65 protein-coding genes and 1 pseudogene (1 of these 66 running past the window's edge) are annotated in these 56,312 nt (G+C 46.5%); 26 read left to right on the top strand and 40 right to left on the bottom strand.

Annotated features, from left to right (window positions below):
• The 32 genes from TW81_RS02270 to TW81_RS02130 all read right to left on the bottom strand — a co-directional run.
• A protein-coding gene (locus TW81_RS02270) for a hypothetical protein (RefSeq protein ID WP_045954107.1) crosses the window boundary here: on the bottom strand, positions 1–460 show its 5' end (the start). 1,451 nt of this gene lie to the left of the window's left edge; the window shows 460 of its 1,911 coding nt (coding positions 1–460); it begins with the start codon at positions 458–460; its stop codon lies off the left edge, out of view.
• Positions 461–469: 9 nt separating this feature from the next.
• Entirely contained in the window at positions 470–1,390 is a 921-nt protein-coding gene (locus tag TW81_RS02265) for a hypothetical protein (protein WP_045954106.1), read from the bottom strand.
• Positions 1,387–1,839 carry a hypothetical protein gene (locus tag TW81_RS02260; protein WP_045954105.1) on the bottom strand — a complete coding sequence of 151 codons (453 nt, stop codon included), beginning with the start codon at positions 1,837–1,839 and terminating at the stop codon, positions 1,387–1,389. The genes TW81_RS02265 and TW81_RS02260 overlap by 4 nt, the downstream gene beginning before the upstream one ends.
• Positions 1,839–2,081 (bottom strand): hypothetical protein, encoded by a 243-nt coding sequence (locus TW81_RS02255; RefSeq protein WP_156980896.1) that lies wholly within the window; start codon positions 2,079–2,081, stop codon positions 1,839–1,841. Before TW81_RS02255 ends, TW81_RS02260 begins: the two co-directional genes overlap by 1 nt.
• A complete protein-coding gene (locus tag TW81_RS02250; protein ID WP_045954103.1) occupies positions 2,081–2,992 on the bottom strand; it encodes a hypothetical protein in 912 nt (303 codons plus the stop codon). The genes TW81_RS02255 and TW81_RS02250 overlap by 1 nt, the downstream gene beginning before the upstream one ends.
• A gap of 9 nt (positions 2,993–3,001) precedes the next feature.
• Positions 3,002–3,298: a hypothetical protein gene (locus TW81_RS02245; protein WP_156980894.1), complete on the bottom strand. Its 297-nt coding sequence runs from the start codon at positions 3,296–3,298 to the stop codon at positions 3,002–3,004.
• A gap of 1 nt (position 3,299) precedes the next feature.
• The gene (locus tag TW81_RS02240; protein WP_045954101.1) at positions 3,300–3,830 is read right to left on the bottom strand and encodes a hypothetical protein; all 531 of its coding nucleotides are present in this window, start codon (positions 3,828–3,830) and stop codon (positions 3,300–3,302) included.
• A 63-nt stretch (positions 3,831–3,893) separates the two neighbouring features.
• Positions 3,894–4,577 carry a hypothetical protein gene (locus TW81_RS02235; protein WP_045954100.1) on the bottom strand — a complete coding sequence of 228 codons (684 nt, stop codon included), beginning with the start codon at positions 4,575–4,577 and terminating at the stop codon, positions 3,894–3,896.
• A 54-nt stretch (positions 4,578–4,631) separates the two neighbouring features.
• A complete protein-coding gene (locus tag TW81_RS02230) occupies positions 4,632–5,969 on the bottom strand; it encodes a hypothetical protein (protein WP_045954099.1) in 1,338 nt (445 codons plus the stop codon).
• A complete protein-coding gene (locus TW81_RS02225; RefSeq protein WP_045954098.1) occupies positions 5,959–7,485 on the bottom strand; it encodes a hypothetical protein in 1,527 nt (508 codons plus the stop codon). The genes TW81_RS02230 and TW81_RS02225 overlap by 11 nt, the downstream gene beginning before the upstream one ends.
• On the bottom strand, positions 7,482–8,150 hold the full coding sequence (locus TW81_RS02220) for a phage adaptor protein (RefSeq protein WP_045954097.1): 669 nt from the start codon (positions 8,148–8,150) through the stop codon (positions 7,482–7,484). Before TW81_RS02220 ends, TW81_RS02225 begins: the two co-directional genes overlap by 4 nt.
• Positions 8,151–8,153: 3 nt before the next feature.
• Complete coding sequence (locus TW81_RS02215; protein ID WP_045954096.1) at positions 8,154–8,570, bottom strand: hypothetical protein; 417 nt, start codon at positions 8,568–8,570, stop codon at positions 8,154–8,156.
• 65 nt (positions 8,571–8,635) lie between these two features.
• Entirely contained in the window at positions 8,636–9,583 is a 948-nt protein-coding gene (locus tag TW81_RS02210; protein ID WP_045954095.1) for a N4-gp56 family major capsid protein, read from the bottom strand.
• Positions 9,584–9,602: 19 nt separating this feature from the next.
• Positions 9,603–10,394: a hypothetical protein gene (locus TW81_RS02205; protein ID WP_045954094.1), complete on the bottom strand. Its 792-nt coding sequence runs from the start codon at positions 10,392–10,394 to the stop codon at positions 9,603–9,605.
• The gene (locus TW81_RS19190; protein WP_156980892.1) at positions 10,387–10,548 is read right to left on the bottom strand and encodes a hypothetical protein; all 162 of its coding nucleotides are present in this window, start codon (positions 10,546–10,548) and stop codon (positions 10,387–10,389) included. The genes TW81_RS02205 and TW81_RS19190 overlap by 8 nt, the downstream gene beginning before the upstream one ends.
• Positions 10,517–12,565 (bottom strand): cell envelope integrity TolA family protein, encoded by a 2,049-nt coding sequence (locus TW81_RS19380; protein ID WP_045954093.1) that lies wholly within the window; start codon positions 12,563–12,565, stop codon positions 10,517–10,519. Before TW81_RS19380 ends, TW81_RS19190 begins: the two co-directional genes overlap by 32 nt.
• Position 12,566: 1 nt before the next feature.
• Positions 12,567–13,286, bottom strand: coding sequence for a phage terminase large subunit family protein (locus tag TW81_RS02195; RefSeq protein WP_045954092.1), 720 nt, complete (start codon positions 13,284–13,286; stop codon positions 12,567–12,569).
• Positions 13,283–13,993 carry a terminase large subunit domain-containing protein gene (locus tag TW81_RS02190; protein WP_052706127.1) on the bottom strand — a complete coding sequence of 237 codons (711 nt, stop codon included), beginning with the start codon at positions 13,991–13,993 and terminating at the stop codon, positions 13,283–13,285. Before TW81_RS02190 ends, TW81_RS02195 begins: the two co-directional genes overlap by 4 nt.
• Positions 13,962–14,510, bottom strand: coding sequence for a terminase small subunit (locus TW81_RS02185; protein WP_045954091.1), 549 nt, complete (start codon positions 14,508–14,510; stop codon positions 13,962–13,964). Before TW81_RS02185 ends, TW81_RS02190 begins: the two co-directional genes overlap by 32 nt.
• A gap of 466 nt (positions 14,511–14,976) precedes the next feature.
• Entirely contained in the window at positions 14,977–15,165 is a 189-nt protein-coding gene (locus tag TW81_RS19180; protein WP_045954090.1) for a hypothetical protein, read from the bottom strand.
• Positions 15,166–15,429, bottom strand: coding sequence for a hypothetical protein (locus tag TW81_RS02175; RefSeq protein WP_045954089.1), 264 nt, complete (start codon positions 15,427–15,429; stop codon positions 15,166–15,168). It abuts the gene before it with no gap.
• Positions 15,430–15,471: 42 nt separating this feature from the next.
• Positions 15,472–15,963 (bottom strand): hypothetical protein, encoded by a 492-nt coding sequence (locus TW81_RS02170; RefSeq protein WP_045954088.1) that lies wholly within the window; start codon positions 15,961–15,963, stop codon positions 15,472–15,474.
• Positions 15,963–16,220, bottom strand: a complete 258-nt coding sequence (locus TW81_RS02165) for a hypothetical protein (protein WP_045954087.1) — start codon at positions 16,218–16,220, stop codon at positions 15,963–15,965. Before TW81_RS02165 ends, TW81_RS02170 begins: the two co-directional genes overlap by 1 nt.
• A 160-nt stretch (positions 16,221–16,380) precedes the next feature.
• Entirely contained in the window at positions 16,381–16,764 is a 384-nt protein-coding gene (locus TW81_RS02160; RefSeq protein ID WP_045954086.1) for a hypothetical protein, read from the bottom strand.
• A gap of 7 nt (positions 16,765–16,771) precedes the next feature.
• Positions 16,772–17,170 (bottom strand): HNH endonuclease, encoded by a 399-nt coding sequence (locus tag TW81_RS02155; RefSeq protein ID WP_052706126.1) that lies wholly within the window; start codon positions 17,168–17,170, stop codon positions 16,772–16,774.
• Positions 17,167–17,595, bottom strand: a complete 429-nt coding sequence (locus tag TW81_RS02150) for a NinB/YbcN family protein (RefSeq protein ID WP_052706124.1) — start codon at positions 17,593–17,595, stop codon at positions 17,167–17,169. Before TW81_RS02150 ends, TW81_RS02155 begins: the two co-directional genes overlap by 4 nt.
• On the bottom strand, positions 17,595–17,879 hold the full coding sequence (locus tag TW81_RS02145) for a hypothetical protein (RefSeq protein WP_045954085.1): 285 nt from the start codon (positions 17,877–17,879) through the stop codon (positions 17,595–17,597). Before TW81_RS02145 ends, TW81_RS02150 begins: the two co-directional genes overlap by 1 nt.
• A complete protein-coding gene (locus TW81_RS19175) occupies positions 17,876–18,025 on the bottom strand; it encodes a hypothetical protein (RefSeq protein WP_156980890.1) in 150 nt (49 codons plus the stop codon). Before TW81_RS19175 ends, TW81_RS02145 begins: the two co-directional genes overlap by 4 nt.
• Complete coding sequence (locus TW81_RS02140) at positions 18,022–18,489, bottom strand: hypothetical protein (RefSeq protein ID WP_045954084.1); 468 nt, start codon at positions 18,487–18,489, stop codon at positions 18,022–18,024. The genes TW81_RS19175 and TW81_RS02140 overlap by 4 nt, the downstream gene beginning before the upstream one ends.
• Complete coding sequence (locus TW81_RS18960) at positions 18,461–19,318, bottom strand: helix-turn-helix domain-containing protein (RefSeq protein ID WP_204243971.1); 858 nt, start codon at positions 19,316–19,318, stop codon at positions 18,461–18,463. The genes TW81_RS02140 and TW81_RS18960 overlap by 29 nt, the downstream gene beginning before the upstream one ends.
• Before the next feature lie 233 nt (positions 19,319–19,551).
• The gene (locus TW81_RS19170) at positions 19,552–19,737 is read right to left on the bottom strand and encodes a hypothetical protein (RefSeq protein WP_156980888.1); all 186 of its coding nucleotides are present in this window, start codon (positions 19,735–19,737) and stop codon (positions 19,552–19,554) included.
• Between the two features lie 122 nt (positions 19,738–19,859).
• Positions 19,860–20,108, bottom strand: coding sequence for a helix-turn-helix domain-containing protein (locus tag TW81_RS02130; protein ID WP_045954083.1), 249 nt, complete (start codon positions 20,106–20,108; stop codon positions 19,860–19,862).
• A gap of 122 nt (positions 20,109–20,230) precedes the next feature.
• Between TW81_RS02130 and TW81_RS18805 the strand changes: the two genes are divergently transcribed.
• The 14 genes and pseudogenes from TW81_RS18805 to TW81_RS02055 all read left to right on the top strand — a co-directional run bounded on the left by TW81_RS18805 (position 20,231) and on the right by TW81_RS02055 (position 32,118).
• Entirely contained in the window at positions 20,231–20,824 is a 594-nt protein-coding gene (locus tag TW81_RS18805; protein ID WP_052706122.1) for a helix-turn-helix domain-containing protein, read from the top strand.
• Between the two features lie 307 nt (positions 20,825–21,131).
• Positions 21,132–21,395, top strand: coding sequence for a hypothetical protein (locus TW81_RS02120; RefSeq protein WP_045954082.1), 264 nt, complete (start codon positions 21,132–21,134; stop codon positions 21,393–21,395).
• Between the two features lie 76 nt (positions 21,396–21,471).
• Positions 21,472–21,744, top strand: a pseudogene (locus TW81_RS02115) (PapB/FocB family fimbrial expression transcriptional regulator); the annotation flags it as partial.
• Positions 21,745–22,185: 441 nt separating this feature from the next.
• On the top strand, positions 22,186–22,539 hold the full coding sequence (locus TW81_RS02105) for a hypothetical protein (protein WP_045954079.1): 354 nt from the start codon (positions 22,186–22,188) through the stop codon (positions 22,537–22,539).
• A gap of 9 nt (positions 22,540–22,548) precedes the next feature.
• The gene (locus tag TW81_RS02100; RefSeq protein ID WP_045954078.1) at positions 22,549–23,301 is read left to right on the top strand and encodes a recombinase family protein; all 753 of its coding nucleotides are present in this window, start codon (positions 22,549–22,551) and stop codon (positions 23,299–23,301) included.
• Entirely contained in the window at positions 23,298–24,986 is a 1,689-nt protein-coding gene (locus TW81_RS02095; protein WP_045954077.1) for a lambda-exonuclease family protein, read from the top strand. Before TW81_RS02100 ends, TW81_RS02095 begins: the two co-directional genes overlap by 4 nt.
• Entirely contained in the window at positions 24,983–25,168 is a 186-nt protein-coding gene (locus TW81_RS02090) for a hypothetical protein (protein WP_045954076.1), read from the top strand. The genes TW81_RS02095 and TW81_RS02090 overlap by 4 nt, the downstream gene beginning before the upstream one ends.
• Entirely contained in the window at positions 25,165–25,896 is a 732-nt protein-coding gene (locus TW81_RS02085) for an ASCH domain-containing protein (protein ID WP_045954075.1), read from the top strand. The genes TW81_RS02090 and TW81_RS02085 overlap by 4 nt, the downstream gene beginning before the upstream one ends.
• 1 nt (position 25,897) lies before the next feature.
• The gene (locus TW81_RS02080) at positions 25,898–26,719 is read left to right on the top strand and encodes a DNA adenine methylase (RefSeq protein WP_045954074.1); all 822 of its coding nucleotides are present in this window, start codon (positions 25,898–25,900) and stop codon (positions 26,717–26,719) included.
• Positions 26,720–26,734: 15 nt separating this feature from the next.
• Complete coding sequence (locus TW81_RS02075; protein ID WP_045954073.1) at positions 26,735–27,253, top strand: single-stranded DNA-binding protein; 519 nt, start codon at positions 26,735–26,737, stop codon at positions 27,251–27,253.
• A 288-nt stretch (positions 27,254–27,541) separates the two neighbouring features.
• A complete protein-coding gene (locus TW81_RS18800; RefSeq protein WP_052706118.1) occupies positions 27,542–28,117 on the top strand; it encodes a Rha family transcriptional regulator in 576 nt (191 codons plus the stop codon).
• 218 nt (positions 28,118–28,335) lie between these two features.
• Positions 28,336–28,563, top strand: coding sequence for an excisionase family protein (gene xisR, locus TW81_RS02065; RefSeq protein WP_045954072.1), 228 nt, complete (start codon positions 28,336–28,338; stop codon positions 28,561–28,563).
• An 11-nt stretch (positions 28,564–28,574) separates the two neighbouring features.
• Positions 28,575–29,825, top strand: coding sequence for a tyrosine-type recombinase/integrase (locus tag TW81_RS02060; protein ID WP_045954071.1), 1,251 nt, complete (start codon positions 28,575–28,577; stop codon positions 29,823–29,825).
• A 4-nt stretch (positions 29,826–29,829) separates the two neighbouring features.
• The gene (locus TW81_RS02055) at positions 29,830–32,118 is read left to right on the top strand and encodes a YgiQ family radical SAM protein (protein ID WP_084715786.1); all 2,289 of its coding nucleotides are present in this window, start codon (positions 29,830–29,832) and stop codon (positions 32,116–32,118) included.
• A 111-nt stretch (positions 32,119–32,229) separates the two neighbouring features.
• Here TW81_RS02055 and serC read toward each other — a convergent pair whose 3' ends face one another.
• Positions 32,230–33,312, bottom strand: coding sequence for a 3-phosphoserine/phosphohydroxythreonine transaminase (serC, locus tag TW81_RS02050; RefSeq protein ID WP_045954069.1), 1,083 nt, complete (start codon positions 33,310–33,312; stop codon positions 32,230–32,232).
• A gap of 124 nt (positions 33,313–33,436) precedes the next feature.
• Entirely contained in the window at positions 33,437–34,702 is a 1,266-nt protein-coding gene (locus TW81_RS02045) for a DUF945 family protein (RefSeq protein WP_045954068.1), read from the bottom strand.
• A 173-nt stretch (positions 34,703–34,875) separates the two neighbouring features.
• On the opposite strand from TW81_RS02045, the gene TW81_RS02040 reads away from it, so the two are divergent.
• The 3 genes from TW81_RS02040 (at position 34,876) to TW81_RS02030 (ending at position 38,108) form a co-directional block, all read left to right on the top strand.
• Positions 34,876–36,825 (top strand): ATP-binding protein, encoded by a 1,950-nt coding sequence (locus tag TW81_RS02040; RefSeq protein ID WP_045954067.1) that lies wholly within the window; start codon positions 34,876–34,878, stop codon positions 36,823–36,825.
• Positions 36,826–37,323 (top strand): response regulator, encoded by a 498-nt coding sequence (locus TW81_RS02035; RefSeq protein WP_045954066.1) that lies wholly within the window; start codon positions 36,826–36,828, stop codon positions 37,321–37,323.
• A gap of 218 nt (positions 37,324–37,541) precedes the next feature.
• Complete coding sequence (locus TW81_RS02030; protein ID WP_045954065.1) at positions 37,542–38,108, top strand: hypothetical protein; 567 nt, start codon at positions 37,542–37,544, stop codon at positions 38,106–38,108.
• 114 nt (positions 38,109–38,222) lie between these two features.
• Here the strand turns inward: TW81_RS02030 and TW81_RS02025 are convergent, their stop codons facing one another.
• Positions 38,223–38,810, bottom strand: a complete 588-nt coding sequence (locus TW81_RS02025) for a TfoX/Sxy family DNA transformation protein (RefSeq protein WP_045954064.1) — start codon at positions 38,808–38,810, stop codon at positions 38,223–38,225.
• Between the two features lie 355 nt (positions 38,811–39,165).
• On the opposite strand from TW81_RS02025, the gene TW81_RS02020 reads away from it, so the two are divergent.
• The 5 genes from TW81_RS02020 to TW81_RS02000 all read left to right on the top strand — a co-directional run bounded on the left by TW81_RS02020 (position 39,166) and on the right by TW81_RS02000 (position 44,586).
• Entirely contained in the window at positions 39,166–40,086 is a 921-nt protein-coding gene (locus TW81_RS02020; protein ID WP_045954063.1) for an HDOD domain-containing protein, read from the top strand.
• 18 nt (positions 40,087–40,104) lie between these two features.
• The gene (locus TW81_RS02015) at positions 40,105–41,010 is read left to right on the top strand and encodes a LysO family transporter (protein ID WP_045954062.1); all 906 of its coding nucleotides are present in this window, start codon (positions 40,105–40,107) and stop codon (positions 41,008–41,010) included.
• Between the two features lie 124 nt (positions 41,011–41,134).
• A complete protein-coding gene (locus tag TW81_RS02010; protein WP_045954061.1) occupies positions 41,135–41,647 on the top strand; it encodes a hypothetical protein in 513 nt (170 codons plus the stop codon).
• 143 nt (positions 41,648–41,790) lie between these two features.
• Complete coding sequence (gene panP, locus TW81_RS02005; RefSeq protein ID WP_045954060.1) at positions 41,791–43,443, top strand: pyridoxal-dependent aspartate 1-decarboxylase PanP; 1,653 nt, start codon at positions 41,791–41,793, stop codon at positions 43,441–43,443.
• 288 nt (positions 43,444–43,731) lie between these two features.
• A complete protein-coding gene (locus tag TW81_RS02000; protein WP_045954059.1) occupies positions 43,732–44,586 on the top strand; it encodes a MurR/RpiR family transcriptional regulator in 855 nt (284 codons plus the stop codon).
• A 43-nt stretch (positions 44,587–44,629) separates the two neighbouring features.
• Here the strand turns inward: TW81_RS02000 and TW81_RS01995 are convergent, their stop codons facing one another.
• Complete coding sequence (locus TW81_RS01995; protein WP_045954058.1) at positions 44,630–45,874, bottom strand: iron-containing alcohol dehydrogenase; 1,245 nt, start codon at positions 45,872–45,874, stop codon at positions 44,630–44,632.
• Between the two features lie 264 nt (positions 45,875–46,138).
• Between TW81_RS01995 and TW81_RS01990 the strand changes: the two genes are divergently transcribed.
• Both TW81_RS01990 and TW81_RS01985 read left to right on the top strand, forming a co-directional pair.
• The gene (locus tag TW81_RS01990) at positions 46,139–46,405 is read left to right on the top strand and encodes a GrxA family glutaredoxin (protein WP_045954057.1); all 267 of its coding nucleotides are present in this window, start codon (positions 46,139–46,141) and stop codon (positions 46,403–46,405) included.
• Between the two features lie 176 nt (positions 46,406–46,581).
• A complete protein-coding gene (locus TW81_RS01985) occupies positions 46,582–48,264 on the top strand; it encodes an aspartate:alanine antiporter (RefSeq protein ID WP_045954056.1) in 1,683 nt (560 codons plus the stop codon).
• Between the two features lie 57 nt (positions 48,265–48,321).
• Here the strand turns inward: TW81_RS01985 and TW81_RS01980 are convergent, their stop codons facing one another.
• The 4 genes from TW81_RS01980 to TW81_RS01965 form a co-directional block, all read right to left on the bottom strand.
• On the bottom strand, positions 48,322–48,999 hold the full coding sequence (locus TW81_RS01980; RefSeq protein ID WP_045954055.1) for an ABC transporter permease: 678 nt from the start codon (positions 48,997–48,999) through the stop codon (positions 48,322–48,324).
• Between the two features lie 3 nt (positions 49,000–49,002).
• Complete coding sequence (locus TW81_RS01975) at positions 49,003–49,743, bottom strand: ABC transporter permease (protein WP_045954054.1); 741 nt, start codon at positions 49,741–49,743, stop codon at positions 49,003–49,005.
• Positions 49,744–49,831: 88 nt separating this feature from the next.
• Entirely contained in the window at positions 49,832–50,602 is a 771-nt protein-coding gene (locus tag TW81_RS01970) for an ABC transporter substrate-binding protein (RefSeq protein WP_045954053.1), read from the bottom strand.
• A gap of 67 nt (positions 50,603–50,669) precedes the next feature.
• Entirely contained in the window at positions 50,670–51,440 is a 771-nt protein-coding gene (locus TW81_RS01965; protein WP_045954052.1) for an ABC transporter ATP-binding protein, read from the bottom strand.
• 666 nt (positions 51,441–52,106) lie between these two features.
• Here TW81_RS01965 and TW81_RS01960 point away from each other — a divergent pair.
• Both TW81_RS01960 and pflB read left to right on the top strand, forming a co-directional pair.
• Positions 52,107–53,654 carry a DUF3360 family protein gene (locus TW81_RS01960; RefSeq protein WP_045954051.1) on the top strand — a complete coding sequence of 516 codons (1,548 nt, stop codon included), beginning with the start codon at positions 52,107–52,109 and terminating at the stop codon, positions 53,652–53,654.
• Between the two features lie 322 nt (positions 53,655–53,976).
• Positions 53,977–56,253: a formate C-acetyltransferase gene (gene pflB, locus TW81_RS01955; protein ID WP_045954050.1), complete on the top strand. Its 2,277-nt coding sequence runs from the start codon at positions 53,977–53,979 to the stop codon at positions 56,251–56,253.
• Positions 56,254–56,312: the final 59 nt, after the last annotated feature.

Raw genomic sequence — 56,312 nt, 5'->3', positions numbered from 1 at the left:
CTCCATAAACAGCGCCTTCGAGGGCGCCAATGACAGAGGTTGCTAGTTTTGGTGCTTTCTTAGCAACTTGAGTAGCCAAGGCTTTTGCCGCGCCCGCCGCACCCGTGACCATGCCGCCAGCGCCCTCTGTGGCAACCGCACTAATAGGGGCATTTTCTTGAAATTGCTTACGGCGCGCCGTCTTGGCTTGTTGCCGTTCTTCGTAGTCCCAGTCACCGCCCGTTAGCACATTGATGCCTGCACCGATGCCTGATTGAATTTCGTCATTAAAGCCAAAGGTTAGCCCTTGTAAGGCTGCGTCTGCGTAGTCGTAAGGCGTCGCTTCAAACTCTGGCGGTCTGTCTGCTTGAGTGCTCTTGAGATGATGCGCGTATTGAGCGAGAGCGCGAAGTTGTTCTTCTGGTGCCCCTGCCTTTTCTGCATTCACAAGGGCTTGTAATGCTTCTTGATATTTTGACATTGCTCGTCCCTATTTGAATCGTTCGACCAGTGATTCTGCATACTTAAAATCAAAGCCTTCGTTTGATGGTGGAGTTTGTACAGGTCGCTGGAGTGAAGCAGGAATGGTTACTTCTTCCTTGGGCATAAAATAATCTGCGGAAATTGGAGTGAAGTTTATTAATGAGTCGTAGTCATATGGAGTCCCAATTACATTCTCTGCATTTAGCCCCCAATTCTCGACTTGAGTTAATACATTGGCTTGCTTACTTTGTTGAGCTTCAGCAGCATACCCTAGCCATTGTTGGGCCAACCCTAAGAACTGCGCTTTTTGCTCTGGAGTTAGTCGGTTTCCCGACTTGTTTCTCTCATACCAAGATTTGATCTGACTAAGAGTACCACTCGCCCCCTCGGCCATTGCAAACTCTCCCTCTCGGACGACTGATTGGTCATCAAGAGATTTCATAAAGCTAAACACCGCCGCAATGTCACCAGCACCATTATTTGCTTTTAAAGAGGACTCCAGTTGCTTGTAGTTTTTAAGCTGGCTCACAAATCCTTTGCTTGCACTAGCGTAGTCCTTGCTCATGTTTCTTTCTGTATCCATTACTTTTTCTTTAGATAGTCCGCCACCCTCTGAAACGAACTTAATTCCGGTATCTGACCACTTGCCTGTGACCAAGTTTTGCTGCCACAGAGTGCCCGTCTCTGGGTTCTGTTCAGTCTTGCCGAATGTGGGGGGCTTCGGTTGTAGTGATTGACTGCGCTCAAAGTTTTTCTCATCACGCTCTAGCGCATTTTCATGCTGCGTTTGAATCATCTCCTTTTGAAAAAAACGACGCCCTTCTTCAATGGCGGCTTGTCTATCTTGTAAGATCTTCTGTTGCCAACCTTTGCCCACACCACCTGCTGCTCCTGCGGCTAATAATCCCATTGCTTTGCCAAAACTCATTGCTGTGCTCCTGCTTGTTGCTTCATCTGGTTAAGTAGCTCACCGAACTGCGGCGGTAGCTGTTGCGCGATTTTGTTGCCTGCGTTAAACATCAGTACCCGGGCAATGATTTTTCCGTCTTCTTTGTTTGCGCCGCCCACCTCAATTAAGAAGTCAGCCAAGGAAGTCGAGGCCTCCATCAATGCTTTGATGATCACTTCTGGCGCGAGCTCTTTGCCTGCTTGCGCGGCTTGTTGGACGACGGCCATCGTTGCCATGGCAAGCACTTCGCTGAGCTTTTGTGGGGCTTGCTCTGATTTCGCGGCTTCCAGCACTTGTGGCAGCGCATCTTTGTATACTATGCCGAGAAGCAAGCTCACTAGCTGTTCTAGATCGGCTTTGCGGGTATCTGGTTGTGCCGGAGCTGGTCCGGCAGTAGGTCCGGCGCTTGGTTGTAGTAATCCTTGCATTATGCCCCCTTGCTTGGTGCAAGTAGTCCGCCATAAAGCTGGCCGCTTGTCATTGGCTGGCTTGATTGAATGCCCGCATGAAATTGCATTGGCGTGGCAGCATAACGACCTCGAAGACGCAGTTTATCGGCTTGGTTTTGGTACTGATTACCAAGTCGCGCTGTTTCTTCTGCGGCTGTGTTGTAACTGCCAATTGCGCTTTGGTAGGCGCTTCTCAATTGATCCAGAGTCATTCCACTCATTAGCTCATCCCCATTAATCGACGACGTTGCTCTAACCAATCTGATGACCAGTTGTGGTTCCCCTGTTGCTGCTCGAAGGCAACAGGATTGTCGTAGTAAAGTGTTGGGCCGCTTGGTGCCAATAGGCCTTGAGATTGATTGCGGTCGCGGTTGCCCCTATCGCTGAACGTTGGCATGTTATTGCTAGCTTGAAGAGCGTCATAGGCTTCTCGCGCATGAGGCGAGATGTTCGCGACACGCTCGGCGTTAAAGTGGTCTACTATCCCTCCAGCTACCGCACCAAATGCGGGGTTAATAAATCCCGCTAGATCTCCAAAATTTGCCATTTGTCTTGCGTCAGCAATGTCATTAGCAATACTCTGAATGTCTGGGTTGGTGTCATAACTTTGCGAACTCGACAATAACCCTCCGCCTAGTTGCGCACCTGCTTTAGCAATAGGATTGGGAATCATGTCCGCCATGGCATCAATAAACGAACCGACTTTGGTGTTCATGGCGTGATTAGCGAATGACTGTCCAAACTGGTTTTCAAAACGCTCGCCTTGAAAGTCTGGGTCGTTTTTCATGTGCTGTATGTAACGCTTGTATTCCTGCTTCGCCTCCTCTTCACTGATGCCAAGCGTGGCCGTTCTAATAGCAGACAGAGTATTATCAACAAACGTCGGTGCCTCTTCGGGCGGTGCTTCAATGGTTCGCGCTTCGGCTTGATACGCTTCACGTTGAACACGCTCTTGGCGTTCACGTTCTTGTTGCTGCTCGGCCTGAGCAGCAGCTTTACGTCTTGCTTCCTCCTCTCTGCGCTCACGATTGCGTTCGTTTCTTTCTCGTGCCTCTCTCTCATCACGACGAGACTGGTTAGCCTCTCGGCTCATACTTCCGCGATCAGTGGTCTCTCTTGGGGTGTATCCCATGATGCCCCCTTAGTACTTCTGGCCAGACGGCGCAAGTAGGCCTTGAGTGCGCAGACCTCCGCGGCGCTGCTGTAACCATTCTTCACCAATGGGCGCTGAGCGATCGTACTTATCCGCCATCATGTCGCGTTCATGCTGCTGCGCATTGCTCTGGATCAGAATGTTGTTCTGGTGCTGCCTGTCGGCGATCTCTTTTTGTGTTTCACCATCCATGTAGGCACCAAAACCCGCTGCCGCACCTTGGATCAATGACGGCATGATGTCTTCGCTCGAGATAAAATCCCACGCTTCTTTCATCCAACTCATATTACTGTCCCCAATTGCTTGCCCATGTAGGCAGTGATTTCATGTACGCTTCAAGTGCGGTGCGGTTGTCTGAGCTTGCACCACTCAGCAGGTTAGCCGCTGCGGTTTTCTGCGCTTGCGTCATGTCTGAGTTATTCATGATTTCCGCAATACCCACGAGCTCGTTGTTAAAGGCGTTCTGCATCGAATCAAACAGCGAATTCTGCATGTTCATGCCCATCTCTTTGCCCATAAAGTCGAGGTTCTGGCCGTGAGTCATGTTCTGCATATTGATTTGCTGCTGGCTTGCGGCATCCGCTTGCGCAATCGGCATTGCCGCGTCAATCGCCGCTGCCGTTCCTGCACCTGCCGCCATCGAGGAATTTTGCATTCCACGGCTATTGGCTAGCCGCTGTGATTTGTTCACCGCATTGTTGATGTACTGATTATTGGTACTGGGTGCTAACAAGCCGTTAAGCTGCCCTTGCACCGTCGCGTTGGTCGCGTCTGCGCCAGTCGGTGAGAACTGCGCACTCATTTGATTGAAGTTCATAATGTCTCTCTATTGAATGGACGGCGGCTTGCATCAGAGGCGGCACAGGCACAAAAAACCGCTTTACGCGGCTTGATAGGTAAAGGGTTCGGTTTTATCGCCAGCGTCCCAAGCGCCAAATTGGGCCCATACATCGCGCTTGCGCACTACATGTGCAGCAAGTACCTGGCGAAGTTCAGCGAGCGTCGTTTCTCGCCATGAGTTGTCAGCTAAACGAAACATTTCGGTTTCAACTTCTGAAACACCGATAGTCTCGGCATCGTTGATCACTTTGCGAATATCAACGGCATCGTTTAAGCACTGCCACTCAACGCCAAGCGCAGTTAAGTTTGCGCTGACGGCTGCATCACGAGTGACTTTTGCTTGTGCTTCAAGCTGCTCTTTGGTCGGCGGCTGTTCGACTTCTGGCGGTGGCGCATCCCAATCATGCGCTTTCACCAAACCGTTATCGATGTGCCATTGAACTCGGTACTTTTCCCAGTTTGGATGATAAGGCGTAATAATTAACTGCTGACCAATCAGTCGTACTGAGAATTTAGTTTCCGTCGTGAAGCACAAATCATGGATGGGTTCAGGCGCTAACTCCGGTGCGGGCTCTGGTTCGGGTTCAACGTAGTCATGCGCCACAATGTCGCCATTGGCCGCTTGAATATCGAGCCCTAAGCTAAACCACTGTTCGGAGCCAACCGTGACCGTTTGCGCTCCGTCCGTCACAGCGGCGTTTGTTTCATCGGTGTATTGCCACATAGAAACCTCTTTGATTAGGCATAAAAAAAGCCTCCGAAGAGGCTTGTTAAAAAGTTAAATGACCGTCCAATCGGTAACGTCAACGTGTTTGAGGGTGGCATCTGCTGTAATGTCATTGACATTAGCTGCACTGGTTGTGGTACATATGCCATGAAACGTAAAACCATTTTTAGTCGCGCCGTAAGCCTTTCCGCTCGAAGTTGTCCAGTTGGTTATGACATAATCAACAGACGGAGTAACACGCATTTCGACTGGGAAGCTATAGCCCGAAAACACTTCGTTGGCACTATCTGCCGAGATATCAGCCCTAGCTGCAACACCGTAGGTGCCTTTTCGGTAGTGATATTGACGTTGGCATTTTAGTGATTTCTCTGTTGGGTCCTCTGGATGCCAAGGCACCACCACTTCACCCATGCGCAAATCGATTTGGTCGGCGGTGATAGGAATGGCCACCCCCCAATGCCCACTTGACGGAGCTTTGCCTTGCCAAATGACCACGCCATCGGCTTGCAGAATGTAATGCGCGTTTGGCACATATGAACCGTCCTCAACCACTTGGAACATGCGATTGTCGTCGTACTTACGCCACAAATCCCAACCTTGGTCGTCCACGGCTAATACTGTCCAGTTACCGTCGAAACCTTTCTGGTTCACTGGGTTGGTCATGTCCGTGTTATGAAGAAGCCTTGGGAATGTTGCTTCATAGGCCCCGCCCGCTAGAACAAACAACCCACCAACGCGCACATAAGTATTGTTATTTGTAGTGTTGTAATACCAGCAGCCGTCAATAAGTGGATCGCCGTTATTGTCCAGTGTTGGCTCTGCGGCTTTTGCCCCAAGGTTAAGCTTATTGAAATCCGTACTGGTTTGAATTGTCGTATCTCGCGCCGCGTTCACTTCGCCGTGTTTGGTAACGACATCCGCGTGCTTGGTGGTGACTTCACCATGCTTAGTTACCACATCCGAGTGCTTGGTGACGACCTCACCATGTTTGGCAACAACATCCGCATGCTTGGTACCTACTTCGCTATGCTGGGCATTAACTGTTGCTGACTGCGTGGCGACTTGAGCGGCATTGTTGGAAACTTGAGTGGCATCCGTCGAGGCTTGGTTAGCTTTAGCTGTCGCTGTACTTGCCGCTTGCTGCGCTTCATCTCGTGCAACAAATACACCACCAACAACGGCATCAAACTGACCTTTATTAACAGCGTGACCTGCTTCAGTGGCATTACCGACATTAACCGGATCGACAAATCCGGTGCCATCATCTTTTGGCTTTGGCAGTTTATCAAAAGCAGCTTCAACTTTTGAAAACTCATCGATCACATCTTCGGCCTTTGCTGTTGTGAAAGGAATTATTGCTGCGCCTTTTTGGAAATAATCATTTGCCACGCGTTTGTCTCCGAGGTAGATAGAAAATAGTTGCGCTCGATAAAGTGAATGACTCTTCGCTATCACTAGAGCCTGCTATGGTCAGAGAAATGTTTCGACCCGTACCCTCGATAGAAACAAAGGGGTTGGCAAGGGAGCCAGCTGACCAGATAAACTCATTCCAGTTCGCTGCATTCCATAGGCCACCGCCAGACTGCGCCACTTGAGTTTGTGCCGCGCTGTCTCGTTCTGTGCCGTAGTCTAGTGATGCTGCAACAAAGAGCGATACGGGCTTAGTTGCCATAATCGACAGCTCAACGCGGCGAAAAGACTTGCGCACCGTAGGAGAGCCCAGACCAAAATAGATAGGGTTTACAAACCATTCGATTGACTGGCCATCAAAACTGGTACCGCGCTCAAGGTGATACACAACCCCATCAGCACCGCACGCATAAACCTGCTCTTTGCCCTGATCATCTTTGCAGGTGTAACCGGCCGTCATAGCGTGAGGAAACTCGAGCGGCATGATTTGAGGTGCCGCACCAACCGGAAAGAACACACTGATTTGATGAACGCTGCCGGTGAAAAACCGGATGACATTGCGCCCTCTGACCTGCATAGCGTCAGTGAAACTTCTAAGCTTTAGGATTGGGTCGGCCAATCGATTGGGAGTCGCAGCCCGCCACCCCCCATGCTCTTGAACCCTTGCAAAGCTGATCAACCCAGAGTCAGACCATGCAAACGGAGCACCCATCGATGATAAACAGTGCGGCTCTGCGCCCAAATCATCGGTGATCAGGTCGAGATTAAAGTTATCGATGTCGGTACCGGTTAACGCCCATGCCTTTCCTTCTGATGTTATGAGTAATGAGCCGGCAGCGGTTTCTTGTAAGTTGGTGATGTCTGCGCCAATTGCAATTTCGCCAGCTCCTAGCGCATTGGCTGGGTCCCACCCGCTTGGCGTGCCGACATCAGAGAACTGCAGGGAGCCGCCCACGTAGCTGACGAACAGCTGATTATTGAATGCCGCTATATGCTGCGCAAACGACTCAGTATCTGTTTTGATGACTGTCACGGCATCAGTGAACGGGTTAATCTCATAAACCGGATTCACACCATCAACGATATACAACCGCTTCTTATCCGGACTACCGTAAAAATTGTATTCGAGCACCTTAACGCGAGCGTTGGGACCAAGCGCAGGATGGGTGATCGCTTGCCAGCCCATTGCGCTCGCTTTATAGATGATCGTTGCGCTATCGTCTGCATTATTGCGCCAAGCGTAAACCGAAGCACCAGATTGAAATACGCCTGTAACAGGACCATTGCCCGGAACGGCTTCAATTAGTGCTCGGTCTCCACCCTCTGACGGTGCCAACCTACCATCGAACCGTTCATAACCCACTACTCGACGATAACCACCGTCGTCTGCTTCCATATTTTTGGCACCGCGAACGACGCCAGGTTGAGAGCGTGAGATAGGGTTAATCAGATCAAGGCCACCATTAAAGTGAACTTCGCTATGTTGCTGCATCATGCCAGTGCGCTCCCGATGTTCGGCGTAGGCAGATAGCGGCGCTCAAGTTTGCTCATTAACGGCTCCGATTCTGTTATTGCGCGATCTTTTACTTCCACTGCCATCTCATACCCCGCGTAATACAGCATGGCGCGATACACAATCAACATATGGTATGCCTCAGGAATGCTAGGCACATCGGTGTTGTTTTCTAATGCCTGCGGTGCTTTTTGATAGTCGAACGTGAGCCGATAGGAGTTATCCACGACAGGGAAAGTTTTCAATTGCTTATCAGGCGTAATGGTGAAAACCTGCGGGCGACCTTGCTCCACTCGACCTCGATACATACGGCGAAAGTCATCCCAGTCAACGAACTTTAGGAAGCCGATGTGCGTACCATCAGGGGCGGCAATCGAAACACTGTTGTTGTCCAAGCGCTCTAGGTCACTAGGCAAGGTAAACGACCAAACAGAATTAATGTCTTGATTCGCTGTAATGGTATGCTCAGTCACAGACATAAAGCCCCAAGAATCATGTTCAGATTGGATATCAATCCACGCCTGGCGAATCCAAGCAACCAAACGGGCATATTCTCCCAACTGACCATTCACCGAAGCAGGCAGAGTACTGTCCCCTGCCGCTCCGACTTCTTGGCGCAAACGCTGACACAATTGCAGGAAGTTCATAGATTAGCCTTTGACGGAATAAACGAATCGCTTTGAATCTCGTGCAACCAACTTCGGCTTTTCTTCCGTGCCTTCGTTGGCATAGTTCGTTTCAATTGCGTTATCGAGAATCTCTAACAGCGCTTTTGGAATAGACACTTCTTTGTCGCGTTCAATGTGATACATCTTGCCATTAAGGCCTACGCGAACAGGATGCTTGTCGCGCTCTGTAGACGCAATCTGAATGACCACTGTTTCATTGTTGTCCGCGCCTTGGCTTGCGACTTCGTCAGGATTAACTATCGACTCGCCCATTGGTTCGCCCAATGCGTCCGCCAGTTTTTTACGCAAGACGTCAGTGCCTGCTTTGTCTTTATACTCCACTGCTAGTTCATTTAATTTCGCTTTAATTTCATCACGCTCTAAAGATGCAATGCTCATAGTTATTTCACTCTGTCAGATAAAAGAAAGCCCCTTCCTGTAGGGGCTTGGTTTGCTATTGATGATTACTCGGCGACTTCGACGCGCACCATCCAGGCGTCATTGAGAATTCCACCTGTCCAGTAACACTTCCATCCTGCGTAACCGCGCTGACCAAGCGGATCAGACTTGTCTTTCTTACCGGGAGGCAGAATTGACACATCAATCGCTTCTTTGCCTTTCAGCGCCACATTGCCGTAAGAGTGGCGAGCGGTATAAACAATTGGCAATACATCAACGCCCGCCGCGCCTGCGGCTGACCAGCCATCAAGCTCTGGCGATAGAATGAAACGTACACCTTCACACGAGCCAATCTCATGCTCAGACACCGTGGTTTTGTAATCTTCGACCGGAATAAAGCCCGGCAAATCGCGGATCTGACCTTCGATATCCGTAGAAGCAAACGCAATGTAACAAGCCGGAATAGAGCGCGTATGGTACTGCACGGTCGATTCCACTTTCTTGGTGTGCTTCATGCCCTTCTGAGCTTTCAGCGCCTTGATCGCCAAACGGTGATCGGCAAGCGACAGCTGAGCCGTGACCGAGGCGCGACCAGCTACACCACCCGCATACACCACATTGGTGCCTGCCTTGAGCTTGCCCCACAAAAGAGCTTCAGTCGTAATGCCCGCCTGCTCGCCATTTTGCTCAGATGCATCGTTTAATACTGGGTCTTCTGCCATATCGTGAATCACATCGGTGATTTGCGTGATGTCACCGTATTGACCCATGGTAAAGTGCACATCTTCGTATTGAAGCTCAGTCGCGTTCGGTGTTACGCCCTCTGAGAGGCCACCAATAGCTGGGGCTTTAGGAATGACGCGTCGAAAAGCAATGGATTTCGCTTTGTTAGACGTCAGCTTTTTAGTATCACCATGCGCGCCGAGTACAATTACCGGTGCAGCATGTTGTAAGTGTTTCGCGTGAGCCGCGTCATTCGTACGCTGACTCAGGCCGTTATAGGTATTCGCCATAATCTTCTCTCTTGATTATTTAATAGGATTTGCGGATTTCGCTGTCGATTTCCGCTGCAATGGCGTCAAAATCATCCACCACGGTCTGCTCTGGTTGCGCGGCAGTTGGCGGCGCGACATTGGCGGTTAGGGCTTGTTGACGCTCTTGGCTAATCCGTTGGGCGGCGGTACTACTCTTGAACTCGGTTAAAATGCGGCTCGCCATTGCTGGATCGCGGCTCGATAACGCGAGTTGCTGATAGTCTTGCGGCTGCTGTGATAGCCATTGTTGAAACTCTTGCGAGTCTTTGACTTCAAGCGCATCAGAATGCTCTTTCATTAGGTCATTCTGCGCACCCTCAAACTGTTGCTGCTCTGCTTGCGCTTGCATTTGCGCACGCTGCTGCAGGATTTGTTGTTGCTGTTGCCCAGCCATTAACGACAAACGTTGATCGAACAGCTTGGCCAGCTCGGGTTGCGCTTTTTGAAACGCTCCCCAGTCTTGCTCCATTTGCTTTTGCAGTTCTTGGAACATCTGTTGCTGTTGCTGCTCCGCTTTGCGCTGATAGGCGGCCACGCGCCCCTCATCCGAGCGAATGCGCTGTTCAAGTTCCGCTACTCTCTTTTGATAATCATCGATAGTGAGCTCAGGCTCAGCAGGCTCTTGTGGTGCCTCTTGTCCCTCTAGCTCTGCGTTCACTTCCGGCTCAAGCGTGGGTTCTGGCTCTGCTGGTTCATTCTGGATAGTTTCGCCATTGTCGATTGATTGCGCGATCTCATCAAAAGCGGCACTATCATCGGCGGCTTCTGGTAGTTCTACTGGGTCACTCATCGTTTAATGTCTCTAGGTGTTGTTTTAGTTCGTCCAAGATAGAAAAACGGCCCCGTGCTTTTTCGCATTCGGAGCCGTCGAGTAAGTCCTGCACAGCTTCTTGCTGCTTAGTCTCTATCCACTTACATAATTGGGTCTTGTCTGCCAGTTGCATTGGCCACCTTCACTGCTGCATCAATTTGGTTTTTGCGTTCAACCTGTTCAATCTTCTGAATCTCGATGTTGAGCTTGGCTTGCAACTCTGTGAGCGTCATGTTCTCTTTGCTGGCCAGTTCAAGCAGCTTAATTTCACGCTGCAGCATTAGCTCTTGCATTTGCGCTTGGTGCTGAAAACTCTGCTCCTGCATATCTGCTTGCTGTTTCGCACCAAACTGTTGTTGCTCTGCCTGGTATTTAGCGAGTGCGGTTTGTTGCTCTATTTGCGCGACCTGCACCTCAGGCGCTGGCTGCGGAGGATTGTTTTGCTGATTGGCTTTTACCTGTTCAGCATCGAGCAACACTTTATCGCTATCGACTTGTGTGGCTTTCACAAGTTCTTCCTGCATGCCGCGCCAGTCTGCGTTCTGCGCAAACTGCGGTAGTCCCGCGAACGTCTGAGAAAGCATCATCAATGCTTGTGCTTGGGTTTCTTTGAGCAGCAGCTCACTGGTCCCGCGCGTTCTGACTTCAAAGTCGCCTTTAATCTCAGGCTTGCTATTGAACTGCATGTTCCAATCGTAGAAACGGCGAATCGTTGGGCGCGTCATGTTGTCGTCCCAGTTCTTCACCGCTTTACGCAACATGATGTTGCTATTATTGAGTAGCATCGACATCCCAAGCGCGGTATGACCTGCGGTTCTATCAGCCCCCTCGCCTTGCGCAATCTTCGGTAAGTTTGAGACTTCATCGGCCATCGCTTGAAGCATGCCGAGAATCGCTTGCAGTTCCGCTTGGTTGGTTGTGATTTGAACATCGACAAACGCCTCACGGACATTGACGTTTTTGGATTTCGCCTTCCACGTCTTGCGAGGCTTCATTGTCCAATCGCCATCAGCTGGCTCAATCAGATGACCATTGACCACGATTTGAGGCGCTGCCGATAACCCTGCGTTGTCCATCATAGCGCGCCAAGCAGCGTTGATCATGCGCTGAATATCGCGCAGCGTATAAGGAACACCGTAACCAAATAGACAGGTTTCAGACTTAAGCCAAGATGAAACCGAGTAAGGACGGTCACCCGTTTGCATTGGATTGATTGAAACTCGGATGATGTGATCGCCTACCATGAGGATAACGACTTCTATGTCACCGGATCGCTCACCAATCTCAATGCCTGCCGCTTGCAAGTCGTCTGCACTCACTGCACCGTGATACTCCCAAAGCTCAAACAACTTCGAGCCCTTAATGGTGCTGAGCTTGTCGATGTTGCGTAAATCATCCAGATAGCTTTCATCGGATTGGCTCTCTTTGAAGCCATCTTCTATTGCAAGTTCAATGTTCTCCGCAATGTAACCTGGTATCCCTTTTAGGCTAGCGAGCTGCTTGCCCGTAATGAAGTCACGCTCATTGATGTAACGACACTGATCCACTCTAGGCGCCGACATGTCAGGGAAAAAGTTGTGTATCGAAACATGCTTCACGCCTGCGGTGATGTCTTCGCGCTGTTCGATTGAGTAAGCGTCGTCTTTAACCTGTTGCCATGCTTTGCGCGTTTTACCGACAATTTGCGGCGCTTTCATAACAGCGGTGCCGTAGATCACCAAATCACGAATCGCGCTGCGAGACTTACCAATGTGGTCAGCTTCCGCCAGTTGATCGTCTATCTCATCCGCCATTAGCTCAGCCGCGCGTTCAGCCATGGCTTTAGCTTGTGTCGGGTCTACGTTAGGCATGGTTGGAACGGGCGTCGCATCAATGCCCCACGTTCTGCCATCATACGGCAGCACCATTTCAGACAGGCGTGACTCCGCAGCATTACACTTTTGCTGAGTGATGTTTACGAACACTTGAGAGCCGCCAGAGTTCTTAATCTCCGTCATCGTCGCATCGTCATATTGACCGGACCACTGACGAATATCATCGAGCCAACGCTGTTCATGCTCAGTGCGCTGGGTAATGGCTTCTTTTCTATCACGCAGCACAATGGCCGCTAACCCTTCGAGATTGGCGGTGTTGATTTTGTTCTCTTGCAATTTAGTACCCTGCGTATGAATCGCCGACGCGGCTGAAACTCTGTTGTTTAATAGGTTCGGTAGTGGCGTGCTCGATACCCATAACCAAGTAGCGAAGCGCATCCATATAGTGATCGTTCTCTTTCACGACTCGCCCTTTATCATCTCGGCGATAGATCCGATACTCCGAGCGCGTGCCTTGTAATGTGTTGAATAGCTTTAATCGCCCTGTCGAAAACCGTTGATAGACTTCGAGCAATCCCGCTTCAACCGCTTTGTCTGCGTTGTTGAGGATAAGCCCTTGCTCTTCGTAAAGGTCGAATAGATTTTTTCCATCCACTTGAGAGCGACCGCGAGCAGCTGTATCAATAATCCCGTTAATCCAAGCCCCACGAGCCTTAATAGCAGTCGCATGAATAATAGGCTCTGCTTGACCCCGTCCATGCTCGCTGTACGCGTAGATGATGTCGTTATCACGGTCATACGCTCCCCAAATTGCCGTAGTCATTTTCCATCCAACATCCATGCCATACGCTTTGGCAAAGTGCGGAGGAATCGAGAAAGGCTCGCAAAGAATATCCTCTTCAGGTATAGGGTAAATCGCCCCACTACCTAGCGATGGAATACCCTTGCGCCTGGCTTCAATCTCATGCGGTGGCAAGCCTTTAATCATGCTTTCGATATCCTCTTGCCTTAGGTGGGGAACGTCATCCCAACCACATTGAATGACTGCTCGGCTCATATCTGTCCTGCTGATTTAAGGAAGTCCACCACAAGCGGCGTAAGGCCACTCAATGGCGTAAAGGTGAGCATCGTAATGCCCTGAGTTGTCATGGTTCGAATCAATGCTTCGGAGTAAACATCCTGCGGACACTCTTCATCAAACCAAATTCCATCTTCTTCGGAACCTTGGAAGATCTTCCTTCCTTGGTCATAGCTGCGCAGCTTGAGCACTGATGTTCCACCGCTGATATGCTTGACATAAAGCTGTTCGATTCCATTTGGTACGCCTGACTTTCTATCAAAATCTGCCACGTCATCTTTGCCTATTAGCCCCGTGCCTAAGTCGTTTAAATCGGTTCCAACTAGCTTTGATTGAATGATGTCTCGCGTTGATGCGTTGGTATCACCTGCCGCCATCCAGTTGTTAGGGCGATCAAAGCGCTTACCGTTCCACCAATTGGGATATTTGCCTGTTAAGTGGCAGCGGATCTCATAGCCAGCGGCCACTGTCTTACCTGTTCGGTTACCCGCCATAAAGCAGCGCTCTTTGTGTAAAGCGCCAGCTTCAAAGAACTCCATGTGTTTGGGATACAATTCGCGCCGTAGCTCGCCATCATCAGGAAACAACAGTTCAGCTTGTCGGTACTTATCACGCCTCGCTTTCTCTTCAAGCAGTGCAACCAATTCAAGCTTTTCAGCTCGGGTTAAGTGCTCGAAGTTTTGCATTGAGTTGATCGTCTGATAGTTCCTGAAGTGTCAGTTCGGTTTTCTGCTCGATGCGCTCTTTGAATGCTTGAACATCCACATGCTTACCAAGTAGCTCGATGTTCTTCACTTTGTCAGGGAATTTGATTTTCTTGAGCAAGCCGATTTGCTGGCGTTCGTCGCCAGTCCCTTCCCAAAGCTCGCTAACATCTAAACCGGAGATAGTTTGTCGCCAACACTTTGGCCATTGGCTGACAGGCTTAATACTGCCATCGTCATTGATGATGTCCGCTACATCCATCTGGTCAATTTCAACGAGACGATTGAGGACGTAGGCAGCACTGATTTTTGTTTCTTCTACACGTTGAGCCTTAAGTTCAGAAAGGCGAACTTGAACCTTATCATTTCTAATCAACTTAGCTGCGTTCTGAGCTGCGCCGTTCTCACTGTAACCAGCCCTTATAGCAGCCTGTGTTGCATTGAGGTCGATAAGATACTCTAGACAGAACTGCTCTTGCTTATCGGTAAGTTTTGCCATAGATACCTCGTCAAAATGAAAGCCTGTGACTCAATCCACTGACAGGCGCAGTGTAGACCATACTCTGTGAGCTCAGAGCCAGTTCACCTAACCCGAGAAAAAAGTGAACTGGGGACCACCTCCCTACAGTGGAACATTTGGACACCACCATAGGCACTGCTGTTAATTGGCGTTAGCCTGGCATTGCTTTACGCATGCATGTCACTAGCATTGACTGCCTAGGTGGTGATTGTTTGTATGCTTTATCAATGGCTCTCGTTTGAAAGCCATTTGTAAAACACCATTCGTATTGTTTGGCTGACTTGTGCGTTAATCGGTTGCCACCCGAAACTCATCCCTCCCCAACGGGCCTGTGCGGGATATGTCGCCATCACACTCTATCTTGCTAAGTCTCTATATCGCTTCTAACTGAGCCTTAAACTCAGCGAGGCGAATAGCGCTACCTTTATCGAGGCAGACACCGCCATCACTTAGCTCTATCACGTTCAGATTCTGAGGCCAGCTCGGCAAAGGTCTTGTCAGACTTGTGCACGCCGTCATCAGAATTAGCGATAGCAGTAGCAGGATCATCCGCATACTCTTTGGCCTTATTTCGATTGAACAGATTTAGCGCCGCAGCAAGGAGTCTTACTATCAGCTCTACGGTAGCTTTCATCTACACGCTGCCAATATTCTGTGAGTGTTTGTAGTTGCCTGCTGCCGTATCCCAGAAGAGACGCAACCACCAAGGCCACTTGCGCTTGAACTCTTCACTGACTTGAGCATCAACCTGAGAAATCAAGCCAACGACGATCAAGCCAAAACTAAACGCCGCAGCTGCCCAATCTGGAATAGCCGATGGCTCACCAGTGCTAGCAAATGCCACCGAGGCAACCAGCATCAGCAAGAGCGCGCTAAAGAGTTGAAATAACTTCTTCATCTTTCCTTTCTCCAATAAAAAAGCGACCGCTTGGGTCGCTTGTTAATGATTCTGTACCAGGTGGAAGTTCTCTATAAACTCTTCCACCGTTCCTTTACCTAAGTGAGTGTTGTAATGGTCTTTCCAATACCTTGCTAACCCTTCAATGTCATCCGCACTGGGAAGAGCGTCAGGAACGCGGCGGTAGTGAACTCGACACATCGCTACGGCATAGGACAGGTTTGATACCAACTCGATAGGTTTCGGAGACTCTACCCCGCCAAAAGAGCGCATGTTGGCTTTACTACCCAGCCGTGAAACCTTTTCCGCCAGAACTGGCTTATAGTTCAAGTAGTTTAGCCAGATGTCATCATGCGTAGCCGGCTCCATTTGAGCCAGACCCAATGCAGGGCCGTTACCCAGCTGTTTCAAATACTCGAACCGGGATTCTTGCGCCATTGTGCCCAACACTAGCTGCTCAGCAGCCAAGCTATGCATGCCAATAGCCTGAAGCGTTGGCCTCACAATTGATTCTCTGAGCTGTTTAACGTCCATCAATCTAACTCCAGCTTTTTCAGAATGTGAGTTTGATTGGTCGTGTTTCTCACGATTTGGCGATTTAGCTCTTTTTGCTCTTTGATAAACGAATCGAACTTATCAATAAACTCGTTATTCCGCTCTTTCGCCTCTGCTTCAATACGAATGATATCCGCAGTATTACTACTTACTTGACTGTTTAGTAGCCCGTAGCCATAGATTGCAGTGGCAAGAATAACCGCTGCCTGCATCGCGCTTTGAACGTTTATTTGCATACAACCTCAAACAAAAAAGCCCCTCGATGTGAGGGGCTGACTTTGGCACATAAAAAAAGCCCAGTCGGAAGACTGAGCTCTTGTATTCTTTTCTTTGGAGCGCAGAACTCCAACCTAGTGCCTTTAGTATAGTTTTTGCGCGCGGAATTGCAAACTTTTTTTATGCAGCGTCTTGCAGTCCTTGTAAGTAAAACACGCAACCATGCGCGGCAATATCAATGATCTGTCTGAGCTTGGTTTCTCCTGGCGGAGGACCGCCGGACCATCCCGCTCGAGTAGCGGCCTTATATGCCCCGTGCCAATCAACGCAAATCGTTTTAACCGATTTCTTGTTAGCAAAGTATTGGTAAAGGATATAGGGATAATTACTATCGACCTGCGCGGTACTGGCTACAGCTCTATCGATCAATAGCGCGTCTTCAATGCTGTCGCCATCAAGATTAAAATCATTTTTATACTGTGCAAGCTGGCCTCGGTAACCCGTACCCGTTGCGTTACTCGCCCACTTGCCCCAATTGATAAGCCTTTCTTGAATCGTTTCCATACTAGCCTCACTGGTAACTGATAAAGTCGATGTACCCTACTTCGCCGTCCGCGCGCTTTTGTTCGATAATCTTTAGTTGCTCGCGGTAGTGCTTGGCGATTTCAGATTTCTCTCGCTTAATGCCTTTCGCCTTTTGGTTCTTCTTTTCGACCAATAATTCAAAGCGACCGCGCCCAAACATTTGAGTAAACCACTGCTCAGCAGCAAGTGGTGATTCGTGCCATTGGCGATGGCAGTAATTGCAAAGGCAGTTGGCGTTAAGCTTGTCATACCGGATAGACATATGACGACGACTGAACACATGCGATAACTCCATTCGCCCTTGCTTACCGCACATTTCGCACGTATTGTCGTGAGCCGCACGGAGGCAGTTGCTAAACGCGGTATCTGCAATATCTCTCTTCATTGCTCTTGTCTCTCCAGTAGCTCGCGGTATTCTGAATCGATTGGAATGGTCAACTTAAAGCCGGCGCCAATTGCCCACTCATGGACATGCGTTAAATAACGTGTCATTTCGCCAGAGTCCAAGCGCGTAGTGCTGTGAACCGTAATTTCTCGTTTACCGAAAGTCAGGGGCCGACTTGGACAGAAGCGATGTTTAAAGTACTCATGTAAATCATCAGTCGTGTAGCTCTCGCCTGACTTCGCTTTCACTTGCTGGACCAGTTCGCCCAACCACATCCAATAAAGCGCGTTCTGAGAGAGGCTGCGCTGGCCACCTTGAGTAATGCGCACTTTTAAAGGCTTTGCGCTGTCCTCAAAATGGTCATGAACGTAACTTGAAAGCTGCATCATCGCGTCTGGTGAGCTCAGTAAGCACTCATATGCCATTACGCCGCCTCCTGAACAAAAGGTACCAAGCGATAAAAGTACACGCGTTTGCCGTTGATCTGCTCATGGCGCCGCTCTTTCACAAAGCCATGTTTGATTGGGGACACTTCACGCAAGCGTGCAGAGATGGCGGCTTGAGTATCTTTGTCTTTAAAAAGTCTACCAATGCGCTTTTCGATATCGCGCAGCGTTAGCCACTCGGTACCTGCAGTGACATAACAAACACGTCCAAACTGTGTATTGGTGTTAAATCCGCTTTTGATTTCTCTTAGTAAGTCGCTCATTTATTCACCTCTGCATCTTCTATCTCGCATGCCTCTTCAAAGACCACCTTAAGCGCATAATCACACGCCTCATCTCGGTTCATTCCACAATCGACAATGCAGCAACAAATCTCTTCTATTGTCTCTCGGGATATCTCTACTCTCATGCTGACGCTCCTTGTCCTAGCTTGGCGATTCGCTCAAATACGCTGCCTGATCGAAAGTTTTCCGGCTTGTTCAGCCCTCGTTCACTGGCTTTCTCGCGCGCTAAATCATTGGCATTTTTCACAGAGTGCTTGGCTAGCGCTTTGCCCGCTAAATCCTCATCAAGCACTAACTCACCGCGGCGCTCTCGTTCAATCGCATTAGAAAGCAGCTTCTTAAACTCGCGACGCGCCTTGTCATCTGCCATGCGGCGTAGGTTAAACCCCATCTTGGCACTAACGTGCTTCTCTGCTCTCCCTTCGGGTTTGTTGTCAATCATTCGCCAGAACGCTGCATCGAAATCGACCTGGCGCCCCTCTAGCAACTCGACAAACTCACCTAACGTCGGCGGAAACTTAGGGTGCTGTGCTAGCATTCCTTTTAGCGCTCGATGAATTTCAATCTCCGAGAACTTGGCAATTGCCATCAACCACGATTCCGGCAGTGCCTGATGGATCCACAAACTTCCGTAAGCGTCGGACATCTGCTTCTGAATAGCCGGCCTCCAAACAGACTTGCTCTCCGTACTCTCGGATCGCTTGCAAGAGGACTTTATCGCCTCGACAGAGTTTTGATTCTTCAATGGCGAGAGATTGTGCTGACTGGTAAGTTTGTCGATTCGTTTCATGGCTAGGGATTCCGTTCTGCTGCGTGGCATTGATAAACCATTGGTGCTCATAGCTGCGCCAGCTCTTGCTGACCCATACATCAAGAATTTGGTCGTTTGAGTAACCCGCTTGTCGGGTCAAATCGAGCTGTTTGCCGATCGTGTTGATCACTCGTTGGGTGATATCAGCCTTGGCATGTTTGCGTAGGCGCTTAAACTCATTGACCTGCTCTGCAGTAAATCCAAGCGGTGAAAAATCCAAGGACTCTTTTTTGGTACTTTTTTCTTTAGGTTCTTTGACTGGTTCTAAAGAGTGACTGGTTCCGGTGCTATCTGCTGCTACAGGGGGTGTGCTATCTGCTGCTACACCTGTGCTATTTGGTGCTATAGGTGTCAGTGTCAGCTTGTAGATATTTGACGCATTCCCTTTTGGTCCTTTTCTGTTCTCAATTTGGAGCAATCCAGACTTTTCCAGATCCTTGATGTGCTTTCGAACTGTGCTTTTCCCTATCTCACACTGATCGGCAATGTGCTGATAAGATGGCCAGCATTCGCCATAGTCATTTGCGTTGTCTGCCAACTTAATCAGAACAAGCTTTCTGAGGGGGTTTCCAACAGAAACTTGCATTGCCTGGACCATTAACAACATGGACATGGCGCACCTCGATTTGCATTAATTTTCAAATAAGCCATAATTACCTCGGTTGATGAAACCGCCCAGAGTTGCAGCTCATACGGGCGGTTTTGTTGTTTTAGCCCGCTAGTACAGGGGCTGACATTGGTAACTTGTTGTCGCGCTTCGCTTTTAAAATAAGGGTTGAAAGTGCTTCGAAGCGCGGGCAGCTTTTGCTGCTGCCCACATCAAGTTGATCCAATACCTCTTTAGCCTCGCTCAGCTGCCGCTTGGTCAATTTCATTAAGTAGTTCTCCTACATTGGAATCGATGAGATACATTGCTATCACGGCAACAGGCACGCCCGTTTCCTCAGATAGCGATTGAAGTGTGTCGATGGTGTGCTGATAAGGCCGGACCTTGATGTGCTCATTGCGAACAAGCTCATCAGGCAATCCAGCCTTACCTACACGGGATCGCTCCCGAATTAATGTTGAATATTCCGTTAAACCCATAATCTGCCTCGTCAAAGATTATTTGTTAGTCCCTTCCTACTGCTTAATGGAATTGCTATTGGTTAAGCTGCGTTGAGTTGTTCGCGCTGTAGTCGATTGCTTAGCAGCAAAGTGCAATCAAACTCGTACTCTTTGGGGTCGTAGCCAACACCGAGAAACTTATCTGCTTGTAATGCTCTAAGTTCTGGTAGTCCGTCCTTTTTCCATCGATGGACGGAAACAGACGTGACGCCAAACGCTTTCGCCATATCTGACTGAGAAGCAAAGCACCCAAGAACTCGGTCAAATGCCAATTTACTGAATCGCTCCATTAGGGCCTCCTGAATTCACAATCATGAATATACATAAAAGTAAGCACATAGACAAGTAACTATCTCAAAAGAAAGTAGGCGCACATTAAAATTACACCCTAGGCCCAAAATGGTAATTACTTATGAGTATCGGAGAGAGAATTACACAAAGAATGGAGCAGCTGGGTGTTACTCAGGCTCAGTTATCTAGAGAGGTTGGGATAACACAAGTCTCAACTATGAGGATAAGGACGGGGCAATCTGAGAACATTAAAGCAGTAACGGCTTTGAAGTTAGCAAAGTCATTGAAGTGCAATATAAACTGGCTTGTTCTGGGGCGAGGGCCAGTTGAAAGCGAGAGTAGCCAACCGCTGGTAAATGCCGCATCTTTGATAGTAGCAGAGTCTACCCATGCTAAAGGCTACAAAGTGATTGCAACGATTGGCGCTCCAGTAGATGGCGACAACTTATTGGCTTTTTGCGTCAACGACGATCTTATTGACCTACCCCAAAATTCCACATTATTTGTTGAAACTAAAAGCAAGCCAGAATCAGGGCAGTACGCATTGTATATAGCAGCCAATGGCAACCTGATCGCCAGAAAGTATAGGAATATGGGGGCTGCCACATTGCTTGAGGCTACAGCCAGCAATATCCCAGACCAATATCGTTTTACTGAGCTGACTGAAGATATAAAACTAATAGGAAAGGTGATCGCATACACAGCTACCCTCTAGTTGAAAAATAATTATTGTTAGAAGCCCATGTTTTTCATGGGCTTTTTTTATATCCGAGCAACAACTACTTACTTATATGTAAGTTTTTTCTTGCCTACAAACTTACCTTTATGTATATTCATTTGTGTGGGTTAAGCAACTCAAAACTGAAAGAGCCAAGAACGGCTTTTCAGACCGCTCTTTAACAATGTACGCAATCGCCTGACTGGATGGCCGTAGTAATCCAGTAACCACGCCCTAACGTTGGCAGCGTAGCGGGGTGTTGTTAATCTGTAGCAACTTAAAGTGAACAGAAAAGGAGTTCGATTTGAGAATTGAAGTAATCGAAGAGCACGGCGTGTTTTATGCCATTGCCTATGATAGCGATGGAAAAGAAGTAGATAGGCTAGCGGCCTTGACCAGAAAGAATGCACGACGGCTAATGAAGACCAAACTCGGAAAGATGAAGAAATCTCGACTCAAGCTCGAAGCAGTAAAAGTAAAACCCAAGACCAAAGACTTTGACCACAGAGGCGTTAGAAGTAGCCTCTCAGGAGTCACAAGTTCTAGGAACTGGAAGACCACGAAGTAATACGAGCCTCGCAATCGCGGGGCTTTTCTTTACCCGCAAGAAAGATTGATAAAGCTCATTTTCGAGTGAGTTTTATCAAGCAGTTCCAAGAGGAAACACAATGATTCAAGGCATGGAAACCGAACAGCGAGTGGATTTGCTCCTCTCGCTCACCAACGTCAGAAGCGAATCTCAGATCTCCGCGCTCAAACGCCATTTTGTAGATGGGTTAAACGCGTCCGCTTGCGCTGCGTTCGAAGGCATACCCGAATCAAACTTTCAACGTGTAATAGACCGAGTGCAGGAAGTAGACGCCAAGATTGAGCAAATCAAGGATCTCGACTGGGCGCGGTTCAAATCAGAAAAGTGATAAGTAACTAATCATCATTGAGGTGAGCATGAATGCAGAAAGCTTTATCCGAAAGAACATCTTTGACTACTTAATTGGGGGGGGGGTGTTCAGAATCGGTCGCGAACAAAGCGGCAGACAAGGGCGTCGAGTTCTTTAACCGCGGTAACCATAAAGACCCCTATTTTGATTCTCTGTGTCACGCAGGCATCTGCGTAGCTGAAGCCCTAGACCCTAAATACAAATTCAAAAAGCCCCAAGCGGCAACCAGTAAATCATTTCGAAACACAAAACCCAAATCCCGCAAGCACAAACAGCAATCTAACTTGCTGTCGCTGGGCTAGCTGAAACGAAAAAGCCCCACCAAAAGGCAGGGCTCAAGCGGACAAAGCGACAACTGACGAGGCGATCGCTTTATCTGTTAACCGGCACGGAACCGACCAACTGAGAAGGATGATAACAATGAGACCACTCACAATCAACGAAAGTCGAGAGCAAGCGTTTGATCGCTTTATCGAAAATGGCAAAACCCGAATCTGTAGGAACCGCGAGTTCTGCGGCATTACCATATCAGATTATGTCGATCACCTAATGGACAGCGACGACCGTGGCTTAGCCATTGGCCTCATTCGCTATGTCACTACCGTTGATACTGGTGATGTTAACTCTCTTCCAATCATCCAATCTCACCAAGAATTCATTCGTGATTCGCTAGACAGCTTTCTGATGCAACACAAAGACAAGCTCGAAGCCGAATTTAACGCGCAATACCAAGAAGCGCTCGATGAGCAAATGATTTTAGCCGCAGGTTTTTAAGGAGACACCATGAACAACGTAAGCACATTCTCACTCACTCCCACCAACCTGCAAGAAGCCATGCAGATGGCAGACTTAATGGCAGGATCTGAAATGGTGCCGAAAGACTACCAAGGTAAACCAGGTAATGTTCTTGTGGCAGTCCAAATGGGAGCAGAGCTCGGCCTTAAACCTGTGCAAGCACTACAAAACATCGCAGTGGTTAACGGTCGTCCAAGTGTTTGGGGTGATGGACTGCGCGCACTGGTCATGTCCGCACCGGACCTAGTCGGCATTGAAGACACATTTGACACACAAAGCATGACAGCACGCTGTGTCATCAAGCGGAAGATCAACGGCAACGTCGTCGAGTTCATCGGAGAGTTCAGCCAAGCCGACGCGCAAGCCGCAGGCCTTTGGGGTCGTAATACATGGAAGTCATACCCAAAGAAAATGCTTGAATGGCGCGCCTTTGGATATGCAGCGCGTAAAGCGTATGCGGACCGCCTACGCGGCATTCAACTTGCGGAAGAAATGCAAGACGTTCAACCGCAAGCGCAGCCAGAGCGCGATATTACGCCAGAGGCAAAAGTCGTAGAAGCCAAATCTACTTACCCGCAAGACCGCTTTGAATCCTCTCTTCCTAAGTGGAAACAAGCTGTCGCAGCGAACAAGAAAACCCCAAAGCAGATCATTGAAATGGTTGAAGTGCAATTCACGCTCAGCGATGAACAGCGCACTGCTATCGAAAACCTCAACGCAATTGATGGAGAAGCGGCATGAAACTACAACAACTAACTCAGGGCACAAAAGAATGGCACGAGTTTCGTGCGACTCACTTCACCGCGTCAGATGCAGCTGCGATGCTCAATCTCAGCCCCTATAAAACGCGTAATCAGTTGCTGCACGAAAAAGCGACAGGCGAAACAGAAGTGATCACTCCACAAAAACAAGCGTTGTTCGATAAAGGTCACCAAGCAGAAGAGTTAGCGCGTCACTTTAGCGTCGAGCGCTTGGGCGAAGATTTGTTTCCCGCCACAGCGACCAGTGACGAACGTGAAGAGATCGCCTGCTCTTTTGATGGTGTCACCATGCTTGAAGATGTGACTTGGGAGCACAAGCTATTCAATCAGAAATTGGTGGATTACATCAACGAGCACGACGATCTACCTGACACGCACTGGCCTCAAGTCGAACAAGGCCTGTATGTGTCAGGTGCAGAGAAGTGTCTTTTCACTACTTCAGATGGAACCGAAGACAATCGCTTAGATTTTGAATACGTTTCCCACCCAGAGCGTATGCAGCGCGTTCTGGACGGTTGGACTCAGTTTGCGAAAGACCTAGCGACCTACGAAGCCAAACCAGAGAAATCAGCAGTTGTCGTTGAAGAGGTGAGCTCACTCCCTGCCCTATCTTTTGATCTCAATAAGACCACGCTTGCTATCGCTTCAAACATGGATGAATACAAGGCCAAAGCACTAGCTCTTGTCGAAGAATCAAAGCAGCCACTACAAACCGAATCCGACTTTGGCCGCGCTGAGAAGATCGTTAAAGAGTTTAAAGCAGCAGAAAGCAAGCTTGGTGAACTAAAAGACGCCGTTCTTGGCGAAGTGCAAAGCGTGAATGCGTTCATCAGCGATGTAGACGAAATCAGAGAGTTGATTCGTCAGGCACGACTGGCCACAGACAAGCAGGTCAAAACTAAAAAGACCGAAATCAAAAATAGCATCTTGAGCCAAGCGACCACCAAAGTCACTGAAATGTATGCCGCGGTGAATGGTGAGTTTAACACCCAGGTGTCATGCGCAGATATCGGCAAGAGTTTAAATGCCGCGATCAAGGGCAAATCAAACCTTGACCGCATTCAAGATGCCGTTGACGGCGTGGTCGCAGAGTACAGCATAGAACTTGAAAACACTAAGGCGCGTATTGTCACGAATCTAGAAGTGATCAAAGCAAATGCCGATTACCGCTTCTTGTTCAATGACTGGACTCAAATTACCGAGATGCTTACGGATAATTTTGCAGAAATGGCCGAAAGCCGCATTAGCCAGCACAAGGCACAGGAAGCCGCGCGCATCGAAATGGAGCGTATTGAGGCAGACCGAAAAGCTAAGGCGAAAGCAGAGGCAGAAGCCGCTCAAGAGCGTGCGCGAATTGAGCAAAGAGCCGAACAAGAAAAACGCGAGCTCGAGGCAAAGGTTCAAGCGGAGCGTGAAGCCAAAGAAGCAGCAGAACGCAAAGCTCAACAAGCGACCGAAGCATTAGCTAGTCACACACCAAGCGCGCCACCCTGCGAAGCGAAACCAACCATTAAGCAATCACCAGAAGAAGTTATCTCAATCACTGTCGGTGAATATAAAGCACTGCTTCACGCGCGCGCCGAGCTCGAAACGCTAAAAGCGCATGGGGTGGAAAGCTGGTCAGGTTACGCAGAAGCCATGGGGCATGTTGGGGAGGCCGCATGAGTACACTCACACTCCCCACCCTTCCCACCTCATTCAATGATTGCGACATGGTGATTAAGGTCGATGCAAAGACCTTAGCCACCGCAATCGCTGAGAGCGGCGAATACGCCGACGAGGTAATTCAAGCTCTAGCTGAGAAGCTTGGCGATAAATTTTATCTGTATGCACAGGAGGCTGCATGAAGGTCATCCCAATGCTATTTCAAACTGAATTAGTACGCGCCCTGCTGGAAGGGCGCAAAACAGTCACTCGTCGCCCTGTTAACGAAAAGAACCATGAGCATATTCGTTTTATGGGCTCAAGTGATGATGAGTGTTCTAACCTTGAATTTCTCGGGCTTAATTACGCGCAATGGAAAGATGAAAACAACAAAACTCGCGGCCCAGAATATCTAGTTTACTGCACAGAATATCCCGAAGAAGGAATTGTACCAATTGGCCAAGGTCCAGCGAGAAAAGGTGACCTGATTTACGTTCGCGAGACGTTTGCAGCACTGGGTCATAACGATTACCAACAGGTGAGCCCGAACCATATTACCGAAATTCACGAGTATCGATATAAAGCAAGTGAAAAAGAATCGATAGCAAATTGCCAAGATTATGAAGTTCGTGGTTATAAATGGGTTCCGTCCATTCACATGCCACGCCATGCAAGCCGATTAACTCTAAAGGTAACGGATGTTCGCATTGAGCGAGTAAAAGACGTTACAGAGGAGGAAGCCAAGAAAGAAGGTGTATCACCATACACTTGCACTATACCTAAAACGAAGAATCCACACCGACTTGCTTTCCTAAAGCTATGGTCTTCCTTGTATGGGAATAAAAATCCAAACCCTTATGTGTGGGTAATTGAATTTGACGTTATCCATAAGAACGTTGATCAGGTGATTAGTAAAATGGAGGCTGCATAACATGCATACGCCAATATTACGCTATCACGGAGGGAAATTTCGTCTGGCCAGCTGGATAACTTCTCACTTCCCAGCTCACCGTTGTTATGTCGAACCATTCGGTGGGGCTGCAAGTGTTCTACTACAAAAAGAACGTAGCCATGGTGAAGTTTACAACGATCTCGACGGCGACATTTTTAATTTGTTTCAAGTTCTACGCAACCCAGCATTATCTACAGAGTTAAAAAACTTAATCATGTTAACTCCGTACAGTCGGGATGAGTTTACTCTCGCTTACGAAAAAACAGAACACCAGGTAGAACGTGCACGTCGCACTATCGTTCGCTCTGCAATGGGATTTGGCTCTGGTGCTGCAACTTTTCACCCTACTGGTTTTCGTTGTGAGGCAAAGCGCCAATACAGCACTAGCGCACATTGCTGGGCTAAGTACCCTCCCGTTATTGATTATGTCTGCGAGCGCTTAAGAGGAGTAAACATCGAGAATCGTCCAGCCGAAAAATGCATGCTGACTCATGACGGTACGGAAACTTTGCACTACGTTGATCCTCCTTATGTGCTCGGGACACGAAAACTAAATTCTTCTCGCTCTGTATATCAGCATGAGATGAGCGATGAAGACCATATAAGCCTCATCAAATGCTTAAACTCGCTTGAAGGAATGGTGTTGCTCTCAGGATATGACAATGAGATATACAACGACTGCTTGACTGGTTGGATTAAACACACCAAACCAAGTCGAATTTCTTCTGGAGCAGGCACGGGAATTAGAGAAGAGTGCTTGTGGGCTTCGCCTAGCTGTATAGAGAAGCTGCGAGCTGCATAATTTAGGAGATAAATCATGGCTAGCCGTGGAGTTAACAAAGTTATTTTAGTCGGCAACCTTGGGCAAGATCCTGAGGTTCGCTATACCCAATCAGGCGCTGCTATTGCAAACATCACCGTAGCCACGTCTGATTCATGGCGTGATAAGAATACCGGTGAACAGCGAGAAAAAACTGAATGGCACCGCATAGTGCTATTTGGCAAAACCGCAGAGGTGGCTGGCGAATACCTGAGAAAAGGTTCACAAGTGTACATCGAGGGGCAGCTACAAACCCGAAAATGGCAGGACCAAAACGGCCAAGAACGCTACACGACTGAAGTTATCGTTCAGTGGCCTAGCGGTCAGATGCAGATGCTTGGCGGCAAACAACAAGGAAATCAACCACCGCGCCAACAGCCTGCGCAACAAGGCGGATGGGGCCAACCGCAGCAACCGCGTCAAGAACCGCAATACCCAAACAATCGAGAGCCAAACAACAGCGCGCCTCAGTATAACGAGCCGCCGATGGATTTTGATGACGATATTCCGTTCTAGATGGTGCAAAATATAAAGTTGACAACGCGCCTACGGTGGGGCTAATCTGAAAAGGCACTGGCAAAATCCAGTGTCGGGATTCGTACCCCGATTGACTCCAAAGGCGCATGTCGCCAGCTTCTTGCTGGTTTTTTTATGCGATAAATCCGCACATCTGAATTATGGTGGGCTGGATGAGGCGACTTCGGTCGGCCGTGTTTCCTTTGGAGCGGTAGTACGAACCTTGTCCAGTTCACCACCCAGATTCGTACCTAGTTGGTGAACTTCTATAATCCGAAGGAGTTTCACATGACTACATTAATCAGCCCGATCGCATCTGCAAAAACATCAGATCTTGTATTTATCTCTCAAACTAATGAGCTTGTAACCGATTCTTTTCACATAGCTAAGTATTTTGGCAAACGTCACGACGACGTATTGAAAAAGATTCGCAATGTAGGTTGTAGCCGTGATTTTGCAGCCCGCAATTTTGCGGTTTGCCATAAAAACAATGAGTTACAGAATAATAAGATCCAACCTTTCTACCAAATGACCAAAGACGGTTTCATGTTCTTGGTGATGGGCTTCACTGGCAAACGAGCCGCTGAAATCAAAGAGCGTTACATCAACGCATTTAATGAAATGGCCGATAAGTTATCTGGTAAAACCGAACAACTCCCCTCTCCTCAATACTTACCAAGCAGAATGCAGTTATTGCTCACTATTGAGGATGGGAAAGTCATCGAATCCAAACCAATAGCGCCAAACGAAGGGATAATTGCTTGGGACGATCCCAAAGCGATTAGCAGCATGCTTAAACTGGCGCTACCAAACTACGCCATTGTGCGTAAAGACGCGATACTCAACGCGTTAAATATTCATTAATCATTAGGGCGCATCAAGCGCCCTTTTAACAGCCCCTTCAATAACCCACTACTTAACCTAAACTAAGCAGAGAAACCACTGACGAGGCTTTCTTATGTGCGATCTCTGTTCATCTACTCACGACACTATAGCAACGGTGCAGGGCGTTCAGTTCTGCGCCAATTGCGTCGGTTTGGCTCTTTTAGAGTTCAACCGAGCTTTAGAGCAACGAGGCGATAATGGAATTACTCACACTACCCGCGAACAAATGGGTCGGCTCGAACATAGTCACGGCTACATTTGGGCTAACCGAAGAAGCACTGAACAACTACCGCCAAAAGGTTTGGCAGCAAGGTAAGCATTACTTAAAAATAGGCACAAGTGGCGAAGCGTCATTGCGTAAAGCAAAGATCGTCTACAACATCGCAGAAATAAACACCTGGATAGAATCCTACCCTCAACAATAACGGCAACTACCATGACTAAGAAACTTCCTACCGGCGTAGAAATCCACTCTGGGTTAGTCCGCATTTGGTTTATGTATCGTGGTCAACGCTGCCGAGAGCCTTTAGGCATTCCTCCGACTTCTAAAAATCTCAAACTAGCGGGAGAACGACGAAGCTCAATTGTACATGCCATTAGAACAGGCAACTTTGACTACATGCAGTGGTTTCCTCAGTCCAAGCAGGCTCACAAGTTCACGAAAAGCCACAACAAAGAAACAACGCTCAACGCTTTGTGTGAAAAGTGGCTCACAGTCAAGCAAGTCGAGGTCACCCCAGCGACGCTCAAGAACTACATTCAGCGACTTGGCCAAATGCGACTCTTCATCAGTGGAGATAAGTTAATATCAACTCTGACTCAATCCGATTTGCTGGAGCTTAGACAATACTTCCTGAGTACGACCTCTTCCAGCACTGCAAACAGCTACATGAGAACCATTAAAGGAATGCTTGGCTATGCGGCGACCAATGGATTAATTGAGGAACGTGTTCTTGCTGGCGTCAAAGAATTAAAAACTGACAAAAGCAAACCAACTCCGTTAAGTAAAGAAGAGTTTGCCCGGCTAATTAACGCATCTCGCCATGAACAAGATCAGAACCTTTGGACTACGGCCGTGTTCACTGGATTACGCCATGGGGAACTGATCGCCCTTGCTTGGGAGGACATTGATCTGGTGAACGGAACTATAACAGTGAAGCGAAACCGCACTTTAGAAGGTGAGCTAAAACTACCCAAAACGAAATCGGGAGAGCGAGTTGTAACCATGCTACAACCAGCCATTGACGCACTTATCCGACAAAAAGCACTAACGTTCATGATGCCAGCAATAACCATTGACGTAGCACAGCGAGAGTATGGTAAACTCTCGCGCTCAAAAATTCGCCCTGTCTTTTCACCACGAGTCACGGCGACAAAAAAATTAGGCATCGGAGATTTTTTCTCCCACGTAACATTGCACGAAAAGTGGCATAGCACATCTCGACGAGCAGGCATTGAACAACGTAAGCCGTATCAAACGCGACATACGTATGCTTGTTGGATGTTATCCGCCGGAGCAAACCCGACCTTTATTGCCAGCCAAATGGGTCACAGCTCAGCGAAGGAAGTCTACAATACTTACGGGGATTGGGTTGATGAACACACCCAAGATCAGGTTGCGATGTTAAACAAGAAATACGGCGCAAATGTCACTCATATGCCCCGAAGAGACTTTAAGAGTTTGTAAGACCATGATTACAGAGAAGATTTTCGAGCATAAAAAATATTGGGCGGAATGCTTTGGCACTGCGCCATTTCTGCCAACTAATCGAAAAGAAATGGATGCCCTAGGATGGGATAGCTGTGACATTATCATTGTGACTGGTGACGCTTATGTCGATCACCCTAGCTTTGGTATGGCAATTATTGGACGCCTGCTCGAAGCACAAGGCTTCCGTGTTGGAATCATCGCCCAACCAGAATGGAACACCAAAGACGCATTCACCGCGCTCGGTAAACCAAACCTTTTCTTTGGTATTACCGCAGGCAATATGGACTCGATGATCAACCGCTACACCGCCGACCGTAAATTACGCCATGATGATGCGTATACTCCGAATAATGAAGGCGGTAAGCGACCAGATCGTGCCACTTTGGTCTATTCGCAGCGCTGCCGTGAAGCGTACAAAGGGGTACCGATCGTACTAGGTGGCATCGAAGCTAGTTTACGCCGTCTTGCCCACTACGATTACTGGTCTGATAAAGTGCGTCGCTCGATTCTTTTTGATGCAAAGGCAGATATCCTTTTGTTTGGTAACGCGGAACGCGCTCTGGTTGAAGTGGCTCATCGCCTTGCAGACGGTGAAGAGATTTCAGCGTTAATCAATATTCGTGGTACTGCGGTCAACCTACCTGCTGCGCCCGAGAATTACACCATCATTGACTCTTCACGAATTGAAAAGCCGCGTAAAGAAGCCTTCATCCCGCCCAACCCGTATGTGGTTGAAGAGCAGTGTGAAACCAAAGCGAAAACTCAAGAGCCAGAAGCAAAGCCGATCACGATTCGTCCATCACGCCATGATGCGGCGACGACAGCGGTGCGTATTCCTCCATTTGAAAAACTCAATAATGACCGTATCTTATACGCTCATGCCAGTCGTATTATGCACCTTGAGACCAACCCATACTCTGGTCGAGCATTAATACAGCGTCATGGTGACCGTGAACTTTGGGTCAACCAAGCGCCAATTCCTCTCGCGACTGAAGAAATGGACTATGTGTTTGGCCTACCTTATGCCCGTGTACCCCATCCTATGTATGGTAAGGCCAAAATCCCTGCCTATGACATGATCAAAACCTCAGTCAATATCATGCGTGGCTGTTTCGGCGGGTGTTCATTCTGTTCTATCACCGAACACGAAGGTCGTATCATTCAAAACCGCTCCAAAGAGTCAATCTTGTCCGAGCTTGAAGAAATTCGTGACAAGGTACCGGGCTTTACTGGCACCATATCGGATCTTGGTGGTCCGACAGCGAACATGTATCGATTGGGTTGTAGCGATCCAAAAGCCGAGGCAAACTGTCGCCGCCCATCGTGTGTGTTCCCAGGCATTTGTCACAAGCTGAATACCGATCATAAGCACACCATCGACCTCTACCGTGAAGCCCGTAAAGTTGATGGTATTAAGAAAGTCATGATTGCATCTGGTGTTCGCTACGATTTGGCGATTGAATCACCTGAATATGTCAAAGAGCTGGTCACTCACCATGTTGGCGGCTATTTAAAAATCGCACCGGAGCATACTGAAAAAGGCCCGTTGGATTTGATGATGAAGCCAGGTATGGGGACTTACGATCGCTTCAAAGAGATGTTTGAGAAATACAGCGCAGAAGCAGGTAAAAAGCAGTACCTCATCCCTTACTTTATTTCGGCGCACCCAGGTACCGAAGATGAAGATATGCTGAATTTGGCGCTGTGGCTTAAAAAGAATAACTTCGAATGTGACCAGGTACAGAACTTCTACCCATCACCAATGTGTAATGCTACATCGATGTATTACTCAGAAACAAACCCACTCAAACGGGTTAAATACAAGAAGCGTGAGGAAGTGCCCGTCGCCAAAGGAGAACGTCAACGTAGACTGCACAAAGCCTTGTTACGTTATCATGACCCTGCTAACTGGCCGATGATTCGTGAAGCCTTGATCAATATGGGTAAGAAACACCTTATCGGTGATAAAGCAAGTTGTTTGATACCAGCAGAAGATATTGATGCCAAAACACCAGCACAGCGCCGAAAATCTGGTCGTCACGGTTCACAGCGCTTTGCAACTAAGCATACCAAGAGCCAACCAGGATTCGAGAAAATGCATGGTGAGCCACGCAGCAAAGGGCAAAGTGGTAATGAGAAATCCAAGAGTGGCAATCAAGCAAATCGTGGTAGCCACAACAAGGGTCAACCAGCAAGCAATCGTAGTGGTAAACCGTCGACAGGTGGTTCAAGCAAACCACAAGCTGGGCGTAAACCTAAACGCCGCTAGACGCTAACATGACTAAGTTAAAAATCGCAGCACTGGCTGCGATTTTTTATATTGGGCAATAAAATGGCCCAACACATTACGAATGTTGAGCCACATTAATATATCGGCTAATTAAGCGTTGTTGGCTTCGAACTCACGCATAAAGTCGACTAACGCTTGAACTCCTTCCAGTGGCACTGCATTGTATATTGACGCACGCATACCACCCACTGCACGATGCCCCTTAAGTGCAACCAAACCACGCTGCTCGGCCTGCTCGAGGAACAGACCATCTAACTCTGGCTTAGCAAGCTGAAACGGAACATTCATTCGTGAGCGGTTATCCGAATGGATATTGTTAATGTAGAAATCAGAGCCATCAATCTGGTTATAAAGCAATGATGCTTTCTCTTTGTTGATCTTTTCGATCTCGGCTACACCGCCTTGCTGTTTCAACCACTTAAATACAAGCCCAGATAGGTACCAAGCAAATGTCGGTGGCGTATTAAACATCGAGTCTTTTTCGGCTAAGACTTTATAGTTGATGAAACTTGGGGTTAACTCACTTGCCAAATCAAGCAGATCGTCACGAACAATCACAATACAAAGACCTGCAGGGCCAATGTTTTTCTGCGCGCCGGCGTAAATAACGCCATATTTAGCAACATCGATTTCACGAGAGAGGATATTTGACGACATGTCCGCCACAATAGGTTTGTCTGTATCGGGTAGCTCGCTGATCTCAATGCCATCGATGGTTTCATTCGGACAGAAATGAACATAAGCTGCTTGTGGATCAATTGACCAATCGCTCGCAGGTATCACTGCACTTTTGCCGTCACGTTGCGTTTTCGCCACAAACGTATCAACATCGCAATACTTACCCGCTTCTTCGATGGCACTTTCCGCCCAATATCCAGCATCGATATAGGTCGCTTTTTTTGATGAGCCAAGCAGGTTTAGCGGTACAGCAGCAAATTGAGCTCTCGCCCCACCTTGGCAAAAAAGCACTTTATAGTTGCTTGGAATATTGAGTAAGTCACGTAAGTCTTGCTCTGCTTCTTCCGCGACTTTAATGAACTCTTTACTTCGGTGGCTAATTTCCATCACCGATGTGCCTAATTCATTCCAATCAATAAATTCTTGTTGTGCTTGTTCCATCACAGCTTTAGGTAGGCCCGCAGGACCGGCACTAAAGTTATACACCTTGCTCATCTAGTCTTTCCTTGCACATGCTTGATTAAGAGATTATTCGATTAATACCATGTTTTATGCATGATAAAAAGCAAGAAAAGAGGTCTTAAGACCTCTTTTCACTTTAAACCATTAAATTATACAATTACGGCTGCATTAATGCGGGTAAAAGCAAAGCTAACAGAGGCATTTTTTGACCGTTCTCAAACACTAAATTACCTTCCTGCAACTCAGCTTGAATCTCAAAGCCCTGTTCGGTTCGTTGTACGAGTTCCATCGCCATTGCTTCGTTCACACCCTGCTCAATAAATGGATATTGAGTCACCAAACCGTGCGAGACAAACGTTTTCAAATCGCCGGTCAGCGCAGGCAAGATCATCGCAAAGTTGTCCGTCACATTTTCAGTACCTTTAGGCACAGTAATTGTCCAGTTTGTTTCAAACTCACTATCCGCACCTAACTTAACCGCCATTTTATTCATCGCTAAATAAAAACCTTTAGCAAATAAATTATCTACATGCGGAATCGCGGCTTCAATATCATCATTAGAGGGCATAGGATTATTTTGATAGAGCTTAAGCAAGTGCTCGAACGCAACACTGTCTAAATCACCAAATGAGAGATCCATAGTGATACTCTCAATTTTGTCGCCGGCCATCAGCAAGTCTTTCAACTCGACTAGATGTTGACTACTAACCGTCTGTTCCATTTCTTCATAAGAGCTGACAAAAGTATATTGGCTGTCAGTCACAGAAAACAACGGCGCTTGATCAACATCTAATACCGAAGCTTGCTCTAGAGTCAGCGTCTGCTCACCGATCCAAAAGCTGTTGATCTTTTTCCCTTGTCCCTCGCCCGTTAAGCCAGCAAGCAACATTTTTTCGCCAGAATTAAAGTCGATTTCAACAGAAGGAATATCCAGCTGGTAGGTTAAATCACCCAGTACGCTCGCATGACCTTTTAGTGTTGACGGCGTAATAGATACAATCGCACCGTCAGGGCCTTCTGTGACTTGGTGCCAGTTCGCGAGCTGCAATACATAATCAGTGTTGCCGTTTAGCTGCGTAACCGTATTCAATGTGAGAGGTAAGCCATCAGCATCATCCAGAACGGATTCGGCTTTAAGGCTAAACAAGCCATGACTGACTTGACTATTAACGACGATTTCTGAGGGTAATCCATCTACGGCGAGCTGCTCTGCTAGAACAGGATCAAGCACCGTGTAGCGTGTTTTGACTGAAGAAGTCAAATAACCTCGGTCGTAGTCAACAATTTCGGCCTGCAAAGATTCATTCGAGAGATGTGCGATACCATCTTGTATGACTGACTGCCCGATTTGCCCCACCGCCAACGGCCAACAGAGTGCAAGCGAAATAGCTCCACCAATTGCGCCAATTTTTTTTAGATCCATGATAGTTACATCTTATTTATTGATTTCATTAAGTCTACACCAAAAAACATTGCGTTAAATCAGAGTATTGTCTTTCAATTGAAAACAAACGGAAATCTCATACTTAGCTCTCAATACTCACGGACCAACCTTGGTAAAGTGAACAATAATCATCCTAGACATGTAGCTGACTTGTGACCCCATTCTCTGTACTCTGTTTAGACAACAACCCGATAAGCGTCGAACAGTTAAGGCGCGAACTTAGCCCGTTTGCGATTATGTTCGATCTTCACACCGCAGATACATTGGAAGATGCCAATGCGGCATTAGAGTTTTGCATTGAGCACAAGCAGACTGTTGCTCTTGTCATTGCCAGCCACCACGAAAACTTTAATGGCGCCGATTTTCTTATCCAATTGGATAAAAACACCCTCACCCAAAGCGCGCGAAAAGTGCTTATCAGCTGTGGACAAGATATCCAAGCCATCTTATCTGCGGTCAATGATGGACGCCTCGATCACTGCTTAACCAAACCGCTGCAGGATAATTTAGTCCATAAAACCGCACAAAAAGAGTTGACGACATTTATCCTTGAAAACGATAAAGACAATCTACTCTCTTATAGCTCCGTATTGGACCAACATAGATTACTCCGCGCGCATATCGAGCAAAAGATGCGGAGCTATCGAGAAGGATTTATTTCTGATCACCACAGCCTTTCCGATCAAGAACTGGCTGAAAAAGTCACCAGCGCACTGCTGGACTTTTTTGCCGAAGAGGATGAAACTCAAGCCTGTCGAACCTACTCTCCCGAGCACTTGCTTACTCGCGAAGGTGAAGAAAACCGATATCTGTGGTTTATCACTAAGGGAGAAGTTGCGCTTTATAAAAAAGACGATGTTGGTATGCAACGCGAGGTGGTGCGTCATAGCCAAGGGAATATCGTCGGCGGGATGTCGTTTGTGACTGGTGAGCCCTCTTTTTCGACCGCGGTAACCTTATCAAAGACGGAGGTTATTAAACTCGATAGAGAAGTCTTCGCTAAAGTCATGCATTCTAATATGACCTTGCTCCCTCTCTTTACCAATTTGTTACTTAGGCACTTTAATAGACGCCTGCAACGCAGCATTAATACTAAACTAGAGTTGCAAAAAACGCTCGAGTCACTTGAATCAGCTCACCAGCAACTTATTGAACGAGAAAAAATGGCAATGTTGGGCCAATTAGTGGCAGGTGTTGCGCACGAGCTTAATAACCCGATTGCCGCTATTTTAAGAGGGACAGAAACGCTCACCAACAAGATTCAACATTTGGTCGATGATCGGGCAATTGAGGAAGTTGGCTTGGATGGTGTATCCGTTCTCAAACAAGGGCTCACTCAACGGCCCCGTTCAACAGCAAGAGAACGCGAACTCACCAAAACCTTGACGGTACAACTTGTTGATCGACGTGTGGCTAAAAAGATTGTCAAGCTCGGCCTCGAACAGGACTGTAAATGGATCGCATCAGCCAAAACCAATCCAGATGACGTATTGGAAAAACTGGATCGGTTGGATGAATATTATCTGGCTGGTTCAACATTACGCTCGATTAACGTCTGTGCCGGGAGGATAGCGGATATGGTCAAAAGCTTAAAAGGCTACTCACGACCAGACGATGAAAAGTCTCACTTGGTCGATATCCATGAAGGTATTGAAGATACCTTGGTCATTTTTGAGAACCGCTTGAAATTCCACAATGTTGAACGTGTCTATGCGGAACTGCCCCCGATTCAATGCCAGCCCATCGCCTTGCAGCAAGTCTGGACTAACTTAATTTCCAATGCCATTGATGCCTTTCCAGAGAAAGGAACACTGACCGTTGAGACACAAAAAATTGAGCACCAATCACGTGATTGGATGGTGATATCCTTCACCGACAATGGTTGTGGAATTCCTCAAGATACTCAAGAGCAAATGTTTACTCTCAACTTCACCACCAAAAAAGAAGGCAACTTCGGCTTAGGTATTGGCCTTTCTGTCTGTCAACAGATCGTCCACCAACACGGTGGGCACATTGAAGTTGAATCTATCGTCAATAAGTTCACAAAAATGTCAGTTTGGCTACCTTTTAGCCAGGCATCCAATCTCGTTAAGGAGCTCTAAATGAATAAATACCTTATTTTATGTGTCGACGACGAACGAGAAGTATTGGACAGCGTAATACAAGACTTAGACTGTTTCGAAGAACACTTTATACTCGAAGCCGCTGAATCCGTTCAAGAAGCGAAAGCTCTGATCGAAGAATCACGACAAGAAGACATAAAATTGGCGCTCATTCTATGCGACCATATTATGCCTGAGCAAACTGGGATACAGTTTTTAATTGAACTAAACCAAGATATGCAAACCAAGCCAACGCGGAAACTTCTGTTAACTGGGCAGGCAGGCTTAGAAGATACGGTAGAAGCCGTCAATCATTCCAGCCTCGACTTCTACATTGCTAAGCCTTGGCAAGGCGATGAACTCAGAAACATCGTCAAAAATCAGTTGACGACCTATATGATTGAGAACGAAATGGATTTAATGCCTTGGGCATCGATGTTAGAAACGGAAAGAGTATTTGAAGCGATGGCGAAGCATCGTCTTGATTATGGTGAATAGCATACTATAGCCATCTGATACAGCCAGTTTGCATTGAAAATATAGACATACGAAACAAACAACTGGCATATGAATTGCTTATTTACATAAATCACGACAAAACAATGACATTTCTATAGTGACTGTTGCTATGATGCATTATCATGTCGTATCGAATGTCATGGCGCGAATGTCGCTTAAGACCAAGGAAATTAACAAGATATAGGTTTATCGTCCATATGCGTAAAACAATCTTAGCTGCAGCATTAGTGCTAGCATCTGGTCAAACACTGGCTCAAACCGATCCTAATAGTCCAGCAGTAATGAGTAACTTCAATTACGATTACGTTGAGGCCCGTATAGGCGCTAGCCCAGTCACTTTTGGTGCCGCGTTTAGTAAATCAATCCACCCAAATGCTCACATTCTTGGTCGAGCGGACTCTGAGTTCGAAGGCGACTATGATGCAGCAGCTGGTTTTGGCTTCCACGCACCAATCAACAACTGGGCTGATTTTACAGGCGAAATGCTACTTCGCTTAGTCAATACAGGTAACGAAGGACGCTTTGGTTTAGACCGCGGTACAAACACAGGTATGGAGCTTAACTTAGGCATTCGCCAATGGTTAGGGCCGCAGCTTGAAGTTGGTGGTAAAGGTGGTTACGTCTCGATTGACAATAGAGATAAATGGGTAGGTTCAGCATACGCTCGCTTCCACTCTACGGAGCTTTTCTCACTAGGCGCAGAGGCCCGTATCAATGACTTTTACGGCGACCAGTTGATGTTTACAACTCGATTCAAATTCTAATCGAGACTAAATTAAAAAAACCGAGGCTATCACCTCGGTTTTTTATTGCAATTCCGTTTGCATTTGAGCATTTCACTTCTTAGTTTCACTCTGAAGTGGCAAGAGAGTTAAAACCTAGCAACAACTCGCAAGCAATTGGCGTTTACGTGGTTCTTGAATCAACTTCCAGTGAATACCTTCAATGGCTCCAGCGAATTTCCACAGTAGCTTCACGTCAACATCACTGCCATAAGCCTGCTTTACACGAGTGAAGACAGCGGGCGCGCCAAGCTCTATAAATGTATCAACATCATCAACACCCGCCTTCTTAACCATACGCTCTAAGGTAAGTTGCATATTCGGCAAATCACGTAGACGTCTGTTGGCCAGCGAACGCTTAAATTCGCGCTGCGATACTGAGAAATTAATTGATTGCTCAACTAAATCACTCAGTTGACTATGCATAGTGCTAAACAACTGCGTGATGTCATAGTAGTTCACCGTCGCTGTGGTTTGCTTTTTGACGTGACGGTATTTTTCACACCCTAATTGAGAGAGTAGCTCATCTAAGTTATTTCCACCTCTGATGAATATTTTCTCCGCACTAATGAGTGCAAACATTGCATCTTCCCTAAACAACCCAGTTCCACCAAACATAGATCGTTTTTGAAAGTCTCCAAACTTCTGTACGTATTGAATAAATCGTTGCTCAGTCATATCCATTGATCCTTAATCAAGTACCCCGATTAGTTGTGATCACCAGATAGCAGCAGTAATAAGCGAAATATAAAAAACTCAACCAAACTTTAGTATTAGTATTTTGTAAGCTGGTTGGTATTAAACAGTACAAATGATAGTTAACGAAGAAAAATAAGTCTGTGCATCGGTCACATCAATCACATATGACAAAGCGGTTATCGTGAAGTGCGTCGCACATATGTTCAAGCAAAAAGCGACTTAACAACCAATGTTAGCGAGATAAAATTTCGTGAAAATTATCAATTAGCAAATTGAATTATTTGGTAAAGAAATGGAAATAAAGTTAAACTGTACGCAATAGCATAACCTTACAATTTATATGAACCACCTATCATTTTATTGGCTGCCTGAGAACAGCGAGCTTTTGCTCAAAGGTATCGAATCTGAGTTTTCAACACTTATTGAACACTCAATAAAATCGCGTACCATTTCTCTTCCTCCTATCTCAGACGTTGTTTTGAAGATTCAGAAGTTGTGTACTCAAGACGCAACCACTGTCACTGACGTTGCCGATAGCCTGCTTGAGGATCCAGGACTTGCTGCTATTGTGATACGAGTGGCTAACTCGGTCATATTCAACAGGCGCAACATCACTTGTACAGACCTTATAACCGCAGTTTCACGGCTCGGTATTTTGCGCGTTCGGGATATAGTTACAGCACAAGCTATTGAACAGCTCAAACACTCTGTCAATCTAAGTCAGGCATGTAATAAACTTTTGGTTCAAAGTGCTGCAACGTCACGCGAATTGGCCGCCACCATGGTGTTAGTTGTTCGCGGTTTTAAAGAATCTGGCTCTAAACATTACGTCCACTTGGAGACAGACAAAGCCTTACTGACAGGTCTCTTAGCAGATATCGGTTTGTTCTGTATTGTCAACGAGTACCATAATTATCAAGAAAGAGGTAATTACCTCCAAGAAGATATCGCTTTACAAATATTTGACCGCCAATGTTCAAATGCAAGTAAGTTGGTCCTTGAAAGTTGGGGGTTTGATAGTGACTTTTTAGCGGTTGCCTCCAATCAGGTTATTGGTCAGCAAAGTGTCATGGTCAGTTATCTCGACGTAGCGCGCATCGCCAATCATATTTTGATGTTCCGTCGACAAGATGAAAAAATATCTGAACACACGGTAGAATTTGACGTTACTGGAGCGGATATACTGTACAAACTCAGTAATTTAAGTGATATTGAGTTCAATACACAGATAGATGAACTCATTAGCGCAAGTGGCTTATAACCACTAAACAGGAGTACCATGTTTTCAGGGATGTTATTTATCTTTGCCCCACTTGTCGTGGGGTATTTCATTTCTATTTCAAAAAAATCTCTACTCGGTACCATCAACTCAACCACATCAAATTTGATCTACGTAATTTTGGCGTTGATGGGGTTAAGTTTGGCCGCGCTGGATAACTTAGGCGAGAACCTTCAACTGATTTTAAAAACAACGGCTGTTTTTTTTGTATGCCTTAGTCTGTCAAATTTAGCGGTGCTGCCTTTCATCGATCGATGGTTACCGATTAAAACCGACGCCAACAATAGTAAGCTCCCCCTATCAGAGATGGTGATGGAATCGGCGAAGCTTATTTTAGTTGTTGGAGGTGGTCTGATTGCAGGGCTTTTAATTCCAATTGACTTAAGTTGGGTCGATACAGCCAGTGAATGGATTCTGTTTTTACTGTTGTTTTTCATCGGTATCCAACTGCGCAACAGCGGTCTTACGCTTCGTCAGATATTGCTCAACAAACATGGCATGGTGATTGCCATAGTCATCATTGCAACCTCTTTATTTGGTGGTCTCGTTTCCGCGTTGATCCTAGATATCGACATTTTCCACGGACTGGCAATGGCTTCTGGTTTCGGCTGGTATTCATTGGCTGGGATTTTGATGGGCGATGCCTTTGGGCCCGTCTATGGTGGTGCCTCGTTTATGATTGAACTGCTGCGTGAGCTGATATCACTGGTACTCATTCCGCTATTTATTCGTACTAAGCCTTGTACGTCAATTGGTTATGCAGGCGCGACTGCGATGGATTTTACACTACCTGTAATACAAACTACGGGAGGAGTCCGATGTGTGCCCATTGCGATTGTTAGTGGATTTATTTTGAGCTTGTTGGTTCCTGTGCTAATGCTGTTCTTTGTCTCTCTTGCAGGCTAGATCGCAGGAATTTGAGCAAAAACCCTCTATATTATGCGCTTGAAAGCCCATTTGCTTTAGCTAAAGCTAAAGCTAAAGCTAAATTAGAAATATAAAATTAATAATATTCTTCAAAGGATTTACTATGAAACGCACTATCATCATGATGCTGCTTGCCACAACCTCAGCCATGGCGACCGCTGCTGACAATGCATGTCTGTCTGATAAATACGACGCTTATATTGATGCGTCTCTGCATTGGTATGAAGACTTGTCCAAGCTAACATCAGAACAATATCCAGAATTGACTGAGGTGAGTGAGTGGTTTCTAGAAGGGCGCAAAAATCATTTTGAGCTCAACCGTGCCGCGGTTCATTACTACCTTGAGCAAGATTCAGCGAAAGTCGCAACCAATCAGCCAGTTGAAGCTTGGTTACAGCTCGAGCAAAAAGATATCAAAGTGCTCGCATCGCGCAGTGATGAGCTTGGTCAGCTTGCTAAGGTCACTTTCGGCGATCGTCAAGCTAAGCCACATGAGAAAAACTACGAGCTACGCTCCGCATTTGCAGATTTGCTCAGCCATCCAACCAAAATCGACGCAGCTCTGAAACGTTACAACTCTTCAATCAAAGAGCTTGAAGCGATTAACTGTAAATAGTCCTTTTTCTCGGTATGGGCATTGGCCTTTAAGCCACCTTCTGCTCGGTAAAATCTAAGATTCGATAATTAAGACGGGACATTGTTCCCGTTTTCGTTTAGATTGTCCCGCTGCAACAAAAACGATTAGAGCAATGTAGCTGTATGATATCTGAACATAAAACGGCTGATGTGAGTTTCGAGAGTTTACTGCGAATCTTCACCATACCTGAAGGGCCAGACTCGACGCTAACCACAATTGAAGAAAAGCTATCACGCAACTTGAACCAGTTTTTGCGAGAGCATATTGTTGCGGAAGAAAAACCTCTGCGCGATATCGAGAAAGACTTCTCCAATGCTTCAATTCCAGAGCAGCCTCAATTTGTATCGGATCATACCCAACATCTACTTGATACCTTAGTTTCGCACTCGGTACATACCTCTGCACCAAGCTTTATTGGTCACATGACTTCAGCGCTGCCCTACTTCTTGATGCCGCTGTCAAAGATCATGATTGCTCTCAATCAAAATCTGGTAAAGATCGAAACATCCAAAGCTTTCACGCCATTGGAACGTCAAGTTCTTGGTATGCTACATCGCCTCATCTACGCCCAAGACGACCCGTTTTATAACCAATGGATGCACAGTGCAAATCACTCCTTAGGTGCGTTTTGCTCGGGAGGTACAATTGCTAATATTACCGCGCTCTGGGTGGCTCGTAATAATGCACTCAAAGCTGATGGCGACTTTAAAGGGGTGGAAAAAGAAGGCCTTTTTAAAGCGATGAAACATTATGGCTACGAAGGACTGGCAGTATTAGTGTCAGAGCGTGGCCACTACTCGTTGAAAAAGGCAGCAGACGTCCTCGGTATCGGTCAAGAAGGTTTGGTTGCGGTCAAAACCGATAATCGCAACCGTATTTGTCCACAAGCGCTTGCTGAAAAAATTACGCAGCTCAAAGCACAAAATATCAAACCTTTCGCTGTGATTGGTGTAGCGGGCACCACTGAAACAGGCAACATTGATCCATTAAAAGAGATTGCGCAAATCTGCCAAAGCGAAGCATGTCATTTCCATGTCGATGCCGCTTGGGGTGGCGCGACTCTTATGTCAAATAACTATCGCCACTTGCTTGATGGTATCGAACTGGCTGACTCGGTCACCATTGATGCGCACAAGCAGCTTTACATCCCTATGGGTGCTGGCATGGTTCTGTTTAAGCGTCCGGATGCGATGAAATCGATTGAGCACCATGCTCAATACATATTGCGTAAGGGATCGAAAGATCTTGGTAGCCATACCCTAGAAGGCTCGCGTTCAGGCATGGCAATGCTGGTTTATGCTGCGATGCATATTATTAGCCGTCCTGGTTATGAGCTGCTCATTGATCAAAGCATCGAAAAAGCGAAGTATTTTGCTGATCATATTGAACAACAACCTGATTTTGAACTTGTATCAGACCCTGAGCTGTGCCTGTTAACTTACCGTTATTTGCCTGAGCATATTCGCGAAGCACTTGAAAAGTCCCAAGGTAAAGAGACTGAAGAATTAAATGAACTATTAAATGAACTGACAAAGTTTGTTCAAAAACGTCAGCGTGAAACAGGCAAATCGTTCGTATCACGAACGCGTTTAAATCCATCACGTTGGGGCTACCTAAACACGATAGTGTTCCGCGTTGTGTTAGCTAACCCGTTGACCAGCCGAGATATTTTAAGTACGGTACTAGAAGAACAACGAGAGATCGTTAAGCAAGCGCCTAATCTGATTGCCAAGATTGAAAAGTTGGCTCAACATGTGATCGCTAAAAGCAATTAAAACTGAAATTTTCTTTCTCAAAATGTGTAATTTGCCTATCAACATAAGCTGAAAAGACGAAATTTACAGCAGGTAAATTGCGAATTCTGTAGTTTAGCCAAATTTTGTTTGAGGCTTGTCATATATTAGCCAATTACCTAACAGAAAAGTTACGGGAATTCTCTGGCTTAGGTTTATACTGGCAGCATGGCGCTGGATTGCACTTACCCTCTTGGGGTTACATTTTTTACCCCATCACTATTACTCGGGTATATCCAGTGAGTTGTTCTCTATACCCTCGTGAACACTATGAACACATTAGAAAAAATTCAAAAAAATCTAGAAAACTTTAGCAAATCTGAACGTAAGGTTGCTGAAGTGATTATGGCATCTCCTCAGACGGCTATTCATTCTAGTATTGCTACTCTGGCTAAAATGGCCGATGTAAGTGAGCCCACAGTTAACCGCTTCTGTCGCCGTTTGGATACCAAAGGATTTCCTGACTTTAAACTTCATCTTGCGCAAAGTCTTGCAAATGGTACGCCTTACGTTAATCGAAATGTCGAAGAAGACGATGGCCCAGAATCCTATACGCATAAGATTTTCGAATCTACAATGGCCTGTCTAGATGTGGCGAAGAATAGCTTAGATCCAATGCAGGTTAATCGCGCTGTTGATCTTTTAACTCAGGCAAAGCGTATTTCTTTCTTTGGTTTGGGCGCTTCCTCTGCCGTCGCTAAAGATGCGCAGAACAAATTTATCCGGTTTAATATTCCGATTACCTGCTTTGAAGATATCGTTATGCAGCGTATGAGTTGCATTAACTGTAGCGACAATGACGTGATCGTTTTGATCTCTCACACAGGTCGGACTAAAAGCCAGGTTGAGATTGCCAATCTAGCGCGTGAAAATGGTGCGACAGTCATTGCGATTACAGCCAAAGATTCACCATTAGATAAAGCCAGTTCTTTGTCAATTTCGCTTGATGTTCCAGAAGACACCGATGTCTATATGCCAATGGCGAGCCGAGTTGTTCAGATGACAGTGATTGATGTACTAGCTACTGGCTTCACACTTCGCCGTGGAACCGGCTTTAGAGAGAACCTTAAACGAGTCAAAGACGCGTTGAAAGATTCTCGCTACGACAAACTTTCTCAGTTGTAATAAGAAGCGGAGCCCAAGGCTCCGCTTTATTATTACAATGGCCTTACAGCTCCGCAGGTGACTTATTCTCTTGTACGACAAGAGTATGGTTTGATTCTTTATCCTTGTGCCTGGCGATTTCAGCTGGACAACCTTGCTGGCAAACACAAACTTGCTGCAAAATATAAATCAGGCGTTCCTTTGTTAGCGGAAGAGGATTACCCTTTATCGCCACAGACTTCAATGCATCTTGCGCAACCTCATCAAATGACGTCGCACAAACACCGTATTGATCGAGTTTAGGCAAGACTAACTTATCTAGCATCATGTTCACCCACAGAATCGAATCCTCGCGGCAGGCATTAACGCGACCAGTTAAGATTTGGGCAACTTTTGCATAGCGGCTCAATATATCGTCTCTTGAAACCTTATGCGCCGCATCAATATTCTCCTTCATCACATGGGGGATTAGCCTTGCGGTAATGATGCTGTGCGGAGCATCCAGTTTTCCTCCCAACGCCGAGGCAAGGCCATGTGCTGCGCCTAACTTGGCATTGGTTATCGCCATACCACCGAGCATAGCTGCAAACGAGAGATCGGATCTCGCCTGATAGTCATCATTTAAACAAGCAAGTAAGATTGAGTCAGACAAACGCCTGAACCCTTCCTCACAAATCATGTCAGTGAGCGGGTTCGGGTCGCCACACACATAAGCCTCGAGCAAGTGAGTAAAAGCGTCCATAGCACCTCTACCAGAAGTCAGTGTATCGGTTCCATAAGTTAAACTCGGATCGACAATCGCAACATCCGCTAGCATCTCTGGGCTTCTTAAACTCACTTTGACTTGATCTTGTCCAGAACGTAGAACGGCATTACGAGTCACTTCGGCTCCAGTGCTCGCCGTTGTGGGAATGGCTATGAAAGGAATAGGCTTAGCTTTGAGCGGTACATTGCGCCCGACGACTTCAACATAGTCGTATACATCCCCTTGGTTAGGAATGATGGCAGCAAGCGCCTTGCCCATATCTAAAACGCTACCGCCACCGATAGCAACCACCACCTCTGGTTTAAATTTACGAGCCACGGCCGCCGCTTCCTCAATCATAGTTATGTTTGGTTCGCCGCTCACTGCCACTTGCTGGTAACGCATGTTTTGCTGCTGTAGATAGTTGAGTATTGGTGTTGCCCGAATCTTGCTTCGACCAGTTACCAGAAGGACGCTATAACCAAACTGATTTAAGATTGATAACGATGACTGCAATGCCCCTTCGCCAAACACAATTCGGGTCGAAGTCATGAACTGAAACATACTTACCTACTCCTCGAAACAACCATCTGTTAGCTTGCACTGATTGGAAAAAAATAAACATGACCAAGTGCAACTTGCTTATTAAAACCACTAATATTTTATGGTTTTATCGATCAATCACACGTTGTTTACAGACCACGTTTTTAGTTCAGCGTATTTTTTGTCCGATAGCTTTTACCTATCGGACCAAGAGACAAATGACGCTTTATTTCCTCTATCGATTGAGGCATAGTTGCACTTAACAAATTACAGGAGAAAGAGAATATGTTCGTAGTTATCTTTGGTCGCCCAGCTTGTCCTTACTGTGTTCGTGCAAAAGAGCACGCTGAAACACTAAAAGCGAAACGCGACGATTTCAACTACCGTTACGTCGACATCCATGCTGAAGGTATTTCTAAGGCTGACCTTGAGAAAACAGTAGGTAAACCAGTTGAAACTGTACCTCAGATCTTCGTTGACCAAGAGCACATAGGTGGTTGTGATGACTTCGAAGCGTATGCGAAAGAACACCTAGGTTTGTTTGACGCGTAAAAAGTAAAATACATTTTCAAAAGCCGCTTGTTTTTCAAGCGGCTTTTTTGTAACGCGGCAGTTTTTGTCTAAGTCAACTAATCGTAAATTATAAAAATTTTCACTTATCTTTTTGCAATATTCAGATACAATTCGCACACTTAACCTACCCTCTGGCACCAATACAAGAATTGCCCGTGAACATTGACGTCGTACTCTTGCTCGAACAGAACCCAATCCTTCTTATTTTCGTTGTACTTGCGATTGGCCTAGGTATTGGCAAAATTCGCTTTGGCAACTTCCAGCTTGGTAACTCTATTGGCGTATTGATCACCGCCTTGGTCATGGGACATCTAGGGTTCACCTTTAACGCTGAAGCTTTAACTATTGGTTTCATGCTTTTTATCTACTGTGTTGGCATCGAAGCTGGGCCGAACTTTTTTGGTATTTTCTTCCGCGATGGTAAGCACTATTTCATCTTGAGTATGGTCGTACTTACTACTGCCCTATCTATTACCTATTTTGCAAGTCACCACATGGGCTTAGACTTTGGGCTATCTGCGGGGATGATGGCAGGAGCACTGACATCGACACCTGTCTTAGTTGGGGCTCAAGACGCATTAAATTCAGGGCTTGCAACGACACCGCGAGATATGGATTTTAGTCAAGTGATCGAAAACTTGTCAGTTGGGTACGCCATGGCTTATTTGATCGGTTTGATTAGCATGATTATGTTCGCCAAGTTACTGCCTAAGCTACAAAAACAAAACCTGTCAGATTCCGCAGAGCAAATTGCACAGGAACGCGGACTGGGCAGCTCAGGACAACGTAAAGTCTATTTGCCGATCATCCGCGCCTACCGCGTAGGCCAAGAACTGATCGATTGGATTGATGGTAGAAACCTACGTGAGTTGGGTATTTATCGCCAGACAGGCTGTTATATCGAACGGATTCGCCGTAACGGTATCATCGCCCACCCGGATGGTGACGCAATATTGCAGCAAGGGGATGAAATTGCCCTAGTTGGTTTCCCCGATAGCCACGCCCGTCTCGATCCAAGTTTTAGAAATGGTAAGGAAGTCTTTGACCGTAACTTGCTCGACCTACGTGTTGTAGAAGAAGAAATCGTCGTAAAAAGTGATTCTATTGCTGGTAAACGTCTGTCGGATCTCCACTTATCTGAATATGGCTGTTTTTTGAACCGAGTTGTCCGCGCACAAATTGAAATGCCAATGGATTTAGATATTGTTCTTGCCAAAGGCGATATTCTTCAGGTTAGTGGGGAAAAAAGTCGCGTCCACGGCTTAGCACAGAAAATCGGTTTTATATCGATTCATAGCCAAATGGCTGACTTGCTTGCCTTTTGTAGCTTCTTTATTTTAGGCGTACTTTTCGGGCTGATAACCATGACGTTTGGTCAAGTTTCGTTTGGCCTTGGTAATGCGGTGGGGTTGTTATTGTCAGGAATAACACTGGGATTCTTACGTGCGAACCACCCAACCTTCGGTTATGTTCCTCAGGGCGCTCTCAACATGGTTAAAGATCTCGGTTTAATGTTTTTTATGGTCGGAATTGGGCTTAGCGCAGGCGGTAAGATGTTCGATCACGTCGCACAAGTCGGTCTACAAGTGATAGGCCTTGCCTTTGTTATCAGTGTAGTCCCTGTCGTTATCGCTTACTTAGTTGGCGCCTACTTACTCAAGATGAACCGAGCGCTGCTATTTGGTGCAATTATTGGTGCAAGAACCTGTGCTCCAGCGATGGATATTGTTAATGACTATGCTAAGTCCACCATTCCAGCCCTAGGCTACGCTGGTACTTACGCTATTGCGAATATATTGATGACCTTAGCCGGTACGATACTCATCATCCTCAGTTAATTTAGTTAACCAAACAAAAAAGGCTTCCCTCGGGAAGCCTTTTTACTTGGTAAGTGGTTAGCTGAGTGGTCTCAAGTAAGCAAGGAAACGTTTCTCGGCCGTTTTAAAACAAGCCAGAATAATGAACGTTAGCGCCATGTAGAACAGACCAGCCGTCAGGAATGATTCAAATGGAGCATAGTAACGCGAGTTGACCAAACGTGCCGCACCTGTCAAGTCGACAATAGTAACAATACCCGCAACCGCACTCCCATGTAGCATGAAGATGACTTCGTTACTGTATGCTGGAAGTGCGCGGCGTAGTGCACTTGGCAAAATGATACGACGGTAGGTCATGAAGGTTCCCATGCCATACGCTTTTGCCGCTTCCACTTCACCTTTGGGCAGTCCGTTGATCGCACCTCGAATGATTTCTGCTGTATAAGCCGAGGTGTTGAGGACGAATGCAACTAATGCACAAAACCAAGCGTTCTCCCATAAGGTATCTTTAACGGGGAAGAACTGGTCCATACCGTAATAAATAAGGTAAAGCTGAACCAGTAAAGGCGTACCTCGGAAAAAGTAGATAAATGCCCAGCTTGGCCCACTTATAAAATAGTTATGGCTATTACGCGCAACGCCTAGAGGTACTGCCACACACAAACCAATAATTAGTGCTAGGCCAACTAACCAAGCGGTAGTCCACAAACCATCAAGATAAATAGGCAAGCTTTCTAGAATCAGTGAAAAATCCATTCTTTACCTCGCATGAATACTAAATTTGCGCTCTACCATTTTCAGGAATCCTGTCGAAACACTGGTAAAGAATAAAAAGATGATGGCGACAGCCATATAGAAAGTAAATGGCATTTTGGTTGAACCTGCGGCAAGCGAGCTCATGCGTACCATATCTTCCAGACCAATAATTGATACCAGCGCCGTTGTTTTAAGTAATACCAACCAGTTATTACCAAAGCCTGGCAATGCATGACGAATCATCTGTGGCAACAGAATACGGCGAAACGCCAGAACAGAGCTCATACCGTAAGCTTTAGCCGCTTCCAATTCACCTTTATCAACCGCCATGATTGCACCACGGAAGGTCTCGGCCATATAGGCACCAAAGATAAATCCAATCGTCAAAACACCTGCAATAAATGGGCTGACATCGATGTAATCGGGTAAATATGCGGTCCATTCATGATTCGGGTTGCTTGAGGCAAACCACTCATTGAGTGATTCATTGACGGAATACAAACTGTTGTTGAGAAGAATTTGCCCACCAAAGAAAATAAGCATCATGAGGACTAAGTCGGGAATACCACGGATAACAGTGGTATAAAGTGTCGCGATAGCTCTAGCCCAGCGATATGGGGCCATTTTAGCTAGTGCACCTAACATGCCTAGAATCATCGCAACAAAAAGCGATAACAGCGCGACTTCAATGGTCACTACGGCCCCTTTCAAAATAGAGGCTTCATATCCCTGTAGATCTAGCATAGGTAAGTTCCTGATCCCTAAACTTTTATAAAATTCGACCGTTGGCTACTACTCCTAGGAACAAGAACCAACGATCGCTTAGTAACGATTACTGACCGTAAACGTCGTAGTTGAAGTATTTAGCAGCGATGTCTTGGTATACACCTTTCTCACGTAGAGACATGATAGCTGCATCTAGCTTCTTAGTTAGGTCTTTGTCTTGTTTGCGAACAGCAATACCAAAACCTTCACCAAACCATTTTGGATCCGTTAGTGATGGACCTACGAATTCATAATCCTCACCACCCTCTTTGTTTAGAACGCCTTCTTCAAGTGCAGATGCATCACCTAGTACAGCTGCAACACGGCCGTTAGATAGATCTAGGTAAGCTTCGTCGAAAGAACCGTAGCGAACGATTTCAACTTTGTCGCCGTAGTTATCTGTTAGGTATTTGTCGTGAGTTGTTGCACGCTGTACAGCGATTTTCTTACCAACTAGGTTGTCGAAATCCAGACCTGCGCCTTTCTTAGCAATAAACTTGTTCGGGATAAGTGCATATTTGCCAGTGAAGTCAACTTTCTTCTTACGCTCTTCAGTAATAGACATTGCCGCGATGATTGCATCGTATTTGCGTGCTAGCAGAGATGGAATGATGCCGTCCCAGTCTTGAGGAACGACCTTACATTCAACCTGCATTTCAGCACAGAGTGCATTTGCCATATCAACGTCAAAACCTTTCAGCGAACCATCGGCCTCTGTCCAGCTAAATGGAGGGTATGCACCTTCAATACCGAAGCGAACCGTTTTCCATTCTTTCGCTTGCGCTACGCCAGTAACAGCTGTTGCTGCTAGTGTTGCTGCTAATAACCACTTTTTCATTTCCATACTCCTGTGATTGAGATTTTTTATTTTTAACTTAATTGTTGTGTTGGCCGCATTGCGGCGACTAGTAAATCGAAGAAATAAACTGCTTAAGACGCTCTGAGTCTGGGTTAGTAAATAATTTGGCAGGGTCGCCCTGCTCTTCTACTAAACCTTGATGTAAGAACATGACGTGGTTTGATACGTCGCGCGCAAAGGCCATCTCGTGAGTTACCACCAACATGGTTCGGCCTTCTTCAGCCAAATCACGCATTACGCCTAAAACCTCACCAACCAACTCTGGGTCAAGAGCCGAGGTAGGTTCGTCAAATAGCATAACTTCAGGATCAACCGCAAGAGCTCGCGCAATAGCCGCTCGTTGTTGCTGACCACCAGACAAGTGGCCTGGATAATAATCTTTGCGTTCGTACAAACCGACTTTCTTCAACAGCATCTCTGCATTTTCAATCGCTTGTGCTTTAGGAACGCCTAGAACGTGAATTGGCGCTTCAATGACATTTTCTAAAACTGTCATATGAGACCAAAGATTGAATCCTTGGAATACCATCGCGAGGCGAGAACGAATGCGTTGAACTTGCCTTTCATTGGCAGGCACGGCTTCACCTTGGCGGTTGTTTTTCATTTGAATCAACTCACCGTTGACCCAAATTTCGCCTTCGGTCGGTGTTTCAAGAAGGTTTATGCATCTAAGAAAGGTACTCTTACCGGACCCTGACGATCCGATAATTGAAATTACGTCCCCTTTGTGGGCTTCTAGTGAGATGCCCTTTAAAACTTCATTTTGTCCAAATGTTTTGTGCAGTTCTTTTATGTCCAGCGCTGGTACATCTTTCATGCGCTTTTGCTCCCTGTATTTATTATCACCAACGCTTTATGCATCACGTTTGGTTGACTGCTGGGTTCCACCCGTATTCCGATACAAACTAGCACCCCACCGCCCAACATGCAACAAATTATTAACCTGAAAATCAACAATATATAACCAATTTATATGACTAATAATGCATTTAATAGTCATATAAGCTTAAGAACTCGCATAAAACATTTATTCAGCCAGACATCAAACCAAAACCTGTAATTAACATTTTTATAAAAACAAGATCTATCTCAACAAACACTTTCGAATTTGATATTGATCGCGATTCCTATCTTCTTACTTGCTAAGAAAACTCGCATTATGAAACTAAATTTCAATGATTTACTCACCAACGATCGATAGAGCGCATTGTTGTGTAGTTTTCTTTCATAACCTTTCATAAAGTGATCTAAATCAATCACTCCTAAGGGTTAGCACGTTAAACTCGCCTCAAAGATAAAAGCCTCAACAGTCGTACTTTTTGTCTTTAATCCTCTATGCTTTAGCGCATAAAAGGTGCGCCACAATGAGGAAAGCCTAGACGCAAAAAGAGGACACGACTCCGGGCAAATGGAGCGACCGTCACAAAACAATAATCGGTTCTCTCTTTCAAGAATTATTAACTTTTTAGAATATGAGGAATCTATGTCAGACGCAGTCAATAAACCGCACTCTGATTCGGATATCGAAAACAAGAGCTATCAAGAGTTGCATCGTCCAGCTTCTGAATTTGAAAGCCGTTCAGACTATCTAGATCACGAATTGCAAATTATGAAGCCACGTCGCTTCGGTTTGAACCTTCCTGTTCGCGATTTCCGTTTTGAGCTTGAAGACCTAGTCCCGGCACTCGCTGGTACGATTGGTATTATCGCAATGTATTCTGCAGTAATGATGTCTTGGGCTGAAGGCCTGACGGCTGCATGGGATCACGTTAACCTTGGCAAAGATTTCGCTATCGAAGTCGCTCGTGTTGAAATGTTAATCCCAGCATTACTGTTCTGTGTTCTTGCTTCTGGCTTTATTAACCCCAAAGCTAACTTGGCAGGCAACCACGGCCCAATGATCCCTCTTATCGGCACCATCGCTCTTGCGGGTGCGCACCCTCTTGCATTGGCTATTCTCATTGGTGTATTTGGCTTATTGCTGAGCTTCCTCAAAGGTGGTTCCAAGCTGGTCAACCTAACCTCCGAGGGTACCGCGGGTGGTCTACTTATTTTCTTAGGCTTGACCGGGACTATGAGTCAAATCAACTCGATTCAGTCGTGGGCTGTTGGGCTTCAGTCTGACGCAGTAGCGGCTGGCAGTATGGGCTACGTTGGGTTGATTGTTCTTGCAGTGACGATTGTTCTGTATGCGTTCTTAGCCAAGGTGAACAAGCGTTGGCTAGCTATCCCTGTTTGTTCATTTACGGGTCTTGCTATTGCGTTAGTGTTAGGTGCAGGTTTCGATATTAAATTTGTAACAGAAACGGGCCTGCCTAACTTAAACCCTGTTTACTGGTGGGGCAGTACAGAGCAAGGTTGGATGCTAGGTTTACCAAACCTAGAGCACTTCATTGCTTCTTTACCGTTCGCAATCCTAGCGGTAGCAATGTGGTCTCCTGACTTCTTAGGTCATCGCATCTTCCAAGAGCTGAACTATCCGAAAAAGACAGAAAAAGTTCTTATGGATGTTGATGACACTATGACCATGTGTTCAGTACGTCAAATGGTGGGTACTGCAGTTGGTGGTGGTAACATCACGTCATCTTGGGGGACTTACATGATTCCTGCCGCTATTGCTAAACGTCCAATTCCAGCCGGTGCGATTCTACTTGGTTCTCTATGTATCATAGTCGCAATCCTTGGCTTCCCAATGGACATCGCGGTTTGGCCTCCAGTGATGCGTGTCGCTCTACTTGTTGGTGTATCTCTTCCTCTGTTGGAAGCAGGTATGCAAATGATTAAAGATTCGAAAGACTCCCAAGCTGCGGGTATCTGTATCTTTGGTTCTGCTGTGGTAAACCCTGTGCTGGCTTGGGCATTGACTATGCTTTTAGACAACAACGGTCTGATTGGTGATAAAGAGCGTGCAGCTCGTCTATCGTTTGTAGATAAGATCATCATTCCAGTCGGTGTACTCGTTATCTGTCTTGTCGCTATGCTTGCAGTCGGCATGCTAGAAGATCAATTCGGCATTCCAGCACTACTGTAATTGACATATCTCAAGTTGAGAGCCATCACGGCTCTCAACTTTTTTTTAAAATCAAACAATTTTTCATAAAATTTTATCTAACAGGAAATTTATTGATTTAGTTTAAGGTTTGCAAAAAAATTTTAGTATAACCTTAGTTTCAAGTTAAAAAATTCATCTACACAGAGTGGCAATATTTATCGTTTATTCTCACTTTCGATTATCGAAAAGAAAGACTATACATATTGTTATTCATAAGAGTGTACCGCCCATATATTGGCTTCTGACTCGCTCAATGGTTCAGAAAGGTACGTGTTTTTTCTACTAAAAAGGTAGGTATGTCATGGCAGAGCAATTTGCTAAAGCTTGGGAAGGTTTTGCTGAAGGTGATTGGCAGAACGAAGTTAACGTTCGCGACTTTATTCAGAAGAACTACGCACCATATGAAGGCGACGAGTCTTTCCTAGTTTCTGAAGGTACTGAAGCTACTAACAAGCTTTGGGCTAAGGTAATGGAAGGCATCAAGATTGAGAACTCGACTCACGCACCTGTTGATTTTGATACTGACCTTATCTCTACCATTACTGCACACGACGCAGGTTACATCGAAAAAGATCTAGAAACTATCGTTGGTCTACAAACTGACGCACCACTAAAGCGCGCGATCATCCCTAACGGTGGTATCCGCATGGTTGAAGGTTCTTGTAAAGTTTACGGTCGTGAACTAGACCCTCAAATTTCGAAAATCTTCACTGAATACCGCAAAACACACAACGCGGGTGTTTTCGATATCTACACTCCAGACATTCTTAAATGTCGTAAATCTGGTGTTCTAACTGGTCTTCCAGATGCATACGGTCGTGGTCGTATCATCGGTGACTACCGCCGTGTCGCTCTATACGGTATCGACTTCCTAATCAAAGACAAGCTAGCTCAATTTGCTTCTCTTCAAGACAAGTTCGAGAACGGCGAAGATCTTCAAATGACTATGCAGCTTCGCGAAGAGATCGCTGAACAGCACCGCGCACTTGGCCAAATGAAAGTGATGGCTGAAAAATACGGCTGTGATATTTCTCGTCCTGCTGAAACTGCACAAGAAGCTATCCAGTGGACTTACTTCGGTTACCTAGCAGCGGTTAAATCTCAAAACGGCGCGGCAATGTCTCTAGGCCGTACTTCTACTTTCCTAGATATCTTCATCGAGCGTGATATCGCCGCTGGTAAGATCACTGAAGAACAAGCTCAGGAAATGATTGACCACTTCGTAATGAAACTACGTATGGTTCGTTTCCTACGTACTCCTGAGTACGATGACCTATTCTCTGGTGACCCAATCTGGGCAACAGAATCTATGGGTGGTATGGGTCTTGACGGTCGTACGCTAGTAACGCGTACTAACTTCCGTTTCCTAAACTCTCTATACACTATGGGTCCTTCTCCAGAGCCAAACATCACTGTGCTATGGTCTGAGCAGCTCCCTGACGGCTTCAAGAAGTTCTGTGCGAAAGTATCTATCGATACCTCTTCAATCCAGTACGAAAACGACGACCTAATGCGCCCAGACATGGATTCAGACGACTACGCAATCGCATGTTGTGTATCTCCAATGGTTGTTGGTAAGCAAATGCAGTTCTTCGGTGCTCGCGCTAACCTTGCGAAAACTATGCTTTACGCAATCAACGGTGGTGTTGATGAGAAGCTGAAAATGCAAGTTGGTCCTGTAATGCCTAAGATCACTTCAGAAGTACTAGATTTCGATGAAGTGTGGAACAGCCTAGACCACTTCATGGATTGGCTAGCTAAGCAGTACGTTGCTGCACTAAACAGCATCCACTTCATGCACGACAAGTACAGCTACGAGTCTGCACTAATGGCACTACACGATCGCGACGTTTACCGCACAATGGCTTGTGGCATAGCAGGTCTATCTATCGCCGCAGACTCACTATCTGCCATCAAGCACGCGAAAGTTAAACCAATCCGCGATGAAGATGGCGTAGCAATCGACTTCGAGATCGAAGGCGACTACCCTAAATTCGGTAACAACGATTCACGCGTAGATGACATCGCTTGTGATCTAGTAGAAGTGTTCATGAACAAGATCCGTAAGCTTAAGACTTACCGTGACGCTGTTCCTACTCAGTCTATCCTTACTATCACATCTAACGTCGTGTACGGTAAGAAGACAGGTAACACGCCAGATGGTCGTCGCGCAGGTGCTCCATTTGCGCCGGGTGCAAACCCAATGCACGGCCGCGATGAGAAAGGTGCAGTAGCATCTCTAACATCAGTAGGTAAACTACCGTTTGCACACGCCAAAGATGGTATCTCTTACACCTTCTCTATCGTACCTAACGCGCTGGGTAAGGAAGAAGATTCTCAACGTGCTAACCTTGCTGGTCTAATGGATGGTTACTTCCACCACGAAGCAGGCATCGAAGGTGGTCAACACCTAAACGTGAACGTTCTTAACCGTGACACGCTAGAAGATGCTGTTAAGCACCCTGAGAAATACCCTCAGCTAACAATCCGCGTTTCTGGTTACGCGGTACGCTTCAACTCTCTAACTGCAGAGCAACAAGCTGACGTAATCGCACGTACATTCACTGAATCTCTATAATCTGATACGGTGAATGATTAAATGAAAAAGCCTCGCTTATGCGTAATGCCGATCAGTTA

Source organism: Vibrio galatheae, assembly GCF_000967545.1.
GTDB classification, from domain to species: Bacteria; Pseudomonadota; Gammaproteobacteria; order Enterobacterales; family Vibrionaceae; genus Vibrio; species Vibrio galatheae.
This window is presented reverse-complemented; position numbering and strand designations above follow the sequence as displayed.

What these genes read in the sequence shown, in the direction of transcription:
- TW81_RS02265 (WP_045954106.1), bottom strand. Translation starts at nt 1,390, where the DNA reads ATGAGTTTTGGCAAAGCAATGGGATTATTAGCCGCAGGAGCAGCAGGT.
- TW81_RS02260 (WP_045954105.1), bottom strand. Translation starts at nt 1,839, where the DNA reads ATGCAAGGATTACTACAACCAAGCGCCGGACCTACTGCCGGACCAGCT.
- TW81_RS02255 (WP_156980896.1), bottom strand. Translation starts at nt 2,081, where the DNA reads ATGAGTGGAATGACTCTGGATCAATTGAGAAGCGCCTACCAAAGCGCA.
- TW81_RS02250 (WP_045954103.1), bottom strand. Translation starts at nt 2,992, where the DNA reads ATGGGATACACCCCAAGAGAGACCACTGATCGCGGAAGTATGAGCCGA.
- TW81_RS02245 (WP_156980894.1), bottom strand. Translation starts at nt 3,298, where the DNA reads ATGAGTTGGATGAAAGAAGCGTGGGATTTTATCTCGAGCGAAGACATC.
- TW81_RS02240 (WP_045954101.1), bottom strand. Translation starts at nt 3,830, where the DNA reads ATGAACTTCAATCAAATGAGTGCGCAGTTCTCACCGACTGGCGCAGAC.
- TW81_RS02235 (WP_045954100.1), bottom strand. Translation starts at nt 4,577, where the DNA reads ATGTGGCAATACACCGATGAAACAAACGCCGCTGTGACGGACGGAGCG.
- TW81_RS02225 (WP_045954098.1), bottom strand. Translation starts at nt 7,485, where the DNA reads ATGATGCAGCAACATAGCGAAGTTCACTTTAATGGTGGCCTTGATCTG.
- TW81_RS02220 (WP_045954097.1), bottom strand. Translation starts at nt 8,150, where the DNA reads ATGAACTTCCTGCAATTGTGTCAGCGTTTGCGCCAAGAAGTCGGAGCG.
- TW81_RS02215 (WP_045954096.1), bottom strand. Translation starts at nt 8,570, where the DNA reads ATGAGCATTGCATCTTTAGAGCGTGATGAAATTAAAGCGAAATTAAAT.
- TW81_RS02210 (WP_045954095.1), bottom strand. Translation starts at nt 9,583, where the DNA reads ATGGCGAATACCTATAACGGCCTGAGTCAGCGTACGAATGACGCGGCT.
- TW81_RS02205 (WP_045954094.1), bottom strand. Translation starts at nt 10,394, where the DNA reads ATGAGTGACCCAGTAGAACTACCAGAAGCCGCCGATGATAGTGCCGCT.
- TW81_RS19190 (WP_156980892.1), bottom strand. Translation starts at nt 10,548, where the DNA reads ATGCAACTGGCAGACAAGACCCAATTATGTAAGTGGATAGAGACTAAG.
- TW81_RS02195 (WP_045954092.1), bottom strand. Translation starts at nt 13,286, where the DNA reads ATGAGCCGAGCAGTCATTCAATGTGGTTGGGATGACGTTCCCCACCTA.
- TW81_RS02190 (WP_052706127.1), bottom strand. Translation starts at nt 13,993, where the DNA reads ATGCAAAACTTCGAGCACTTAACCCGAGCTGAAAAGCTTGAATTGGTT.
- TW81_RS02185 (WP_045954091.1), bottom strand. Translation starts at nt 14,510, where the DNA reads ATGGCAAAACTTACCGATAAGCAAGAGCAGTTCTGTCTAGAGTATCTT.
- TW81_RS19180 (WP_045954090.1), bottom strand. Translation starts at nt 15,165, where the DNA reads ATGAAAGCTACCGTAGAGCTGATAGTAAGACTCCTTGCTGCGGCGCTA.
- TW81_RS02175 (WP_045954089.1), bottom strand. Translation starts at nt 15,429, where the DNA reads ATGAAGAAGTTATTTCAACTCTTTAGCGCGCTCTTGCTGATGCTGGTT.
- TW81_RS02170 (WP_045954088.1), bottom strand. Translation starts at nt 15,963, where the DNA reads ATGGACGTTAAACAGCTCAGAGAATCAATTGTGAGGCCAACGCTTCAG.
- TW81_RS02165 (WP_045954087.1), bottom strand. Translation starts at nt 16,220, where the DNA reads ATGCAAATAAACGTTCAAAGCGCGATGCAGGCAGCGGTTATTCTTGCC.
- TW81_RS02160 (WP_045954086.1), bottom strand. Translation starts at nt 16,764, where the DNA reads ATGGAAACGATTCAAGAAAGGCTTATCAATTGGGGCAAGTGGGCGAGT.
- TW81_RS02155 (WP_052706126.1), bottom strand. Translation starts at nt 17,170, where the DNA reads ATGAAGAGAGATATTGCAGATACCGCGTTTAGCAACTGCCTCCGTGCG.
- TW81_RS02150 (WP_052706124.1), bottom strand. Translation starts at nt 17,595, where the DNA reads ATGGCATATGAGTGCTTACTGAGCTCACCAGACGCGATGATGCAGCTT.
- TW81_RS02145 (WP_045954085.1), bottom strand. Translation starts at nt 17,879, where the DNA reads ATGAGCGACTTACTAAGAGAAATCAAAAGCGGATTTAACACCAATACA.
- TW81_RS19175 (WP_156980890.1), bottom strand. Translation starts at nt 18,025, where the DNA reads ATGAGAGTAGAGATATCCCGAGAGACAATAGAAGAGATTTGTTGCTGC.
- TW81_RS02140 (WP_045954084.1), bottom strand. Translation starts at nt 18,489, where the DNA reads ATGGCAATTGCCAAGTTCTCGGAGATTGAAATTCATCGAGCGCTAAAA.
- TW81_RS18960 (WP_204243971.1), bottom strand. Translation starts at nt 19,318, where the DNA reads ATGTTGTTAATGGTCCAGGCAATGCAAGTTTCTGTTGGAAACCCCCTC.
- TW81_RS02130 (WP_045954083.1), bottom strand. Translation starts at nt 20,108, where the DNA reads ATGGAGCGATTCAGTAAATTGGCATTTGACCGAGTTCTTGGGTGCTTT.
- TW81_RS18805 (WP_052706122.1), top strand. Translation starts at nt 20,231, where the DNA reads ATGAGTATCGGAGAGAGAATTACACAAAGAATGGAGCAGCTGGGTGTT.
- TW81_RS02105 (WP_045954079.1), top strand. Translation starts at nt 22,186, where the DNA reads ATGAGACCACTCACAATCAACGAAAGTCGAGAGCAAGCGTTTGATCGC.
- TW81_RS02100 (WP_045954078.1), top strand. Translation starts at nt 22,549, where the DNA reads ATGAACAACGTAAGCACATTCTCACTCACTCCCACCAACCTGCAAGAA.
- TW81_RS02095 (WP_045954077.1), top strand. Translation starts at nt 23,298, where the DNA reads ATGAAACTACAACAACTAACTCAGGGCACAAAAGAATGGCACGAGTTT.
- TW81_RS02090 (WP_045954076.1), top strand. Translation starts at nt 24,983, where the DNA reads ATGAGTACACTCACACTCCCCACCCTTCCCACCTCATTCAATGATTGC.
- TW81_RS02085 (WP_045954075.1), top strand. Translation starts at nt 25,165, where the DNA reads ATGAAGGTCATCCCAATGCTATTTCAAACTGAATTAGTACGCGCCCTG.
- TW81_RS02080 (WP_045954074.1), top strand. Translation starts at nt 25,898, where the DNA reads ATGCATACGCCAATATTACGCTATCACGGAGGGAAATTTCGTCTGGCC.
- TW81_RS02075 (WP_045954073.1), top strand. Translation starts at nt 26,735, where the DNA reads ATGGCTAGCCGTGGAGTTAACAAAGTTATTTTAGTCGGCAACCTTGGG.
- TW81_RS18800 (WP_052706118.1), top strand. Translation starts at nt 27,542, where the DNA reads ATGACTACATTAATCAGCCCGATCGCATCTGCAAAAACATCAGATCTT.
- xisR (WP_045954072.1), top strand. Translation starts at nt 28,336, where the DNA reads ATGGAATTACTCACACTACCCGCGAACAAATGGGTCGGCTCGAACATA.
- TW81_RS02060 (WP_045954071.1), top strand. Translation starts at nt 28,575, where the DNA reads ATGACTAAGAAACTTCCTACCGGCGTAGAAATCCACTCTGGGTTAGTC.
- TW81_RS02055 (WP_084715786.1), top strand. Translation starts at nt 29,830, where the DNA reads ATGATTACAGAGAAGATTTTCGAGCATAAAAAATATTGGGCGGAATGC.
- serC (WP_045954069.1), bottom strand. Translation starts at nt 33,312, where the DNA reads ATGAGCAAGGTGTATAACTTTAGTGCCGGTCCTGCGGGCCTACCTAAA.
- TW81_RS02045 (WP_045954068.1), bottom strand. Translation starts at nt 34,702, where the DNA reads ATGGATCTAAAAAAAATTGGCGCAATTGGTGGAGCTATTTCGCTTGCA.
- TW81_RS02035 (WP_045954066.1), top strand. Translation starts at nt 36,826, where the DNA reads ATGAATAAATACCTTATTTTATGTGTCGACGACGAACGAGAAGTATTG.
- TW81_RS02030 (WP_045954065.1), top strand. Translation starts at nt 37,542, where the DNA reads ATGCGTAAAACAATCTTAGCTGCAGCATTAGTGCTAGCATCTGGTCAA.
- TW81_RS02025 (WP_045954064.1), bottom strand. Translation starts at nt 38,810, where the DNA reads ATGGATATGACTGAGCAACGATTTATTCAATACGTACAGAAGTTTGGA.
- TW81_RS02020 (WP_045954063.1), top strand. Translation starts at nt 39,166, where the DNA reads ATGAACCACCTATCATTTTATTGGCTGCCTGAGAACAGCGAGCTTTTG.
- TW81_RS02015 (WP_045954062.1), top strand. Translation starts at nt 40,105, where the DNA reads ATGTTTTCAGGGATGTTATTTATCTTTGCCCCACTTGTCGTGGGGTAT.
- TW81_RS02010 (WP_045954061.1), top strand. Translation starts at nt 41,135, where the DNA reads ATGAAACGCACTATCATCATGATGCTGCTTGCCACAACCTCAGCCATG.
- panP (WP_045954060.1), top strand. Translation starts at nt 41,791, where the DNA reads ATGATATCTGAACATAAAACGGCTGATGTGAGTTTCGAGAGTTTACTG.
- TW81_RS02000 (WP_045954059.1), top strand. Translation starts at nt 43,732, where the DNA reads ATGAACACATTAGAAAAAATTCAAAAAAATCTAGAAAACTTTAGCAAA.
- TW81_RS01995 (WP_045954058.1), bottom strand. Translation starts at nt 45,874, where the DNA reads ATGTTTCAGTTCATGACTTCGACCCGAATTGTGTTTGGCGAAGGGGCA.
- TW81_RS01990 (WP_045954057.1), top strand. Translation starts at nt 46,139, where the DNA reads ATGTTCGTAGTTATCTTTGGTCGCCCAGCTTGTCCTTACTGTGTTCGT.
- TW81_RS01980 (WP_045954055.1), bottom strand. Translation starts at nt 48,999, where the DNA reads ATGGATTTTTCACTGATTCTAGAAAGCTTGCCTATTTATCTTGATGGT.
- TW81_RS01975 (WP_045954054.1), bottom strand. Translation starts at nt 49,743, where the DNA reads ATGCTAGATCTACAGGGATATGAAGCCTCTATTTTGAAAGGGGCCGTA.
- TW81_RS01970 (WP_045954053.1), bottom strand. Translation starts at nt 50,602, where the DNA reads ATGAAAAAGTGGTTATTAGCAGCAACACTAGCAGCAACAGCTGTTACT.
- TW81_RS01965 (WP_045954052.1), bottom strand. Translation starts at nt 51,440, where the DNA reads ATGAAAGATGTACCAGCGCTGGACATAAAAGAACTGCACAAAACATTT.
- TW81_RS01960 (WP_045954051.1), top strand. Translation starts at nt 52,107, where the DNA reads ATGTCAGACGCAGTCAATAAACCGCACTCTGATTCGGATATCGAAAAC.
- pflB (WP_045954050.1), top strand. Translation starts at nt 53,977, where the DNA reads ATGGCAGAGCAATTTGCTAAAGCTTGGGAAGGTTTTGCTGAAGGTGAT.